Source organism: Aquimarina sp. 433 (assembly GCF_054054605.1).
Map to the genome: position 1 here is coordinate 81,360 of NZ_JBSWZK010000010.1, position 57,671 is coordinate 139,030.

Consider the following 57,671-nt stretch of genomic DNA (forward strand, 5'->3'; position numbering starts at 1 on the left):
GAAATTAAATTTTTCTTTATTTATTATCTGTTGCCATATTAAGTATACTTTATGGTTTCCTATAAAAGGTTTTTCAAACTTTTCGGTCTTATGAGTAATGTAGTGTATCTCCCAATTTTTCTTCCGTTTTTTAGGATTTCTTCTCTTCAGAACAATGTGGTTATATGCTGTATCCCGAATTACAGTATCCTTTTGTATTTCGAAAAAGTATTTTTTGGCAAATTTAGTATTGTACTATAGGTGTACCAATTCTTTTGACCAAGTCACAATCTAAATTAATTCTATTGGCATTTAGAAAAGAAGATTTTTCCAAAGAAAAAAAAGTTTCAAACTTTCTTTCGTGATCTACAAAATTAAATTCAAAATCAGGATTTCCGTCGTTTTGCAAAATTAAATGGTACCTATTATCTTTAGAATTAATAAATACCGCTTGTACTTTAATCGGACCTTCTAAAGATTCCTGATATGTATACGCCATCATATAATCAAAATTATAGGCACGTTGCGATATTATTGATTGGCTAATAAACGCTACTAATAACGCAAGGATAAATTTATTCATAGATATTCACTAACTAATATGCTTTGCGATAGGTTTTTCTTTCTTGTAATTGGGTAAGTTCTTTTCCATTCCCGATCAGAAATTTTGTAGGTAAGGTTTCTCGATCATTAAACCGTTGCAGAAAAACAATAAAATGTAGATGCGGACCTGTAGACCAACCTACGTTACCGCTAAAACCGATATGTTGTCCTTTTTCTATGAGATCTCCAGAAGCTACGATAGCGCCATTTTTTTTGATATGTGTATATTCTGCGAATGTACCATCGGAGTGATATACCAAAATATAATTATTAAATCTGGCGCAATCTTCTCCTGTACATGTCTTGTTAAAACTCTGCTCTACCAAAACAACTTTACCTTCTCTGGCAGCATAAATAGGAGTTCCTATGGGCATTCTAAAATCTAATGCATTCTCATTATGATGCGAAATGGTACCGTTATACCCTTGTGTAACCATATGCTCCGTTCCCTTCTTAAAAGGAAGATGATACGCATAATCAGTATCATAGTCTTCTTGTAAGTGATTTCCATGATTATAGCGTACACTAAATCCTAAGCGTAACGCCTTTTTTCTATCTACCACCGTAAGATCTGCAATATAAAATTGTGTAGTTTGTTCTGGAACCTCTATAATTTTAATATCGCCAATACTAGAAGTAAGATTTTCAATCTCAAAATCAATCTCTACAGAAACCGGACAAAACTCACCATTATCAGCAAGAATTTTATATCCATCATCTGTTTCCTGATAATACACTCTAAAATTTTCCTGTGAAAAAACTACTATCGAATAAAACGATAGCACCCAACAAATTACATTCTTCCTATTCATTTCTTTTCCAATTACCAGAATAAAATACTGCTTTTATTTGGGAATTGCTAATAAAGAATCTTGATTTTGTAGAACGATTATATTAATAATTAAACTTATAGGTAATTCCTCCTAATACCTGGATTCCTTGCACTGGGAAGTTTGCCCAACGTTCATAGTTCTGACCTGCCAGGTTATTACCTTTTACAAAAACTGATAGTTTCTCATTAAATCGATAGCCCAAATTTACATTGGCATCAAAATAACTATCTAAAGTTACTGTTGCTTCTGGTGTTGGTGGTACAAAGGCAACCGCAGTATTAATATCTTTTCGCTCACCAACATAAAACAGTTGTGCTCCTGCAAACCACTGATCTGTGATCTGATAATCCAATAATGCAGACGCTTTTAATTCTGGTAAATTCCAAGCTTCTTGTTCATCATCTGTATTATAGCTATAGTACTCTCCGGTAATCCCTAGTTTAAATTTCTTATTGATATTAAAATTTAATTCTCCATATCCACTTAAGGTTAGGATATCATCGTATCTGTATGAAAAAGAATTGCCAAAATCGAACCCTTCTAATTGTACTACTTCTGGTCTGTTGTTTACAAATAAAGGTTTATCATTTTCAGAAGCATAACCACCTCTAAAATTATAGCTTACTACATCAGATAGTTTTCCTTTGAAACCTACATAGGCATCGAATTGATTGTGTGTGGTAGTTAAAAATAGCGTTGGTGACACATAAGGATTTGCTTGCACCGCATCTCTATAGGTGTTTTGTTGTAGCCCTCCTTCTAAACCTCCATAAGCAATAACCGTCTCATCTAGTAATCTATACGATGCTGTAACTTTTGGATAAATAAAGAAATCATTATCATTATTCTGGCTATCGATACTAAAAAATACTGCCGCACCCAGATTTAAAGTTAAATTATCTCGTAATACGACCAAACTTGGTTGAACTCCTAAATTTAGAATACTAAAGTCATTTGGTGTTTGTAATGCTAAGTTTAAAGGTCTATCAAATCCACCTCCTAAATAGTCAATAATAAAATCTGTAGTTACTAATTCGTCTACGATTTCAAACTCGAATGTAGGTTTAAAAATGGCATGATGCTCTACAGTACTGGTAGCGTCTCCAAAATAGCGATAGTTTAGAGAGGCTCTCTTAAAATACAGGTCATCGAATTGCAATTTACCCCCCAACTTGGCCCCAAAATAATTCTGTTGAGGGTCAATTGCATCAATTTGTTCTTGGGTTAATACAGGAATATCTGGCAACCCATACCAATTATATAATTGGTGCTCCGCTCCTACTTCTATTCCGTATGTAAAATCTTTGGTACGTGATGTATAATTAAGATCTAAAAACGTATTGTAAAATTTATCATCCAATACGACATCTTCTATTCCTCCTTGCGAAGAATTATGATGTAAATACAAACCGATATTGTCTGTTCTATTTAACTGAAAATTACTATAAAACTCCGCCAATACCGATGTGAAATTTCCAAAACCTAAGGTTGCATAGTTATCATATAATGGTATTTTTTTAGGCTTATCGATATTAGCAGCTCTTCCTTTTGCAGGTGAAAAGGTAGATGCAACAGGAACCGAAAAAATACTATATCGTAATTGCTTTTTCTTTTGTGTAACAGAATCGTCTAAAATTGGCGTAGATTTTACCTTAAACGCATCACTAATCGTTGGCGTGTATGTTTTTACGATTACTACTCGTTCTGTTTCTATAGTCTCTTCTTCTTCTTCCTGTGCAAATAATGATGAAATACTGCAAGCGATTACGCAGGTAAAAGAAAATAATTTCTTAATATATCTAGACATAAATGGAAAATCGTTTATAACTGATTATTATTGTTCGGTTTTGATAGATGAATTTGTTTTTGCCTCCTCAGCTTTGATCTTTTTGAGTTCTGATCGTGCCTCGGAAATCACATCAGGATAGTCTACAAAGTTTTTGATCACACTTTCTAAAATATAGGTTGCCTGATAGGCATCTTCTAATCCGTAGAAATTCTTAGCCATTAAGACCAAACCTTTGGCTCCGTATAATTTGTATCCCGAAAAATCTTTTGCTAATTTTTGTACTGTTTCATTAGAACCTTTGTAATCTCCTTCTTTATTTTTAAAATAAGCATCATAGTATAGTGCTTCTGCTGCTAATTCTCCAGTTGCTATTTTTCTAACTTCGGCATAGGCTCTTTTGGCTCTGGCATCATCAGCAGTTTGTAGCGCAGCTCTGGCAATAAAAATCTGCGCATCACTTTTTACATCATTCTGAATTTTAGGATTTTCTAATACCTTTTCTGCATAAGCAATCGTTTCCTGATAATGCACTAACTGATAATGTGATTTCATAAGATTTGACTGTGCAAAAATGATATTCTGCGGAAAATCGGCATCTTTTTCTAATCTTTCTAAGACAGGAATAGCTTTTTCGTAGCTTCGGTTTTCTAAATGTATCTGAGATAATCGTGCCAATGCTTGCTCCGTAAATTCTGTTCGTTCTTTTTGCAATACATATTCATAATGCGGAATGGTTGCTTGCTTATCTCCTTTTTTGTAAAATAATTGTGCCAGATAAAAATGACTTTTTAACGCATGAATCCCATTTGGAAACTCATCCAAATATTTTTGAAATCCTGCAATCGCAGCATTGTCATTATTCTCTAAATACTGCTTTTCGGCAGCTTCATATGAGGTATTATCCAAATCTGCATCGGTTACATCTACAAAACTCAAGCCTTTTACCCAACTAGAATACTCATCTGTTCTCCCCAAATCCACATAAATTAATCTAGCCGTATTCACTGCCTGAATCGCTTCTTCGGTTCCTGGGTAGTCTGCTACTACTCTTTTAAATTTATACAGCGCTTTATTACCTTGGTCTCCATTATAATAGATCAACCCTTGTTTTAGCAATGCTTTAGGCACATAAGAACTTCTTGGAATCTCTCTAATCAATTTATCGTATGCATCAATACCTCTTTGAGTTTTGTTTTCCGCCACATACGTATTCCCAAGAGCAAACATAGCATCATCGCGATATGTTGATCTGGTATACTTTTTTAGAAACATTTCTAAATCGCTGATTTTCTTATCATTCTTTTTCACAAATCCATAGCTAATCGCCTTCTGATAATGTGCATAATCAGCATCTGCCCCTCCTTTTTTGATGGCTTTGTTATAAGCTTCCATTGCAGGCCAATATTTACTAGAAATAAAATGACTATCTCCTAATCGTAAGTAAGTATCAGTCAATCGAACTTCGTCTATTCCGCTATTTTTAGCATAGCTATCAAAAGAATTTGCCGCTTGTGGGTATTGTTTTAGTTTAAAATAAGTATATCCTATATTATAATCTATATCATTATTTTCATTCGTACCAACGCTACCTTCTTGTCCTTTGAACTGTTTAAACCCGATGAGTGCTTCTTCAAAATTACCTTGTAAATAATCACATTCAGACTTCCAATAGATAGCTTTGGCAGTATATTTAGGATCGGTCTGTTGTGCTAAAGACTTATCGAAATACTTTTTTGCTTCGGCATAATTGGCTTCATTATACAATTCTACTCCTCTTAAAAAGGCAACTTTTTGGTATACTACTTTATCCTCAAAATTACGACTACCTTCTAATAGATCCATCGCTTCTTTATAATTTTTAGAAGTGATGTAAGAACTGATTAATAATTCTTGAATCTCATCTTGGAACTCTGAATTTGGGTATGCTTCGGCATATGACAAAAGTACTTTAGAAGGACTCTCATAAGAGTTTCCGATTTCATAACTCAACTTGGCATAATTATACAATGCATCTTCTTTAATTTTTGCTTCGAAATCCATTTCTGAAGCATTTTTGAATGCATTTAATGCCTGCTGCTTTTGATCTGACTTTAGATACGATTCTGCCAAATGATAATATGCGTTCTGTGCGGTTGCATTACGCCCATCGACAATCTTATTAAATTCTGAAATCGCATTTTGATAATCGCCTCCTTTATAATAAGCGTACCCTAACTGGTAATAATCTGTATTATTCCATTTTCCTTTTCTTCCTTTATAGGCTTTTAGGTGTGGGATGGCTTTATCGTATTCTCCAAGATTAAAATAACTCTCTCCTATAATTTTGTGAAGTTCTGATTTTTCGGAAGGTTTCGATCTAGGTAATTGGCTTAACCCGTCATTAATCGCCTCTTGAAATTTTCCAGATTTAAAATTCATATCACTCTGGAAATACGACAAGTTTTTATTGTATTTATCTAAGTCCTTTACCTCATCAAAAAGCTTGTCTGCTTCCTGATAATTATCTCCTTCGTAAGCAATAAAACCTAAGTAATATTTTGCCTGTGCTCCATACTCATCTGTTTCTTCTACCTGAGTCAAGAATTTTTTGGCTTCATTAAAACGTTGAATTTTAAAATAAGCGTACCCATTATTAAAATTGAACTTTTCTTTTTCAGAACGGCTCATATTACCCTGATCCACTTTATCGTACCATTTACGTGCATAGGCATATTTTCCGTTATCAAAATAATAATTAGCAACATCTAAATAGGCTGCGTTACGTTTGATACTGGTTGGATATTGCACCACAAACTCCTCCATGAGATCATCTGCTCCTTTTTGATTTAACCAAACAGCACAGTTGGCAATGTAGTACGTACATTCTGCATCGATATTTTCATCATCTACAGCATCTCTTACCTTATCAAACAAATTTTGAGCAGCCAAAAATTGTTTGTTATTATACAATTCTAGTGCTTGATTATAAAGCACTAATTCATTAGTGTAAATTGCTGATTGCTGAGCAGAAATCTTTGAAGATAGGATTGCCACAAAAAGCATCAAAGTGATGTATTTGTTCATGTAATTATTTCTTTTAACGTTTAGAACCTGGCAACTACCAGCGCTCATGTTTAATAGAAATTTCAAGGTTTGCCTTGACCAAATTTTCTTAAAGTAAATATCGTTTCCCGCGAATAAATTTTGTGTTAAAGATACCCTAATCTTCATACTAATAACGAAATATTTTAAAGATAATTACATCAACGATCATTTTTTGATGTAGATATTAATTGATTTATGATTTGGGTGTATTTTTTTGCTCCTTTATGGTTTAAATGATCAGGGTCGTAAAAATCTGAATCTTCTATCCTGTAGTCTTGGCGTAGGTTAATGTATCGAACATTTTCATTGTCCTTCTCTAGTACTTTACATGAATTGGTAACCTTTTCTAATTTATCTGGATTCAAATACGATACGTATCCATGATATACCGGCATATCTACGATATATACATTACAATTTTTCTTTTTACAAGCATCAATGATTGCTTGTAGCCTACCTATATTTTCACTAAAATCGAATAAAAAATCTTCATGTCGCTTTGCAGCTCCCCAACTTTCGACATCTAATGATTGTCCGTTGGTACTATCATAATAATCACCCCAACCCTTAGCATCACATCCTATGATCGTACCTTCATCGAGATATGCATGCACTAAAGAAATGGATTTATTGAGTCGTCTGGTTAATGCTAAACTATATTGTTTCACATCCCAAGGAGAGATGATAGGTATTTCTAAATCCATTTGATTTTGGTAAAAATATTTACGCCATATCTCTCCTTTTGTATTTTTTAATTTACTTAAACTATAGTACCCAACAGTAATGATTACATTTTGAAGATTGGGCAAACTGTCTTTGTGTTTTTCAAAAAGTAATTGATCCATATACAGACTCTGACTAATATTAGCCAGATTCAATGTTTCTGTATCTATATAAGAAGGATTAACACCGAAAAAAGCATGGGAATCTCCCAAAATCAACGTCTCAATTTCGTTGTATCGTTCCTTTATGATCTTATGCTTATAGGTGTAATTAGAAGGTACCGTTCTATAGAACCATTCTAGGGCTCCCCAAACGATTATAATAGGAATAAAAAAAACGAGTATTTTTCTTAGAAAAACCTTCATCATTAAAATTGAAAATAAATAAAGGTTTGTAGATTACCTCCAAAATACAGCACTAAAAACACTACAGCATAATAAATAGAATACCGAATTGATTTCGAAAATATATGCCGAATATCTAACAGGTGTTCTCTTCTTTTCTGGAGCCATTCTATTAGCATATATCCTATTAAGAACAACAAAAACCATTTATTTCCCTGAGGTAAAGAAAATAATGAAGTAGAAAAGATTCCTTGTAGGTATTGAAAAGCTTCCGTTATTGTTTCGGCTCTAAAAAACACCCAAGCCATGGTTACAATAAAAAATGTAATTCCTATGCCTAGTATATCAAACAAGACAGATTTCTGAGTCTGCAAAAAAGCTTTAATTCTCGAATGTTTTAGCAAAAATATCGTAAGGATTAAGAATATTCCATGTATCAACCCCCACGCTAAAAACGTAAGATTAGCACCATGCCATAAACCACTTACCACAAAAACGATCAAAATATTACCAATTAATCTAACATTAGAAACTCGATTTCCTCCTAAAGGAATATATACATAGTCTCTAAACCAAGAGGATAGTGAGATGTGCCATCTTCTCCAAAACTCTATCAAATTCTTTGACAGATAGGGAAAATTGAAGTTCTTCATTAAATCAAACCCTAAAAGTCTTGCTGTTCCTATAGCGATATCAGAATAACCCGAGAAATCTCCATAAATCTGAAAACCAAAAAATATAGCTCCACAAAACAGTGTACTACCAGAATACTCTGTATAATTTTCGAACAGATTATTCACGATTAACGCACAATTATCTGCAATTACCATTTTTTTAAATAACCCGCCTAAAATGAGTTGCAATCCATCTACACTTTTTTCTATATTGAATATTCTTCGCTTTTTAAATTGTGGAAGAAGATTAGAAGCCCGTTCGATAGGACCAGCAACAAGCTGAGGAAAAAAGGAAACAAAGGCAAAAAAAGAGACCACATCATCTGTTGGCTCTATTCGTTTTCGATACACATCGATTGTATAACTTAATGTTTGGAACGTATAAAAGCTAATTCCCACAGGAAGTACTAATTGTAGAGATGTATAAGAAATTGGTTTTCCGAATAACAAAAAGGCATCCACAAACGTTTCTAAAAAGAAATCAAAATATTTAAAAACGAATAATACTCCCAGATTACAAAAAACACTAATCCCAAAAAGTATTTTTCTTCGAATTCCAATACTATTTTTAAGTTTTCTGGCAACTAAAAAATCAATAATAGAGCTTAAAAAAATTAAGGATAAAAAACGCCAATCCCAGAAAGCATAAAAAATATAGCTGGTAATAAGAAGAAATACATTTTGAATCTTAATACTGCTATTAAACACAAACCAATACAATGTAAAAACGATTGGAAAGAATAACGCAAAATCGACCGTGTTAAATTGCAAAATGTATACGCATATAAATTCTTTGGGAAAATTAGTCAAAATCAACGTGGATAAAAAAACATTTTTAATAAATACAATATTCCATAAACTTTATACTTTTACTAAATATTACTAAACTAAGAATTTCATCATATGTCTAATCCTGTTTTAAGTCTTAAAAACGCTTCTATCTATCAACGAGAAAATCTCATCTTATCTGATGTAAATGTAGAAGTGAACAAAGGTGATTTTGTATATCTCATCGGAAAAACTGGAACTGGAAAAAGTAGTTTTATGAAAACGCTTTATGGAGACATTCCTCTTGTTGAAGGTGAAGGTAGTATCGTTGATTTTGATTTAAGTACCTTAAAAGAAAGTCAAATACCTTTTTTAAGAAGAAAACTAGGGATTGTCTTTCAGGATTTTAAATTACTAAATGATAGAACTGTAAAAGAGAATCTATTATTTGTGCTCAAAGCAACTGGATGGAATGACCAAAAAGCAATGGATAGTAAAATTGATGATGTATTAGATAAAGTAGGGATGAAAACAAAAGATTTTAAGTTCCCATATCAATTATCTGGAGGAGAACAGCAACGTATTGCTATTGCTCGTGCATTATTGAATGATCCTGAATTAATTTTGGCAGATGAGCCTACTGGTAATCTGGATCCTCAAACTTCTGTAGAAGTTATGGAAGTTTTGCAGGATATCAATAAAAACGGTAATACCATATTAATGGCTACACACGATTACGCATTGCTATTAAAATATCCTTCGAAAACCCTAAAATGTGAAGGCAATAAGGTTTTTGAAGTAGTGCAACGAAAGGGATAGTATATGTATGAACGTGTTAAAGAAGTTCTCAAAAAAATCATCCCCAAAGATCTTTTATTTCGGTATGAAGAAATAATTCGATTCCCTTTCGCAATACAATATTATGGTAGAAACCATGTGTGTAATATTTGCAATGCCCATCTCAGAAAATTTATTGTTTTAGATACTGGAGAAAAAATATGCCCTTACTGCGGTAGTTTATCCAGAACCAGAAGGCTTTATAAAATATTACTAGACAAATTTGATTTAAAAGGAAATGTATTACACTTCTCTCCTTCCAGATCATTATATAGAAGACTGAAAAAGAATAAAAGTATATCTTATTTTAGTACAGATTTCGAAAATGAGTTTATCGCAGATTTTCAATATGATATCACTGCTATTTCTGTAGAAGACAATCTCTTTGATTTTATCATCTGTTATCACATTTTAGAGCATATAGAAAATGATAAAAAAGCAATGAGTGAGTTGTATCGTGTTCTAAAACCGAACGGAATATTATTAATTCAAACCCCTTTTAAAGATGGTGAGATCTATGAAGATCCGAGCATCAAAGATCCTAATGAACGATTGCATCATTTTGGACAAGAAGATCATGTACGCGTATATTCTGTAGAAGGATTAAAAAATAGATTAAAAGAAAGTAATTTTACAAACATCCAATCGTTAGAATTTACTAGTGATCATACTGATCCATCCACGAACGGTTTACTTACAGAAGAAATCATATTAGAAGTCACCAAATAATGCGTTTAATTACTCTCGATGATATTATAGAAACCTATACCAAGTTTAGACAACGTGGCCTACCATTTATAATGTCTAAACTAAATCTAAATGCCATCAAAAGAACAAAAAGTGCGTTTAACGAATTAGATATCTCTTCGGCAAATTGGTGGATTATTCCTAAAGTACAAAAACGCTGGAATCTCCTAATCACTGGAGATCCTAATTTAGAATATGAGGATTTCGTGATGCAAAATTATTTAAGTGATCACAAAGATTTAAAAATGCTTTCGCTAGGAAGCGGTATTTGTAGTCATGAACTTACGTTTGCTGGTTATGATAATTTTAAAGAAATCTTATGTTTAGATATTAATGAAGTCCTATTCGATCAAGCTCGAAAAATAGCTAATGAAAAAGGATTAAAGTCTATTCATTTTCAGATTCAGGATCTATACAGATATGAATTCCCAGAAAATTATTTCGACATAGTTCTTTTTCATGCTTCTTTACATCATTTTAAGGATATTGAAAACCTTGTAGGCAAGAAGATAAAGAAGACTTTAAAAAGTGATGGAAAATTAATTATCAATGAATTTGTTGGTGCTGATCGATTACAATTTCCAAAACATCAAATAACAGCAACAAACACTGCATTACAATCGATTCCCAGATCGTATAGAAAGAGGTTTAAGCTAAATATTTATAAAAATAAATTTTATGGTTCTGGTATGATACGGATGATTTTGGCAGATCCGTCTGAATGTGTAGATTCTTCTCAAATCATGCCTTCTATTCATAAACATTATAAGACTATTTATGAAGCCTCATATGGAGGCAACCTATTGCCTAATGTACTGAAGGATATTGCACATCATTTTGTGACATTAAATAAAGAAAAAGAGGATATATTAGATCAACTTTTTGAATATGAGGATACTTACATAAAAAACCATTCTAGTGATTTTGTCTTTGGTATTTATCAGAATACTTAGAATATTTCTTCTTATTAAGAATCTTCTTTTTTATATACATGCGGATTTTCTCGAATTCCTTTTTTAAATATTTTACGAACTCCCATTCGTATAGAAGAATCTAGCTTTAATATTTTATCTCTAAAAAACTGTCCTGGTCTACCCCGAAAGGTAGTTACATGAAAATCTCCTTTAGAACCTACAGGAGAGGTCGAAAAATAATAATTAGAAATACAACAACGAACATGATCTGCAGTAACTTTACTTACAGAATGCCAAGAAGTTTTATGCGTAGTCATAATGACCAATCTATTAAAACTAGAATTTACAGTAATAGGAGCTTCTTTGAGTCCATCGGGCCATAACTCTAAATTTCCACCATTATCCATCTCCCAATTTGGTGTTACATAATACAGCAAATTAAGTACACGCCATAATTCCACATCTTTATCATGGGAGTTATCTAGATGTGGATTGAGATAGTTTCCTTTACCCATCATGGAGATACCACCAGCATACAAGTTTTCATCTGGTACTACATTGACATATCCACAAATTTCAGCAATAAAATCAACAATTTTTTGATCCTGAAAAGCATAGATTACTTCTTCCAATAGCGGATCATATTTATTCATCTGAGCTGCTACATACTTGTACTCTCTAATACTTCGTTTGACTTGTACATCTTTCGTTAAAGGGAACTTTTCAAAAATTTCTTTTGCGATATCATCAGGAAGTAAATTATCTATATAGAAATACCCTATTTTCTGACTTGTTTGGTCAAAATGTGTTTTTAAAACTTCTTCATTATCTTTGAGCTTTAAAAGAATTAATTCGGCAATTTTATCTCTGGTAAGGTAATTCATTAATCCCAATTACAAATTTGTCCTAAAAATAATTATAAACTTCTAGTAAAGCATCCATAATGTTGTCAATTTTGATTCCCGTTTATAATTATAATGCGTTTACCCTCGTTCAAGAACTATATAAACAGGTTTCTGATTGTAATATTGCTTTTGAAATAATTGTACTAGATGATCATTCGAATGTTTCCTTTGAGGAAAACAATACCATTAATAAATTAGCTGGATGCACTTATCAAATATTACCCAAAAATATAGGACGTAGTGCTATTCGAAACTTACTAGCTTCAAAAGCTACTTTTGATCATCTTTTATTTATTGATGCAGGTACTTTTCCCTCTCATCATAACTTTATTAAAAAATATTTAAAGAATATCCATCATAAAGTAGTAACAGGAGGAATGACATATCTACCTAAACCTCCTGAAAAACCTTATAAACTTCGATGGGTCTATACAAAAAAACGAGAAGCTGTAATTAAAAAACAAAATGATAAAAGACCTATCGTATGTTCTTCAAATTTTCTAATTCAAAAAGAGGTATTTAATAAGGTTCTGTTTGATGAAACTCTTACAAAATATGGGTGTGAAGATGTTGTGTTTTTTGATACAATTATTCAAAAAGGTTTCACCATCAACTATATTGAAAACCCTGTGATTCATGATGCCAACGATGATGCTGACACCTTTATTACTAAAACAGAATACGCTATCGAAAATTTAATCCAATTAATCAATAAGAATAAACTTACTCCTGATCGATATAAAGTATCTAGATTGTACTATTTACTTCGCAAAATACATTTGGATAAATTAGTCAAATGGGTATTTCTTACTTTTAGGGGCAGTCTTACAAGGAACTTAAAATCATCTAATCCCTCTATTTTATGTTATGATTTTTATCGTTTAGGTTATTTTTGCTTTATCAAAAACAAAAAATAGTGTCGTTTTTCTCGATCATCGTTCCTCTCTATAATAAAGCAGATAGTATCTCTGCCACATTAGATTCTGTCTTTCATCAGACATACGATGATTATGAACTTATTATCATTAATGACGGATCCACTGATCATAGTGAAAAGATTGTACAGCAATATGCTGACAAACGGATAAAATATTATGCAACTCCTAATCAAGGAGTTTCCAAAGCACGAAATTTAGGAATAGAAAAAGCATCAGGTACCCTTATCGCTTTTTTAGATGCTGATGATTTTTGGTACCCAAATCATCTCGAAATACTTTCGAAACTATATCAAACCTATCCTGAGGCCGGAATATTTGCTACTTCTTATGAAAAAAGATATAGTCCCACTGCTATTTTTCCTGCTAATTTTAAAAATATAGATTCAACAGGTCAAACTTTCCAACTGGTAGAAGATTTTTTTCATTCTAATATCATCGATGCAATTATATGGACTTCGGCATGCGCTATTCCCAGAAAAGTATTGGATGATATAGGTGTTTTTGACACTACGATCACGCATGGAGCAGGAGAAGATACTGATCTTTGGATTAGGATCGCTTTAGCACATGAAGTTGCTCTTGCTACCTTTATCACAGCTACATATCACCTAGATGCTACCAATAGAATTTCTAAAACAAATACATTAAAAAGAAAATTTTTAGATTTCGAAAAATTTAAACAAGAAGAAATAAACAACATAAGTCTTAAGAAATATTTAGACCAAAACAGGTATGCTATATCCTTACTATATAAAGCTGCTGGAGATCACAAAACTGCTAGAAAATATAAGGATGGTATTGATCTTCGAAATTTAAGTGCAAAGCAGAAAATGTTATTGTACAGTCCGAAGAATCTTTATCTTTTAATAAGGTCAATTAAAAACAAAATACTTCTAAATACAGGTATTAAATTATCTGCTTTTGAATAATTTAAATTTTTCAAAATCCCTTATATAATCATCTTCCTTAAAAATTTCTGAAGCAATAACCAAACAAACAGCACCCGAAGAAAAGTTTTCTAATTCTCTCCATATCCCAGGTTTGATCAATAAACCTTTATTTGGTTTATTAAGAGTAACCTTTTTGGGGATTGTTCCATCATGTAAAATCACATCAAAACTACCACTGATGGCGATAAGAAATTGATATAACTCTTTATGAGCATGACCTCCTCTAGTTGCATCACTTGGCACATCATACAAATAATACACCCTTTTAGCATCAAAAGGAATTACTTCTTTTTCTATCACTGCAATAGTACCTCTGGGATCCTTAATATTGGGGATTTCCATAATCAAACAGTCATTAACCATATTGGTTACTTTTATATTTTCGGAGGAAGTATTGCTTGCCATTGCGGTGCGATATTTTCAATTTTAAACTTTGTTACACTCTTTTTTGTTCCTTCTACACACTGATTATAGAACTCTTCATCCTCTATCATTTTGTTCAGAGCATTCTTGTACGATTCTTGATCTTTAAGCGGCACTAATATACCATTATCCCCTGTAACCACGATTTCAGAAGGTCCCGACTTACAGTCTACAGATACAACAGGCGTTCCCATGGCTAAAGACTCTACTAAAACCATTGGAAAACCTTCATAGTTACTAGTTAAAGTCGTAAAAAGCGCTTTTTTAATATAAGGAAATGGGTTATCAGAAAAACCCAAAAAGATGATATTTTCTTCCATCTTACACGAACGTACAAGATTTTGTATCATCTCTTTATCTGGACCATCACCCATAATGTAGAGTTTTACTCCTTTTTGTGGTAATCGAGAAGTTGTATAGGATTGGATTAAGAATTTATAATTTTTTGATTCATCAGTAATTCTCCCATAAGATAATATATAGGGCTCAGATGGAACCTTTACCTCTTCATCTGCTAAGTTATTCCAGTATTCTTCATCAAAAGCATTATAGATACATCTCCCCTTTTGAAGTTGATACTTCTTTTTAAAATGGAGTACTGATTCTTTGGACACGCCCACCAATTCATATGAATTCTGGTATAGCTTTTTTCCTAAAAAAGAACTATTAGGAAAATAACTACTAAGGTTATAATTATGTACTACGAAGATCGTATCCGTTTTCTGATACACAAATGTATTTATGAACCATTGCCTAAACCAGCTTGGTCTAGGAGCAGCATCGATAATATAATCAAACTTGTTTTTACTGATCAATTTTCTACTAATCACAAATTTATCCCATCTTTTGCGCAATCCTTTCCGTATAGCTGTAAGTTTCTCTAGATTAACTAAATCACCTTTATAGTTATATACAACATGATCTAAAATACTCACGATTGTAATATCGTAACCAACATCTGATAACATTCTGGAGAGTATAGCACTGGACCGCTCTGCTCCACCAATTCCAAGAGAAGAAACCATAATACATATCCTTATTTTACGTTCTTTCTCCATTTCTATATCAAATACTTCTATCGGGTCCAAAAAATGATTTTCTAAAAACTAGTATCAATAACAGAAAATAGAAAATATAATTGCAACAGTGCGCTATCGAAGCTCCTACAAAACCATATTTATTAATTAAAAATACACTAACTACATATAAAAACGTAAGTGAAATAATTTCTGTAATGATGTAATACCAAAACATTCGCTTTGCCAGAAACTGGTACGCAATCACTAAAGAAGCTATTTTAAAAATATCACCCAATAGCTGCCAAAGGAATAATGGTTCCATCACTTCAAATTCCTGAGAAAACAAAATTTTAATAATTACATTTCTTAAAATATAAATTACTAAAAAAATAGCTACAAAAACTGGCAATATTATTTTATAAAAGCTGATCACTTCTGTCCTAAAACCTTTACTCCTTTTTATCTCCGTCAATTTTGGCAATAAATAAATCGTAAGTAAAGTGGTAATAAACAACATGTATTGTGCACTTATGTTCTGTATTGCTTCCCAATATCCCGCTTCTGCCACACCTTCATTATAGATAATATGGTTTCGAATTTTAATTAAAATCGCAGGTAATGCCGTTGTTGAGATTAAGGCCATAATAGCATAAGAACTCAACTTTATCGTATATTTTGTAGACGGTTTATCGAAGCTAACAAAATCCAAAAGCTCTTTCCGATATAAAATCATTGTAATAATTAATGCAACTGCCGGATTTATAATGATTGCCCAAAAAGCACCTTCTAACCTATATTTCCATACCATAAAAACAGTAATCAACAATCCAATAATACTAGCGATAATATTAATCACTATGTACACTTTATATTTGGAATTGCCATTAATGATGGCGAGACATAGCATATTAACCGTATAAAAAGGTAATGCGATAGCCACTCCTTTGAATACAAATTCATATGAATATTTGGTGCCAAAAACCAGATTATTCCAAAAAAACGGATCTATATATAACCAGACAGAAAGAAAAATGGTAACCAAGAAACATAATACAAAAGAAGTAGACAACACCATCTTCAATTCTTCCTTATCATCCTTAAAATCCGCAACGTATTTTACAATTCCATTATATAAGCCTACAGTTCCGGCTGATTGAATAGAAGTAAGTACATTCCTCAAATTCCCCATTAACGCTAACCCTTCTGGTCCTAAAATAACGGCAACAATTTTTAAACTTATCATACCCGTAATCATCTTTACGGCCACACCGATAGCATTAAAAGAACTAACTTTAATTAACACATTGTTTTTAAGCTTATGAAAATAGGAGTTCACGCTATTGGTATTGATTTAATACTTGTATGATATAATCAATTTCATGGGTTTCTAAGCTTACATTAAGAGGAATACTCACTACTTCATTATGAATTCTTTCCGTAATGGGTAAAGAAAGCCCAGAAAACTCCTGTAGTGCCAGTTGTTTATGAGGCGGAATTGGGTAATGGATATGATAACCTACTCCTGATTCTTCTAAATAGTTGAAGAAGTCCTTTCGGTTCTCTACTCGCACCACAAAAAGATGAAAAACATGGTTATTAGACTGATCCCAGAATGGAAGCTTAATTTTTTCATTTTTTATTTCGGAAAGGTAACGTTTAGCAATCGATCTTCTGCATGTATTATCCTCTTCAAGATATGCCAGCTTTTCCAATAAAAAGGCTGCCTGCAATTCGTCTAATCTAGAATTTACTCCAGCGTATTCATTTCGATATTTTTCTGAAGAACCATAATTACCTAGACATCTTGTAATATGAGCTAAATCCCCATCGTTTGTAGTTATTGCACCTGCATCACCCAACGCTCCAAGGTTTTTTGCAGGATAAAAACTAAAAGCAGATGCATGAAATAAACTACCAGCTACTTTTGTATCATTATGTTGAGCGCCATGAGCCTGGGCAGCGTCATCAATTACCAATAAATCATGTTGCTCTGCTATTCTTTTAATTGCTTCTATATTTGCTAACTGACCATATAAATGAGTTGGGATAATAACCTTGGTCTTATGAGTTATATGCTTTTCTAGTTGGTTTACATCTAAATTAAAGGTATACTCATCTGGTTCCACTAATACTGGAGTCAGCCCAGCATATTTAACCGACAATATCGTTGCTATAAAAGTATTAGCCGCTATAATTACCTCATCACCAATGCGCAATTTACCCAATTCGATATACGCCTTTAGTATAATAGTTAGTGCATCTAACCCATTACCAACTCCTATACAATAATCTACTCCACAGGATGTGGCAAAAGACTTTTCGAACATCTCTACATAGTTGCCTTTTATATAAATACCAGTATCTAGGAAATTCGCAAAAACACTTTTAAATTTTTCATGATAACGCTTATTGATCTTAGGTAAATCTATAAACGGAATTGATAGTTTAGCGTTTGTCATTATCTAAAAAGTATGAAACCAATTTTATTACTTCTTAGCAAAATAATTTGGTAGGCTTTCTGTTTTTTTATTAAAGTATTAAAAATACCTTTACAGCAAAGATATTTGTTTTTATGTAAGCCCATAAAAATGGAGTATATTTTTTAATACCTTCTTTTACAGAATGAACTCGATATAAATGAAAATATTGCTAGTTGGAGAATATAGTCGATTACACAATTCGCTAAAAGAAGGGTTGTTAAAAAATGGTCATAAAGTTACAATTATAGGTCATGGAGATTTCTTTAAAAAATACCCTATTGATATTAATATTGATGGAACTTTTATCAAGAATAATTTCTTCTTAAACAAGCTTAGACATTTACTCTTTTTAATTTTTAAAATTGATCTAGCATCTTTAGAAACACTTATTAAGTTTAATAGAAATAAAGGGATCCTAAAGAATTATGACTATGTTCAATTAATTAATGAAACTCCATTTAACATTGGAAACTATTTTGAAAAGAAGTTATTAAAATTTCTTTTTGAGAATAATAATCATGTATACTTATTAGCTTGTGGTGATGACTATCGCTATATTTCTTATTCTCTGGCAGGAAAGTTTCCTTATAGCACATTAAGCCCCTTACTAAAAAACCCAGGACTCAAAAAAGAATATCGATATACACTTAGAGCAATATCTAAAGAGCAAAAAAAAATACACGATTATGTATTTAAGTATATAAAAGGAGTTATTCCAGTAAGTGTAGAATACGACATGGCCTACCGAAATACTAACAAGGCATTACCCATGATTCCGAATCCAGTAAATAGTGATTTGATTAAAATGCAAGAACCAAACCTTGATAGCATCAAAATATTACATGGCATAAACAGCACTAACTACTTAAAAAAAGGAAATCGTTATTTTGAAGAAGCACTAGAAATTATTTTGAAAAAATATAATCACAAAGTAGAAATCATCACTACAAAAGATCTACCTTATAATGAATATATCAAACATTTCTTATCTGCTCATATTATCTTAGACCAGGCACAAGCACATGATCAAGGGTATAATGCACTAGAAGCTATGGCAATGGGAAAAGTTGTTTTTACTGGTGCTGGAGAAGATTTTAGAAAGCACTACGATTTAAAAAACAAAATCGTAGCTATCGACACATCTCCAGACAGTGCTAAAATTGTTAAAAACCTTGAAGAACTAATCCTTAATCCAGAAAAAATTATTGAAATAGGTAAAAACGCAAGGAAATTTATTGAAGAAGAGCATCATTATAAGGAGATAGCGAAGAGATATGCTGATGTTTGGAAAGAATATAGCAGTTAATATCAATACATCTATAGACAAACAAAAGCTACTTCTAGAGTAAGTTATATTTAAAGACTAAGTCGATAAAAATCTTGCGTATAAATTTCGCAACCTAACTCTTCTTTTTGCTTTAATAATCCGTAGTTATTATCAGTTACAGTACCCATATCAAAAAAGCGATAGCCTTCATTTTTATACTTTTCTATCAATGAAATAAAAAGAAAATCTAAAGCTCTATGTGTCTCTCCTTTATCCGTAACTGCTCCGTACTGAGATTTCACCACTTCTTTGGTTTTAAAAATGGTTATTCCTGCTAATACTTCATTATCTAAAAGAATGACAAATTGCTGTATAGCTTTTGGAAAATTATGTTTAAGCAAATGAATCTCTTCTATGGTATGAACAGGTTTCGTACCATGCTTTTCTTTCAATCTTGGTTTTAACACCTGATTCCAAAAAACAGAAAAATCGTCTTCTTCTCTTATTTCAAAACCTAATTCAGCTCTTTTCTTATAGTTCTTTAATTTACTTTTATGTATGGCGAAAGGTCTCTGATAATCTATCGCAAGATTTAAATCTCGCCTACAGCGTTTAGCTCCTAATTCTGAAAGAAAGAAAAGAAATTCATTAGATGGTTGTTGATGATAAAATACAGGAATCGATTTCACATATAGATCTGTTATATCATGTAATCGTAAAAAATCTATGATCTGATGAACCATATTCTTTACTCTTTCTCCTCCTATTCTTTTTTTCAAAATTAGACCTCCATATGTCAGCCCCAAATGAGAATATACTTCTGTATCTTTTACATTTGCAGGAAATACTCCTATCAACTTGTCCTGATCAAAAACCAGTAAAGAAAAATCCTGAAACCGATCCGAATGATACTCCATAAAATCTCTTTTAAAAAGAAATGTACCATTCTTAGCAGTATCAATAAAACTATTCCAGATTGAATAATGGTCTTTATGATATCTCTTAATTACGTAGGTAGACAAATTGTATATTTTGAAAGTTGAAACGAATATTAAGCGTTTTACAAATCACTTCCCACTATTGAGCATAGGATTCAAAAAATCTTCATAATAAAACGAAGCAATCATAAATGTTCTCAATTTTAAAACTTATTTATGATAAAATAACAACTAAAACGTTAAAATGTGAAAATAGTTAATTTGTTTGAGTATCCGGAATATTAGTTTTACTTTTAGCTTAAGTGATCGTGAGTTACGATTCTTTTCTTATAAAAAGGTAATACATATTTATACCAGCTATCGCCGTATTGGTTATGATAATAGGCAAAGACCAGTTGAGTAAGACCCCATAAATTACAAAAGCCACACACCCCACAGTATTTATAAGACGGAGTTTTCTGATATTTCGCATTAAAAATGATATCAATACCATAAATGATGCAAAATACCCAATAAGTTCAATGATAAAATTTTGATCTGAAATCATAGTTAAATGTATTTATTCACAAAACCTGTTGCACCTTTTTCTAAAGGCTTTTTACAAGTTTTTAATCCATAGCAGTATATACTTTTGTTGACCGACAAAAATGACTTAAACCAATTCATCTCCCTATAAATTGAATTGATCCCAAAACCACGATTATCCCAATTTTCGACAAAAAATCCCGAGGCAACTCGGGATTTTTTATTATTTATAACAAAGATAAATACCTATCTATACGATCTTATTTCTTTTACGTTCTACTTCTGTTAAGAAGATTTTTCTAAGACGTAAATGATTAGGAGTTACCTCTACATACTCGTCTTTTTGAATATATTCTAAAGCTTCTTCCAAAGAAAACTTAATAGCAGGAACAATCTTTGCTTTATCGTCTGCTCCAGCAGAACGAACGTTAGATAACTTTTTAGTTTTCGTAACATTTACGGTCATATCATCTCCTCTAGAGTTTTCTCCGATTACCTGTCCTTCGTAAATATCTTCTCCCGGATCGATAAAGAACTTTCCTCTTTCCTGTAACTTATCTATTGAATATGGTATTGCAGTTCCTTTTTCCATAGAAACTAAGGATCCATTAATACGTCCTGGAATGTCACCTTTTAAAGGTTGATATTCTTTAAAACGATGTGCCATAATTGCTTCTCCAGCAGTAGCAGTAAGCAATTGATTACGTAATCCTATGATTCCACGAGAAGGGATTAAGAATTCACAAATCATACGTTCTCCTTTGGCTTCCATGCTTAACATTTCACCTTTTCTTAAGGTTACCATCTCTACTGCCTTTCCTGATACCGTTTCAGGCAAGTCGATAGTTAACTCTTCTATAGGCTCACATTTTACACCATCAATTTCTTTGATGATAACTTGCGGTTGTCCGATTTGTAATTCGTAACCTTCGCGACGCATCGTTTCTATCAAAACTGATAAATGCAGTACTCCTCTACCAAAAACCATAAACTTATCTGCACTATCTGTTTCATTTACTCTAAGTGCTAAGTTTTTCTCTAGTTCCTTTTCTAATCTTTCTTTGATATGTCTAGAAGTAACAAACTTACCATCTTTACCAAAGAATGGAGAATCATTTATGGTAAACAACATACTCATTGTTGGCTCATCGATGGCAATAGTTTCTAATCCTTCAGGATTTTCTATATCCGCAACGGTATCACCAATCTCAAAACCTTCTAATCCTACTAAGGCACAAATATCACCAGCTTCTACCTTCTCCACCTTTCTTCTTCCTAATCCTTCGAACGTATGAAGCTCTTTAATTTTTGACTTTTTAATGGTTCCATCTCTTTTTACCAATGAAACCTGCATTCCTTCAGTAAGTGTTCCTCTTTGTAATCTACCGATAGCAATACGACCAGTAAAAGATGAGAAATCCAAAGATGTAATTAACATCTGTAGCGTTCCTTCTTGTACTTTTGGTGAAGGAATATGCTCCATAACCATATCTAACAATGGTTCTATATTTTCAGTTTCCTTCTGCCAATCATCACTCATCCAGTTGTTCTTAGCAGAACCGTATACCGTTGGAAAATCTAACTGCCATTCTTCTGCTCCTAATTCGAACATAAGGTCAAAAACCTTTTCATGAACCTCATCAGGAGTACAGTTTTCTTTATCTACTTTATTTACAACCACACAAGGCTTCAATCCTAGATCAATTGCTTTTTGTAAAACAAAACGTGTTTGTGGCATTGGTCCTTCAAAAGCATCCACCAATAATAGCACACCATCTGCCATGTTTAATACACGCTCCACTTCTCCACCAAAATCGGCGTGACCTGGAGTATCAATGATATTGATTTTTGTTCCTTTATAGGTTACAGATACATTCTTTGAAGTAATTGTAATTCCTCTTTCACGTTCTAGATCGTTATTATCCAAAATTAAATCCCCTGTGTTCTCGTTTTCACGAAATAATTGACAGTGATACATAATCTTGTCTACCAAGGTAGTTTTACCGTGATCAACGTGTGCAATTATTGCAATGTTTTTTATAGCAGTCATATACGCCTGATTTTAAGCGTGCAAATTTACATTATATTTTAATAGTTTGTATATTAATTTTAAAATATTAAAAACACCTAAAAATCAGATACTTAAAACCTTTACCAAAGACAGGACATATTTTACAGTATTAGGAATTATAATCAGAATTTGATATTAAAATTCTTATGTTTATAACAATCCTTTAGAGATTTAATATTTCATTATTTTTCTTAATCTGTTACTTCTATTTCTTTCTCTGAGTTTCTATAATAAAGCTATTCACATAAAAGTAACAATATGAACTAAAAGATATATCTTTGCGGTTCTAAATTACAAACATGGAACTTTCTAAAATCAAAAACCTAAAAAACCTGGATGCAAATAATTTTTTCCTTCTTGCTGGGCCTTGTGCTATTGAAGGAGAAGAAATGGCGTTGCGCATTGCTGAAAAAGTAGTTGAGATTACTTCGAAGCTAAAAATACCATATGTTTTTAAGGGTTCTTTTAAGAAAGCTAATCGCAGTAGAATTGATAGTTTTACCGGAATTGGGAATGAAAAAGCATTGAAAATTTTACGCAAAGTAGGCGAGACTTTCGAAGTTCCAACGATAACAGATATTCATGAAAATGATGATGCTGCAATGGCTGCAGAGTATGTAGATATTTTGCAAATTCCAGCATTTTTAGTTAGACAGACAGATTTAGTGGTAGCAGCCGCGAAGACTGGGAAGACGGTAAACTTGAAAAAAGGACAATTTATGAGTCCTGAAGCCATGCAACACGCTGTGAAAAAAGTAAAAGATAGCGATAGTGATTTAGTGATGGTTACGGATAGAGGAACCATGTTCGGATATCAAGACATGATTGTAGATTTTAGAGGTATTCCTACGATGAAGCAATATGCAACTACAGTTTTAGATGTTACCCATTCTTTACAACAACCAAATCAATCGAGTGGAGTTACTGGTGGTAGACCAGATATGATAGAAACAATCGCTCGTGCAGGAGTTGTTACTGGTGTAGATGGATTATTTATGGAAACACATTATGACCCGGCAAATGCTAAAAGTGATGGAGCTAATATGTTAGATTTACAATACTTAGAAAAATTACTAAGCAATCTAGTCGCAATCAGACAAACGGTTAACTCGTTATAATTTTCTTATTTCTATGTTGGTATGCTTGCTCGAGTAATTCGATCAATATATCATTTTCTATCTCATCTGGATTTCTATAGCGTAAGGACTTGACATACTTTCTCTTGTCACTTTGTAATTTATCCAAATGATCAGTAAAATATTGTGCAGCCCAAAAACCAATATCCAAGTATCCTTTCGTTACGTTTAAATAACAAATGGGTGCCTTTTCAACATAGTAAAAAGGAACTCTCCATTTAAATAATAATTCGGCTTCAGGAAGAGTAGACTCTACAATCACCTGAACTTGAAGTAGCATCGTTTTAAATGGTTCAGGTTGATTTAAGATATATTGCTCCGCTGGTTTCAATAAAAAATAGTATTTTAGAAAGACTGTTGCATATTAGTAACCCCAAGATATCTAATCACTTTGAAACCTCAAAACATTACTCTTTTATTTGTATTTATTATCCTGTTGTTAGGGTTTGGATCCTCCAGTTCTTTCGCACAACAAAAGAAACAAGAAACTATTACAATTGAAGCTACCGTATTAGATAAGGAAACGAAAGATCCTTTGCCTTTTACAAATGTACTACTAGAAAATACTTCTATAGGAACTATTACGAATGAAGATGGGAAATTCGAATTGACTTTTAGTAAAAAGTATGCTTCCTCTTCAGTCATTTTTTCATTCGTTGGTTATGAGAATAACAGTATCCCAGTAAAAAAGCTAAAATCTCCTACTCAGAAGATTTTTTTAAAATCAATCTCTACCTCATTAGATGAAATTGTGGTTACTGCGAAAAACAAATACAAGGAAATGATCAATGAAGCAATCTCTCTTATCCCCAAAAACTATGCGCAACAACCTGTCACGCTAGAAACATATTATAGAGAGCTAACCAAAATAAATGATAATTATACCAAGTTTGCTGATGCAGCAACGGAAATTTACTATTCTGCATATGACAATAATTTTGATTACTTATTATCCAACACCAATTATAAGCAATTCAATCGTTTAGAATTTAATATAAATCAAGTTCCATTTCCAGAACCCAAGGAGTTTGTGGCTGATATGAGGGATAAAACTAAAATAATTGCCTTAAGAAAGAGCGATAACCTTCAGGATTACAAGATTATGGAACGATCAGAAGATCTAAAATCCATTGATACTACCAATTTAAAATGGTTAGAAAATAATGAGATAGGCGGAGGTCCACTGAGACTTACGGGAGCTGACAAAGTAAAACGGCAAGCAGATTTTTTTAATCCTAAGATAAATCACAAATATAAATTTACTTTATACGGAAAGAGTACTTACAACGATAAACTGGTATACATAATTTCGTTTAAGCCCAAAGATTCTAATGATATTGAGGCTCCCTATATTGGTGAAATAACATTAGAAGAAGAAAGTAAAGGTATCATTTCCTATAATTATCAACTTACAAAAAAAGCAAAGAAGAAATTAAACGAACGCTTTGCAGCACAATTAAGAACACCTAAAACTGTAGAAAAAAAATCTAAAAAGACATTTATTACACGTATTACTAGTTTAAAGGATTATAAAGTGTATGTAAATTTCTCGGTATATAAAGATAAGTGGTACTTAAAAAGAATTAAAGCCACTAATTCTTATGACAACAAAGGTGACTTATTCGAAAGTTATGAAGCCACCACAGAATCAGAATTAGTGGTAAACTCTATTAAAACTGAAAAGCTATCATCACCTGAAAATGAAAATATATTTAAAAATAATTTCTCTAATTCTTTGTTTACCTATCCTCTCCCCTATGATCCAAGTTTCTGGAAAGATTACAATGCTTTAATCCCCACTGCTCTCCTTGGTAAAGCATTAGAAGATCTAGAAGCCAAGGAAAGTTTAGAATCACAGTTTCAGAATAAAAATTGATTTAATCTCGAAAAAAAATTTGTGAGTATCATTTATTTAATCTTACTTTGTATTTCAAAGTACTTTTAAAATGAGCACAGAAGATTATTTAAAAGACATCACTGAGATTAAAAATATGATGAATAAATCATCACGATTTTTCTCTTTAAGTGGTTTATCAGGAATATTAGCAGGAATATATGCGATTATAGGGGCCGCCATTGCATATTATCTAGTAAGCAATAGCGGTAGAGATTATCTTATTTTGCATAGTAAAATCTTCAACTACATTTTAATTGATCTAGCGGCGATAGCTATATTGAGTATTGTTACTGCTGCTATTTTAAGTAATAGAAAAGCAAGAAAAAATAACGAAACATTATGGAATGGTACTTCTAGAAGATTACTAGCAGCCTTTTTAATTCCGCTAGTGACTGGTGGCATTTACATTCTGATAAAAATCTATAGCAACCACTATGGGCATACAGGATCATTAATGCTCATTTTTTATGGTTTAGCCTTGGTGAATGCCTCTAAATATACAATTGGTAATGTAAAATATTTGGGATATGTCGAAATTATATTAGGTTTGGCATGTGCCATATATCCTGGTTTTGGATTCTGGTTTTGGGTACTTGGATTTGGGGTAATGCACATTATTTACGGAAGTATGATTTATTTTCAACATGATTATTCTAATTAGTAAATAATGACATTATGATACTTGACCTAAAACAAATAACGATCAACAAACCTTATAAACTAAGAGAATCTTTTGTTGAAAATTTGAAAATATCAATAGCCATTAAACCTTTGCAATACCTATTTCAATCTAAAAGTAAAATACAACTAAAAGAATTAGCTTTACTGCCTGAAGGAACAATCGGAAATGATGTTTTTAAAATGTTGAACAGCCTTAATCTTAAGATCATACCAAAATTCGAAGAGCACGATATGAAACACATCATACTGGGATACAGCATGTCTCCAATTGATGAAATAAGAATGCAAGCTTATTTATTTGGAAATGGTAATTATAGCATATTTTGTCTTTTGTTTTTAGCATCAGGCATATTATTCCCTGAGCATTGGAAAACTTTTTATATAGATTACAAGAAAGGTAAAAAAACAGTATCCATATCAGATTTATCCTTGGAAAAGTGTAAGATGCTATTATCAAAAGATTTGAAGACTATTTATAGAAGAGAAAAAGGACTATCTGAAACATTAGTCCTTACGAAACGAGTATAAAATCCTAAAGAGCACTTGGGATACGAAATGAAAAACATAATTGGTAATATAAATAAAGCATTTGATCATCGAATTCGATTGGGTATCATGTCTATCCTAATCGTTAACGAATATGCTGACTTTAAAATGCTAAAAGAGTTATTGGGGGCTACAGATGGAAATCTAGCAAGTCACACCAAGGCACTAGAAAAAGAAGCATATATACTAGTCGAAAAATCCTTTATCGGACGTAAACCAAATACCAGATATAGTGCTACCAAAAAAGGGAGAGAAGCTTTTAAAAAACATGTTGAAGCTATTGAAAAATTATTAAAACAGTAGCTATATTTTTTTATTCATTTACTTTGAAATTCAAAGTACTTTTAAAAAAACAAAAAATGAGAGCAATTTTATTGGAAACTTTATACGAATGGAGCAAGATTCCATACCAAAAATGGTTTAAAAGTGAAGAACCTTGGGATATCTCTGTCTCACAATTACTACAATACCCCAAGGAAACTCTTGGTTTTTATTTAGGCGCATTTTTATTGAAACATGATTTTTCACCTCAATCTAAACTTGAGAATCATGATGTATTCCACGTACTTACAGCTACTGGAATTACTGTGCCAGACGAAATTGCAATGCAGTACTATCTGCTGGGTAATGGAAAAAAAAGCGCCTATCTATTTATGGTAATACTTATTGGAACTATACTCTATCCAGACAAATTCAATTTATTTCGAAATGCTTTCAAAAAAGGTAAAAGTGCGTATTCTTTTTACCAGTTGGATTTCCGGAAATTACTAGACACTCCTTTAAAAACAATACAAACCACATTTTTAATCTCTAAATCATGAAAATAACACAATCTATCAATCGGAATGCACTTATGATTGCTAGCTGCAGTTTCTTATTAGGTACAATCATTTTACTTATGCATATGATCATTCCTTGGGATCAAATTATAGTAATCGGTCTTTTTTATGTCATAATCGCTATTGTATTAAACGGAATTACATTGATTGGTTTAATCGCTAATTCTATTATAAATTATCACAATTCAAAAGAGAATCTAACCACTATTGGGATCTTTTTACTAAACATTCCTATTACTATAGGATACTTCCTGATCGTAGCTAATAATCCATTTCCAAAAACCTTTCTAGCATGAAGTATTTACAAAAACAATTACCATTCATAAAAGGATATAGTATAGCTGTTATCTTCAGCCTAAGTTTATTGTTTATTAGAGTTTCAAAATTAGATTCTATTTTTTTCCTATTCCTCATCTGGAATCTATTTTTAGCCTGCATACCGTATGCAATTACAACATTACTTAGCTTTCGTGAGCTATATAAAAATAGATTCCTGCTCGCTATTGGATTCATAAGTTGGCTTGCTTTTTTACCTAATGCTCCTTATATCCTTACAGACTTACAGCATATCCGCTTGAGCACATTACATTCCGTTTGGTTCGATGTCTTGCTTATACTATCCTTTGCCATCAATGGATTGATCATAGGATTTGCTTCGTTAAGATCGATGCAAAAATTCCTTAGCTATCATTTTTCAAAAAAGACTGTCTCCTTCATTATCCATACTACGCTATTACTATGTGGATTTGGAATTTATATGGGAAGAATACTTCGTTGGAACAGCTGGGATCTATTACAAAATCCAATGCATATACTCGGTGATATATTTAGAAGAATTATTTCTCCTATTGAACATATCAATACCTGGGCTTTTACAATAGGTTTTGGAGGTTTTTTAATTATTACCTATCACCTAATCCGCCATTATCAAAAAGAAACTATTTAAAAACATCATCATTATAAACAAGAAAACTATGGAAACTCAAAAGCAAAAAAAGTCCTTTGGACAATGGATAAAAACTTCTGTAACCATCCGTATGCTTATGGTAGGAATTCTCATTTTGGTATTACTTATTCCACTTTCCTACATTAAACTTCTAATTCAGGAACGTGCTGAACGACAACAAGAAGTAATCCGTGAAATCAATCAAAAATGGGGAAATGAAGTTATTTTATATGGTCCCATTCTAAAGATTCCTTATCAAATCCATAATCCACAAAAGCTATGGAATGAAGAAACAAAAAGTTATATAGTAGAAGATAAAATAACTATCAAAAATGCTTATATTCTTCCTAATACTTTGAATATTGATTCGGATGTAGATGTGGATTCGGAAAACTTAAAAAGGGGGATCTATAAATCCGCTGTATTCACTGCTGATATGGATATCCAAGGAGCTTTTACAACCCCTGACTTCGAAACTAAGGATATTGATCAAGAAGATATATTATGGAATAAAGCGACAATAGTTTTAAACTCAACCAATCTAAAAGGAATTAAAAGTAATCTTCAAGTCCAATTAGGCTTAGAAACTTATTCATTACGCTCACGTTATTCTCAAAACAACCACACTAACACTTTAGAAACCAAATTTTTAAAAGAAACCTCACTCCCAAAAGAAAAAACTATAAATTTTACCATCAATCTAAAGATTAATGGTAGTGAAAACTTACAGTTTATACCCGTAGGTAGAGAAACCAATGTAGTTATGAAGTCGAATTGGTGTTCTCCCAGTTTTAACGGAGCACATCTACCTGATTCCAAAACCAGGACACTTGGGCCTGATGGTTTTAAAGTAAACTGGAATGTAATGGAAACAAACAGAGAATTCGAGCAAGAGTTTTATGGAGAACTACCGCAACTAAGCTCAGCTGCTTTTGGAGTAGAACTTCTTATTCCTGTAGATGATTATCAAAAAAGTGAACGAACTGCAAAATATGGATATCTCGTAATAGCTTTAACCTTCTTAGTATTTTTCTTGATACAAACGATTAGTAAAATAAATATTCATCCTTTTCAGTATCTAATGATCGGATTAGCATTGACGATGTTTTACACTTTGCTTATTTCTATATCAGAACACTCCAGTTTTTTATACGCTTATCTTATAGCAGGAACCTCGGTTATACTTCTTATTTCTGTATATTCGAAAGCCATCTTGCGAAGTCTAAAATTTATGGGTTTAATATCTACTTCATTAATCGCTCTATACGCTTTTATTTTTGTAATAATTCAGCTAGAAGATTATGCATTATTGGTAGGAAGTATAGGGTTATTCTTAATTCTAGGAACTATCATGATGGTCTCCAGAAAAATTGAATGGGGTTCATAAAATCACAACTAAAAACAGTAAAATGAATATCTCTAAAAATAGCTACTATTATATATTTGGAACAGTTCTTTTCGTGCTACTAAAATTTGGATTTAAGCAGTCGAATTTAGAAGATCTGACTTTTTTACTTAAACCCACAGATCTTCTTTTGAGTGCTATGGTAGGTTCTTCTTCGGAATATATTGATAATATAGGATACTATCATCAAAAACTTGATGTTGTTATTGACAAATCCTGTGCGGGATTTAATCTTTGGACAATTCTGTTCTTAATGCTATTGTATCTATTCCTTGAGCATTCCAAAACACACTTTATAAAAATGATTGTATTCCCTCTAATTTTATTGTTTTCTTTAGTGATTACTATCTTTGTGAATACTGCTAGAATATTTGTTTCAATTATTTCGCAAAACACTCTTAGTGAACTATTACACCTTCAAACTCATGTGATCCATGAAGGTTTAGGTATTCTCGTTAATCTATCATTTTTGATAGTCACTTATCTAATCACCGACACATTAATTAAAAAATATACGCACCATGCACAACTTACGTAATCCTAAATGGTTGCTAATCATAAATACACTTCCAATTGTTTTGGTATTCTTCCTTTTCTGGGGCCAGTTTAACATTGTTAAAAGTCTTCTAGAAGATTCTCATATTGCATACTGGAAAATATTTGGAAGTATACTGTTTATATTAGGACTCTTGAACTTTGCATACACACTATTCTTGATAGTACGAAAAAGACAAGTATCTGCCATTTATGGATGGATCGCTTTATTAGTGTATATTCCCTTTATCTATCTATACGGCGAATATGCTGATCAAATTATTCCATTTTCAATACCAAGATGGATGATATCAGGGAATATTGTTCTATATCTGGGTACTTTTTTAATGCCTACCCTTTTTTATTCTTTATTGATTGTCGTTCTTCAGTTTACTCCTAAAGAAAAAAAGCATAATGCATTGATAAATTTTGCGGCAGCCATTGCTATTCCAATCTGTTGGTATATTTTCTCACAAGTTATTATTCCTCTTTGGCAGCCATTCGATCATCAGTTTGGGTTCCATATTTTATTGATATTTATCATAATTGGAACCTTATTATTTCTATTCTTTATAGTACGAGGAATTTATATTCTAGCTATTAAAAAAGGAGCTGTCTGGAAAAAATATGATCTTATATGGAAAATACCCATAACAATTGTATTCCCACTTTTAGGACTTGCTATCAACAATGGTATATTATTTAATTCATATAGTATTAATGAATCAGGGATTTTTGGAAATTTCACTAATGTTTGGTTTTATATTTTAGCTATTATCAATGGAATTTTAGTATGCTTACCTACTATCAAAAATAAAACATATCAACTTTTAATATTTATAGGAAGAAGCATTACATTTTCTTACACTTTATATTTCTTTATGGTATTTCTCCCTTTCCTTCCATTATCTGTTATTGCAATAGTAATTGTTGGCACTGGATTTTTAATGCTCTCGCCATTGCTTCTTTTTGTTATTCATGTTCAGGAACTTGTTAAAAACTTCAATACGTTAAAAAATCAAATATCCATTAAGTTATTAAGAAGTATTTCTATTCTAAGTTTTTTAGTACTTCCAACGTGCATAACGATCACTTATAAAATGGATCGATATACTTTAGAAGAAACCTTAGACTATGTATATTCTCCAGACTATACCAAAACATATTTTATCGATACGACATCCTTAAAAAAAACAATACAAACTATCAAGAAACATAAAGATGATAGAAATGGAGCTTTTCTTGAGACTCATCAAACTCCATACTTATCTTCATTTTATAATTGGATTGTTTTGGATAATCTGCTCTTATCCAATCCAAAAATAGACGCAATCGAACATATCTTTTTTGGAGCACCACAAGATGAACCATGGCACGATCAACTACGAAACGATCAAGTTGCCATTTCTAACATACAAAGTAAAAGCATCTATGACAAGACTCAAAATGTATGGAAAAGCTGGGTTCATCTCGAAATAAAAAATGATAGTTCTGATCGATTTAAAGAATATGCCACCACTATAAACTTACCGAACGGTTGTTGGATCAGTGATTATTATTTGTATGTTGGAGACAGAAAAGAGATGGGAATATTAGCAGAAAAGAAATCTGCTATGTGGGTGTTTTCTCAGATAAGAAATGAAAACAAAGATCCTGGAATTTTATATTACTTAACCGGAAATAAAGTTGCTTTTAGAGTTTTTCCTTTCGCTAAAAATGAAACTCGAAAAACTGGGATAGAATTTATACATAAAGAACCAGTTACCTTACAAATTGATGGGCATATTACCACTTTAGGAAGTGAAGTACAGGAAAAAGTATATAGCACCATGGACCTCGGTAATTTGATTTACATTTCATCTAAGAGCAAAAAGAATTTGGCATCTGTAAAAAGGAAACCGTATTTTCATTTTCTTGTAGATGTTTCTGCACATAAAGAGAGGTACTTAAATAACTATAGTAATCGAATTCAAAAGTTAATTAACGAATATCCTCAAATTAGTACTCGGCTTAAAATTAGTTTTGTGAATACCTATACTTCTTCATCCGTAGGTATAGAAAACTGGAAAAAAGAGTTTTCCCAACAATCATTTGAAGGTGGGTACTATTTAGATAGAGCTATCAAAAAAACATTGTTTGATTCGTATCAAAATCCATCAGATTCTTATCCTGTTTTTGTGGCAATTACGGATTCAATCGAGAAAGCAGTGCTAAACAAAGATTTTTCAGATTTTAAAATTGCATTTCCAGACCATAACAGATTCTATAATCTTTCTAACAATGGGATTCTCGAACCGCATTCTCTTTTAGAAAATCCAAAGAAAAAAATAGTTGATTCTGTTCCTATAACATTTGATCAAAATGTTCTTATCTACAAACATAAAGACCTTTCTGTCACCTATTTATCTGAGGATGAAACACCAAGTATTATTCTTAAAAATGGTCCTTATAATATGAGCAAAGAACCAATTTCTGAAAAAAAATGGCTCGACGGATTAGCCATGCAAGGCATGTGGTTATCCCAAACATTATTTCCTGCACAAGAAAAAAAAGATTGGTTGCAATTGGTACGAAACAGTTTTATGTCTAAAATAATGACTCCTGTTACCTCCTATATTGTCGTAGAAAATGAAGCTCAAAAAGCCATTCTTAAAAAGAAACAAGAACAAGTACTATCAGGTAATAAAAATCTAGATATTGGAGATGATACTGCTAGAATGAGCGAACCTCATCTTCTTATCTTACTTATACTATTAGGAATGTTCATTTGGTATCGAAAACATCGTAAGTCTCATACTTATATGCACTAATTAATAGTAAACTACTTTCAGAGGATTTAAATCTTGATTTCCAAATAAAAGTCGTGCTTCGAATTTTTGAAGTGCGACTTTTTTGTCTACTTTTATCTCATAAAGTTAGACTGATGCGAAAGAATATTTTAATACTCTGCATAGCCCTAAGTGCTGTAACCATTTTTTCTTGTAAAAAAGAGAATGATAAAAAGATCATTACTGAAGAGATAACATTTAAAAAAGAAGGAGAACTCTCCATCTATAACATACAAGATTCTATTCCAAAATCTATAGTAAACTTAGATATCGAAATTGCAGATAACGATTATGAACGCGAAACAGGTTTAATGTATCGCAAAACCATGGAAGAAAAACGAGGAATGCTATTTATTATGGAAACCTTAAGGCCACAGAGTTTTTACATGAAAAATACAGAGATCTCTTTGGATATTATTTATATCGATGAGCAATTTAAAATCGTGAGTTTCCAGAAAAATGCAAAACCATTGGATCCAACCTCGTTACCCTCTGGAAAACCTGCTAGATATGTTTTAGAAATTAATGCAGGGTTATCTGATCAATGGAATCTAAAAGAAGGTGATTCTATTAGTTTTAAGAAAAGTTAGATTGCCCAAAAAAGAAAAACCTCTTGGAAAACAAGTGTTCCAAGAGGTCTTATCTAGGTAGTACAAAAAAAGGATAGCCGCTACTTAATTATTTTTACAACCTTATTGATGTTTTTATTACTGAATTTTATAAAGTATATTCCTTTTGAAACATTCAGTGGAATTGATATCGTTCCGTTTTTACTCGTCACTCTATCCGAATAATACAGAGCACCCTTAACATCTCTAACAGTAATATTTACAGCTTCTGTTTCTCCAGATACATTGAAATTAACGGTATCTTCAAATGGATTTGGATATGGTGCAGAAATATTGATTTCATCTTTTTCTGGACCTTTATTTAATGGTGCACTTACCCAACCATTATCATACCAACCTTCTCCACAAATTTCTAAGTCCTCTGTTTGCTGACTTCCGTTAGTACTAAAAATTACTTTGGCACAAGTAACACCTGTTAATGTATATTCATACCAGCCATCATTATCATCGTCTGTCATCTGAACTCCTGGCCATGAAGTACTCAAAGCAGCAGCAGATGTCTCCCAATAATACAAACTAACGGTATTCCAATTTGTATTGTTATTGTTGTAATAGATTGTTAAACTATCATCAGTGACATCACCTGGACATGCCACTGGGCAATCTGGATACCAAAGATTTGTCGATGGATCATACCAACCATCTATAGTTCTATTGAGATCATCAGATTGACTTCCGTTATTGTTGTTATTAAAAACCATACCTATATTTCCTGATTCCTGAATCGCAAAGGAATACCATTGAGAACTATCCATTCTAGACATAGGCTGTCCTGGCCAGCTCCATCCTGGTAATGGCTGGTTAGTATCTTGATTAAACAAATACACATAAACATCGGACCAATTCTGAGTATTCCTGTAATGAACTGTATAGGACTGAGGTTGATTGATAATATATTCCTCGGATAGTACACTAGAAGCACCTGTATCATTATAGGCAATCGCAGATAGCGTAGTGGTTTCTGTTAATATAAGCGAATTCGAATACAAAGAACTTGAATCTGATGGTGCGGTCCCGTCTAACGTATAATAAATGACAGCTTGATTCGTAGCAGTTAAATTAACTGTTACGCTACCCTCATAAGTTCCTCCTTGAGGAGTTACAGATAATACGGGTAACTCTAATTCTCCAGGGCAATCAGAAGGACATTGATCGTACCAAACATTTTCTGATAATACGTACCATCCTTCTACATTTCTAAACTGATCATCTGATTGTTGTCCGCTTCCATTCGTAAATACCAATCCTACTTCAACTGATTCTGCAACTTCGTAGCTAAACCAAGGAGAATTTGGTGTTGGAGCCATCAATCTTCCTGGCCAATTCCATCCAGGTAATGGTGTATTATTGTTCTTGTCAAATGCGTACACATACACATCATTCCAATTGGAAGTATTCTTAAAGTACACTTTATAAGAAGGGATGTCTCCGAATGTATAATAGCGTGTTATTACGTCAGAAACATTTCCATCTGCGTCATACGCCACAACTTTTAGCTGGATTGGATCACTATCCTCATTTCCTAAATCAAATGGATTAGAGTAAACCAGACTATTTGTTGTAGGCTCTGATCCATCTATCGTATAATAAATTGTCACATCATCATTATCAGAAGTTGTTGATGCTTCTAAAACTACTTCAATAGTATCGTCATAATTTCCAGAATTAGGTTCCACAGTGAGTGTGACCTCATCACTACTGTTAAAATCACCAACATACACATGTTGAATTGGAGTCTTAAATACATTCCCTTGAGTGTCTGTAGCTTCAACATAGTAATCTACTAATACATTAGACAAACCACGAATTTCTGCATAGCATAGATCTGCTATTGCAGTAGGCTCTATAAAAAGATCTATTTCTGGATCCTGAGTGACATTATCTTTTGGAAATTCCTTTTGTGTCATCGAAATGGTATTCCAGGAACTTACTCCTTCTCCTCCAGCATAGGTGTCGTTTACATTATCCGCAATAGGATTTATACCGTCATTATCAGTTCTATATTTTAAAACTACTGAAGCCAATCCACTTACATCATGAGCAAATGTCCATACATGAAAATCAGAAGAATTTTGAACTTCCTGATACGCATATATTGGGCCAAAACCTTTACCACCAGGATTGTAAGGAAATCTTTGAGGAATAAAAACAGAAGGCGGCGTATTATCTTGATTGATAGATCCTCCTAGCGCATCTAAAGCATGTTCAATAGCAATATTACCAGCTAAGGTTTGCTTTACCTCCATATCGATTGCTTTACCATAGTACATATAACCACTGGTCAGCGATGGTAAAAAGAAATGCCATGCTTTTTCTGCACTGGAAGCGCCAAATGATGGATCAATTATTTTTGCTATATCTACTCCATTACTATTATCTTCTGCCATTAATACATAATTTTCTGCAGCAGTAATCACCGCCCAGTTTCTAGCATCTTCTGTCCATCCATCAGGATTAAATCGATAATTAGTAGTATCATATAAAGGCCATAACCAGTTAATAAATTGTGGATGCCCCCAATCATTGGCTGCATTTACCCAAGAACCATCTTCTACTTTTACGATATCATTTTCAGGAACTGGGTAAGAATTTAAAAATTGCTGAATGGTAGTTGGGTCATACCCTTTAGACGCTGCCTCATTAGCGAAACCTGGAACAGATTCCTGATAATAACTATCTCCACCACCCCAAGCATTATCACCATCATGTGCTAATAAAACAATGGAGGGTTGACTCGCATTACTAAATGGTGCAATATTAGCATCAATCTCTCCTGTACCCATAGAACTAAATCCATTCTGATAACTAAGTAAATCAGCCATAGGAACTACGTCCATCTTATAAGTTTGTCCTGTTTCTGGATCTATGTATTGCGCTTTATGTGCCTGATAACAATATGGAGCAGCAAAGGTACCACCTCTACCATCTATTTGTCCTTTCCACCAGTTATTACCATTCGTAGCTACCTTATCCGCAGCATTTGGCGGATCAATATTAACTCCAGAAGTACCATAATCTAATGGATAATCATTTAGCGTTCTTGATAGATGGCTATTTGCGATAACCGACCATTGGAAACCTTCTTCTACCAATACTTTGATTATTCTTTCAGAAAAAGAACACTCAGCTGGCCAAAATCCTTTAGAATATTCACCTCCAAAAGTTTGATCGGTGATATATCGATGTGTTTTCAATTCCATTCTCAGGGCTCTTTCGCTAATTAAAGGAGCCAAAGCATGATGAAATGTAAAACCAGTTAGATCCATTCTGGGTTGTCCCCCAGAAGTTTTCCAGCTTTTTGCTTCGATAAAATCATTTTGCCAGCCTTGATTATATCCCCAAACTCCTGCATTTGCCAAACTATTTACATTTTCTATCAAACAACCAGAATAATTTACTTGTGCACCTCCATTCGGTAACCCTAATAAGGTTTGAACAGAATTCTTAGGTCCGTATTGGTAGGCTTTTACTCGATCATACTTCCCAAAAATTTCTTCTAAATCGTTTAGTGGATGACTAATCCCATCCGCATATATATTCCAAGAATCACCTGATATTTTTAAATTATGTGATTCTAAAACCGTTTGATACCGATTAGGGTTTTCTTTACTTTTCTCTGCCCAATAAATGGGTTGTTGCATGTGCCATAAATAAGAAGTGTGGACTTGCTGTGCTATCATTCCAGAATAAAAGAATAATAACAACAAAAATAGATTAGTGTTTTTCATGAATCTTGTGTGTGTGTGTGTGTGTTATACAATTAAAAAATGCTGTAAAAACAGCTTACGTATATTCCAAAACTATCTTCCCAAACAATAGTTTTCCAAGATTCTATACTCATAATAAACATTCATAAAAAGGATATTTATTATGATCCCATCAAACGAAAATTGTAGTAAACAAACAGTCCCATTTGATCCATGTCTATAACAGCAACAACACTTCTCAACAAGACTGTTAAATACTCAATTTTTTAATAGTTATTTGATGATATTTTCAAAAGTAGGTAATAAAAAAAGCAAACTCTATAATTAGAATTCACTCAAACGATATAGTGTTAATAAAAAACTAAAAAATCCCCGAAATCTTCATTAATCAGATTTACTTCATTCCATAAAAAAAGCTGCATTAAAAAAAATGCAGCTTTTTTGATATTCTAGAAATAGACTTTTCTATGATTCTTCTTCAGTCTTTTTCTTTTCTTTTAAACCTACTTTACTTACAGTATCGAACATTACTGGAGTAGCAATGAACAAAGAAGAGTAGGTTCCTACTAGTACACCTATGATTAATGAGAACATAAATCCTCGTAAAGGCTCTGCAAAAATAAAGATCGCTATTAATACTAATAAGGTTGTTAACGAAGTATTTAATGTACGACTTAACGTACTGTTTAACGCTCCATTAATATTCTTATTTAACGGCCATGTAGTGTGCTCCGCGAAATATTCACGGATTCTATCAAATACAACCACGGTATCATTCAGCGAGTATCCAATTACAGTTAGAATAGCTGCAATAAACGCTTGGTCGATTTCCATATTAAATGGCATAAACTTCCAAGTAAGTGAGAATACACCTAACACTACCAATACATCGTGGAAAACTGCCGCTACCGCACCTAAACTAAACTGCCATCTTCTAAATCTAAATAAGATATATAAGAAAACTACAATTAAAGATCCTATAACAGAAACAAAGGCTGCTTGTTGAATATCATCCGCTATCGTAGGTCCAACCTTCATCGAACGCATAATACCTACTTGCTTATCTTCATCTCCATTAGAAAATTCTTCGTAGCTCATATTATCAGGCAAGTGAGATTTTAAAGACTTAAATAACAAATCAGAAATTTCTGAATCTACAGCTTCTCCCGATTCGTTAATCTTATATTTTGTAGTAATTTTTAACTGATTTTTTGCACCAAGTGTTTTTGCTTGTGCACTTCCGAATACGGCTACTAAATCCTTTTCTACATCTGTAGGGACTACATCCTTAGCAAAACGAACAGTATATGTTCTACCTCCTACGAAATCAACACCTTTATCTAAACCTTGTCCTGGTGTTAATAAAGAAACAAGTCCTGCAACTACGATAATACCAGAAATAATATAAGCTACTTTTCTCTTCTTTAAGAAATCAATATTTACATTTTTAAATAAATTCTTAGTAGCTGCTGTAGAGAATGCCAATTCTTTACCATTTCTACCATATCCATCGATGAACAATCTAGTGATGAAAATCGCAGTAAATAAAGATGTAAGAATACCAATTAATAAAGTAGTTGCGAATCCTTTAATAGGTCCTGTACCAAAGAATAAAAGAATTAAACCAGTTAAACCTGTAGTAATGTTTGCATCTAAAATCGAAGATAACGCATTGCTAAAACCATCTTTAATCGCATCTACTTGTGATTTACCTTTGGCTAGCTCTTCTTTAATTCTTTCGAAGATCAGTACGTTCGCATCCACAGACATACCTATGGTTAATACGATACCTGCAATACCTGGTAATGTTAACACAGCTTTTAATCCAGCTAATACTCCAAATATGAATAGAATATTTACTACCAAAGCAACATCCGCGAAAGCACCTGCTTTTCCATAATAAAAAATCATCCAGATTAAAATCAATACCAATGCAATTCCGAAAGACATGATACCACTATCGATTGCTTCTTGCCCTAATGACGGCCCTATAACTTCACTCTGAATAATATCCGCTGATGCTGGTAATTTACCTGCTCTTAATACATTTGCCAAATCTTGTCCTTCTTCTACCGTAAAATCTCCAGAGATCTCACTTCTTCCTCCTGTAATAGCTCCTTTAGAAACACCAGGCGCAGAGTATACAATATCATCTAATACAATCGCAATCTGACCTCTTGTTTGAGAAGCTCTTCCGGTCATTTCTGCCCATTTCTTAGCTCCTTTACCATCCATCTGCATCGTCACCACTACATTATTAAGTTGGTCATAGGTCTGTGCAGCGTCGGTAATAACACCTCCACTTAATTCTGGAGTATTATCACGATTTCCTTTAAGAGCATATAAATCTACCCTATCTTCCTCTTTTGCTTGTTTACTCCAAGCAAACTTTACAAATCTTAATGATTGTGGTAATAAAGCTCTAATATCTTTTCTATCTAGATACGAGTTAAACTGCTTCACATCATTTACCGCTACAGAAACTAGCGCGCCAGGAACAGAAGGAGGACCAATTAAATCATTAATAGGATTTACCTGCGCTTCAACATCTGTAGAATCTTCAGAATCCGCTAATAATTTTTCGATTTCTGCATCTGCATCTGTCTGTGTACTATCTGACTGAGCAATATTTACTTCGGTACTATCAGTTTTTACTGTATCTGCAACTTTTTCAGATACTACTTCTTCTTTCTCAGTAGTTTTATTTTCTTTTGCTTCTAATTCTTTCTTAAGCTTATCATTCATTCTTCCTAAGAAGATTCCTAATTCTTGAGAGTTTTCAACATCCCAGAATTCTAATTGAGCTGTACTCTGTAAAAGTTTCTTTACACGATCAACATCTTTAGCTCCTGGAAGTTCTACCAAAATACGACCAGACTCTCCTAAACGCTGAATATTTGGTTGTGTAACCCCAAACTTATCAATACGCTTACGTAATACTTCGAATGCTGATGTTACCGATTCGTCGATTTTTGTTCTTAATATAGGCTTTACTAGATCATTAGACATATCAAAAGTGATATCATCACTTAAGTTTTTATTCGCAAAAATATCTGGAGATGCTAACTGAGCATCAGGAATATTTTCAAACTCTGTAAAAAAGTCATCTACATAGGTATTCTGACTATCTTTCTGAGTTTCATCAGTAGCATCTAATGCCTGAATGAATGCTGGGTTTTTAGATTTATTTGCTAATCCTTCTAAAATATCTCTTACTGATATTTGAAGAATTACATTGATTCCTCCTTTAAGATCAAGACCTTTATTTAATTCTTTTGTTTTTGCTTCGTTATAACTAAAATTCGCAAAAATCGGATCCTTTCCGATTGAATCTAAATACTCTTTTTGAGCTGTTTCTCTAAGTTTAGAGTAATTCTCTACTGTTTCTGGATACTTATTTATCGCAAAAACTTCAGCTTCTTTTTCTTTTGTGTATGTTAAATATGTAAACGATAACTGGTAAAGACATACCAATCCAAATATAATCGCAAACACTCTAACAAGTCCTTTATTTTGCATTGTGGTTTATTTTGGTCAACCCACCAAATGTTTCGAACATTCTTCTGAGATTGACAATTGTTAGTATATTAAAAAGGTAATTCAACTAGGTCTGAATATGACGTAGTTATTAGGTTTTAGCTACTAATGTAGTATCAAAATCTACTATTTAGCTATTTTTTATATTTTTAGAAATTTGGTAAACAGTGCATTTCTAAACTAAGAAATAGGTCCTGCTCTTACCTCTGGAATTTTATAAGAAGTATTATCTATTGCGATAGCAATCGCACTATGTACTTTCTGTGCTAATTGTATAAATCGGTTGATCGCCTCATCAGCGTTTTCATTCACAAAACTATAAGAAACACCTGAAGCTCTATCTTGCTTTTGTTCTAATTCTAAAACGTGAATCCCACTAAAACCTGAATCGTTATCGGTACTTTTCTGAATTTTATAAACAGCTACATGATAGTCTGAAGATTCTTTATCAAAAGGAATTTTAGAATCATTAGAACCGTTTTTATCAAATAGAATATGATTCCAAGAAATATGATTCTCGACGAGTATTTGCTGTATGCTTTCTACATCGGCATCGCTGTAATAAGAAATTCTTAGTTTACCGTTATGAAGTTCATTGGATATTCTGGTGTTTTTTACACCAATAGATGCTAACTGTTTTTTTACAGTTTTTACTGCATTTTCAGCTTCTTGTGACGATACAGTAACATTTCTAAAGTCAAGAACAATCTCTTGATTAGGCACGACAGTTTGCCCTTGCATTACTACTAGTAACGCAAAAGCTGAAATCAACAATCCGAAGTACCATTCTTTCTTCATGGTCGCAAATATAGAAAAATTAAAACTTCATTTCTAAAGTCCTAAAAAAATATCTTAAAACAAACAAAATAATATAAAGTTCCAATGTTTATTTTATCTCTTCAACATTAAAACTCAAAACTTTCAACTTTGGAATTTCTCCTGACATTAAGATATTAGCAAAATCTTGAGTTTGCTCAACAGTAAAATCACCCGATATTTCAGATCGACCGCCTTGTATTGGACCTGAAATAACTCCAGGAGCACTATACACTTGATCATTTAAAACAATTGCAATATTAGATCTCTGCTGAAAAGCTCTTTCCGTTAAATCTGCCCATTTCTCACTACCTTCTTCGTTCATTTGCATCGAAATTACAGGTATATTTAATTCATTATATCTGGTAAAAGCATTTACCACAACATCTCCATGTAAAGCCGCCTGATTTTGATTATTCTGTCTAAGAGCATACAAAGGAAAATAACCAGTACCCTTTTCTTGGATACCCCACAAGAACTTTACATATCGTCTTTTCACTGGTAGTTTAGATTCTGCAGCTTTAATAGAAAGAAATTTGTTTATTCTAGTAGTATCTTTTGCTACCACTGATAGCAAATTAGGCATTGCTGGATTTGTTCCTCCTTTAATTAGTTCAAACAAGGGCTCTATCGCTGAATCATCATTTTTAGCTAATTCATTCACTTCCATAAGAAAAGGCACTATATCCTTTTTCTTATATACTTCATAAAACTCTAACTTCCCGGGATTTAAAATATACTTTTTAAACCTATCAGATTCGTAATGAGTAGCCGCAGTAATTTGAATCTTTGTAGTATTTAAACTTACTACTTCATACTGACTTGTAATTTTCTGCAATCTTCTCTTAAAAGTTTCTACGGTTTCATGTATCTGTTGCTCTTTTAAACTCTTATCCTGAAGTTCAATTATTAACTCTACAGTTTTATCTGGTTTTGGACCAAAATTACAAGCAGACAAGATTAAAAAAAACAGGATTATTTTAATAAATTTCATGGAAGTTTGAATTATGATATAGAAAACATAAAGACTTTTAAAAAGAAAGAGCTACTATTTAAGACAGTAGCTCTTTCCTAATATATTCGATTAAAACAGATTATAACTCTAACAATCCATTTGTCTTTTTAACTCCTTCTGCACTTTCTGCAAGTTTTGCTTTTTCAGCATCATTAAGCTCGATCTCTACGATTTTTTCGATTCCATTTCTACCCAATACTACAGGTGCACCGATACAAAGATCATTTAATCCATATTCTCCTTCTAACAATGCTGAACAAGGGAAAATCTTTTTCTGATCACAAGCAATTGCCTGTACCAAACCAGATACCGCAGCTCCTGGAGCATACCAAGCAGAAGTTCCTAACAATCCAGTAAGCGTAGCTCCACCAACCTTAGTATCTGCTGCTACTTTTTCTAAACGTTCTTCAGAAATAAATTCTGAAACAGGCACACTATTTCTTGTAGCTAATCTAGTAAGAGGAACCATTCCTTTATCACTATGACCTCCGATTACCATTCCGTCTACATCAGAAATAGGCGCTTCTAATGCTTCTGCTAATCGATACTTAAAACGTGCGCTATCTAAAGCACCACCCATACCTATAATTTTGTTTTTAGGAAGATCAGTAGTTTTATGTACAAGATACGTCATCGTATCCATAGGATTACTTACTACAATGATAATAGCATTTGGAGAATGCTCAATTAAACTAGAAGAAACTGATTTTACAATTCCTGCATTAATACCTATTAACTCTTCTCTAGTCATTCCTGGTTTACGAGGAATTCCAGAAGTTATTACAGCAATATCACTTCCTGCAGTTTTAGAATAATCATTTGTAGTTCCTGTTATTTTAGTATCAAATCCATTTAAAGAAGCGGTTTGCATCAAGTCCATTGCTTTACCTTCTGCATATCCTTCTTTGATATCTAACAACACTACTTCTGAAGCAAAATTCTTTATGGCAATATACTCTGCACAACTTGCACCTACTGCACCAGCTCCTACTACTGTAACTTTCATTATTTTAATATAATTTTGATTAATATTATCCTAGTGTATTGAATTTCTTCAATATCAGCGCGAAAATACGAATTCTTTAACGATTTTGTTTGTGAATTCTTAGTTAAATTACCAACCAAAATTCATACCTATAGAAAGGTTTTGATAGTTCTGTAATGTGTAATCCAAATTAGCTCTAAAGAAACCTAATTTCACATTTACTCCTAGCGTTGCTTTTAGTCCTGAAGTTTTATTGTCTACAGAAATCGGATCAACAACAGTTTGTGATGCTAATGGACCACTTTGCACCTCATAAGACCCTAAGACATCGGCAGTACTATTACCTGTATAAAAACCAAAACCTCCATAGAGATTAACTTTGGAAAATTTGGTAGAAATAATTCCACTAACCAACCACGAATTTGATTTTAATCTAATTTCTTGATCATTACCTTCTGTTTCACTATCTGCAGCAAAATCATAAAACCCTCTGACATTGGTATACCCTACGAGTCCAGAGAATCTAAAAGGAAGCCTTTTCCAAGAAAAAATCCAATCTGTAAATTCATGTTGTACCGCTAATCCATATAGAAATACTTCTGTATTTTCTCTAACAGCTATTTTTGGTAAGAATCTTGCTTTTACTTCTGTACTTCTAGAAACTCCAATAGAACCTTGCAAAAAACCTGTAGGCGCAATATTTACTTCTTGCCCCCCAATTCCGTCTGGAAGCGTTACCTCTACTTGCGCTAATTGCCCTTGATTTAATACCACAACAATATCTCCACGATTCCCTCCAAAAGCATTAGCTACCTCCTGACTCGCCGGCCCTTCTCGAAATGCTACTCCATCATATTCTGCCGTATTTAGAATAAACGATTGTTTTTCTTCTCTCACAAAAGACAAATTACCCACAAAACCTACTTCGAAACGCCATAGTTTTTTAACCTGTGCACTCTTATACCAACCATTAGACATACTATTAACTAATACCTCTCCTCCTGGAGCAAAATAGTCGGTACTAAAGCGCTGTGCATTTTGTATACCAAGTTCTAGTAATTGATCGACATTAGTTTGTGCATAAGATACTTTGAGCACAAGCATTAAACAAAAGAGTAAAGTTTTTTTCATCTGTTTGTATCTATGGTTTTCTATAATCCGATAAAATTAACAGAACCAAACATTTAAAAATATGGAAGTCTGGCACGTTCATTTCTTTAGATTTGGGTTTTAATAGGCGCAACAATATATAAAAAAATCCGCTATACATGGTATAACGGATTTCGTTCTAAATTATTTAGCAAATACTATCTGATTATTTTCATATACCTGTTGATATAATAAAATATATAAATATTAACTTCCTTTCGGATTATACCCAATCTTAAAACAAACTCCTGACTCAAAATATAAAACCCTTATTGATTTATACTTTTATCTCCTTTAATCCAATCTTCTAGTTCTTTACGCCTATAATTGGATACTGGTAATGTTTTATTATTATCCATTATCAAAAATCCACCATCCTGTCGATTGATCTCTCTTAGATATCTCAAATTTATTAGCACTGAAGGATGTACTCTAAAAAAGCCATATTTTTTTAATTTTACTTCATAATGCTTCAGGTTTCTGCTCACCAATAAAGTATTTAAATTAGTACAATGAATATTAGTATAGCTACCATCTGCAATCAAATGGGTAATTTCGTGTGGTTCTACTAACCTAAAGCCGTTTTGAATAGGAAATGCTATTTTTGGAGCACCTTTATTTACGTTTTGATCAACCTGATCATTTGTTAAATCAGAAATCGATCGATTATATATTATTTTTTCTTGTATTCTCCTAATTGCATCTTGTAAACCCGATATTGATACTGGTTTTAATAAATAGTCAGTTGCTTTAAGACTAAATGCTTTTAGAGCGAACCCCTCATCACCAGTTACAAAAATGATTTCAAAATCAATTTCTTTTAAACTATCTAGCAAAGTAAAAATAGTGTCATCTCTTATATGAATGTCTAAAAAAACTAGGTCTGGTTTTTTTATATCTATTAACTTTTTTGCTTTTTTTAGATTTTCTGCTTTCCCAATAATAGCAACTTCTGGACAGAATTTAAGTAACAATATATTCAATGCCTCTAAACTGTTATTCTCATCATCTACAATAATAGTCCTGATTTTTAACATAATAACATCTCTTTTTTTTTGCATAAAGATAAAGTAAAGCTAAAACAACTCTTGTCTCTTTTTATTGCCTAATATTTTAGAACTAAACTATATATCATCAAATCACCTAAAGTTTTTTTTTCAAAGACAAGAAAAAATAATTCTTTTTTCATTGTATGAACTTCTTACGAATAACAACTTGTTAGACATGTATTTACTGGCTAAAAGACAGATCTTCGGTAAAATTATAGATCAATTATTCTAACAAATGAATTAGATTAATTAATAAATGAACTGAAATAGGACATTCGTCAATTACCCCCTAAAAGAGGAGCATGATTAAAATACCTTTATATCGTCTTAATTAAATAAACTTTTAAAACTTAAAATCATGAAAACTAAATTTTTCACCTTAATTGCCGCTTTCTTACTTACTTTGTCTGCACAAGCTACATGTACAGTAACAACAGATTGTGGAACTTACACTTTTGAAGATGCTACCAGTATCAGCACTAGTGTTACTTCTGTAAATGGAGAATCCACTTTAATTGTCAAAAATCAAAATGGAGTTGTACTACTTAGATTAGAGGATTGTGGGACTAGTGTATCTTCAAACTGTAGCTCTTCTGGGAATGATGGAGACGGAGACCTTGATATTTGTGACGTTATTCCTGATTTCTTAAAGCCATTCTTCGATTGCGAATAAGCTATTTAAGACGAAGTTAGCTTAAAACCGCGACTATGGAGAAAATTAAAGTATCCCTAGTCGCGTTTTTTATAAAATAAATATTCAGTAAAATATTTAGAATTAGCTCCATTTCAATTTATCACATAATCACGCTTTAGTTTTAACATCCCTTTCTACGAAAGTTACTTTATTTTATACATTTCAAAACACTTAAATCAATATTGATGCACTTGGTTATTACAACCACAATGCAAATCCATGACAACTATAATTCCTACGCTTTTCTATTCTCAATTAAATTTTCACAAACCGCAACAGAATTATCATTACCAATTCCCTTAAGGAAATTAAAAAATCCGCTATACGTGGTATAACGGATTTCGTTCTAAATTATTTAGCAATATTTATATTAGGCATCAATGTTTGCGTATACTGCATTTTTCTCGATAAATTCTCTTCTTGGTGGAACTTCATCCCCCATTAGCATAGAAAATATTCTATCTGCCTCTGTTAAATTATCTATAGTTACTTGACGCATTGTTCTATACTCAGGATTCATAGTAGTATCCCAAAGCTGTTCTGCATTCATCTCTCCAAGACCCTTATATCGCTGAATCTTAGTATTATCACCAAACTCTTTAACAATTCGATCACGTTGATCATCATTCCAAGCATATTGCTTTTTAGCACCTTTCTTCACCAAATATAGAGGTGGTGCTGCTATATAAATATGTCCTGCTTCTATCAATTCTTTCATGTAGCGGAAAAAGAATGTTAGAATCAGTGTAGAAATGTGACTACCATCGACATCCGCATCACACATAATTACAATTTTGTGATAACGAAGCTTCGACAGGTTAAGTGCTTTACTGTCCTCTTCTGTTCCGATAGTAACACCTAATGCTGTAAAAATATTCTTAATCTCTTCATTTTCGAATACTTTGTGATGCATTGCCTTTTCTACATTCAGGATTTTACCTCTTAAAGGTAATATCGCCTGAAACATTCTATCACGACCTTGTTTAGCAGTTCCACCTGCAGAATCACCCTCCACAAGGAACACTTCACATAACGCAGGATCTTGCTCCGAACAATCAGAAAGCTTACCAGGAAGCCCTCCGATACTCATTACGGTTTTACGCTGCACCATTTCACGCGCCTTTTTAGCAGCGTGTCTGGCTTGAGCAGCTAAAATTACTTTCTGAACGATCGTCTTAGCATCATTTGGATGTTCTTCCAAATAATTTTCTAACATTTCAGATACCGCCTGAGAAACGGCCGAAGTAACCTCTCTGTTTCCAAGTTTCGTTTTTGTTTGTCCTTCAAATTGAGGCTCTGCTACTTTTACAGAAACAATTGCAGTTAAACCTTCTCTAAAATCATCACCAGCTACCTCAAACTTTAGCTTATCCAGCATTCCAGAAGCATCTGCATATTTCTTTAATGTAGAAGTTAATCCTCTTCTAAAACCAGAAAGATGCGTACCTCCTTCATGTGTATTAATATTATTTACATAGGAGTGAAGGTTTTCAGCATAGGAATCGTTATAGATCATAGCAACTTCTACAGGAATATCATTCTTTTCACCTTCCATAGAAATGACATCACCAATAATAGCATTACGACTTCCGTCTAAGAATTTTACAAATTCTTTTAATCCCTCTTCTGAATGAAAAGTTTCAGACACAAAATTACCATCATCATCTGTATGGCGTTTATCTGTAAGATTGATCGTAATTCCTTTATTAAGATATGCCAATTCTCGCATACGACTCGCTAAAGTATCATAATTGTATTCTAAGGTCTGCTGAAAAATAGTAGCATCCGGCTTAAAGGTTACTATAGTACCGTTAAAATCAGTATCACCTGTAGACTTTACGGGATATAATGGCTTTCCTCTCTCATATTCTTGTTCCCATATTTTACCATCCTTATGTACAATCGCATGTAAATGATCAGAAAGTGCATTCACACAGGAAACCCCTACTCCATGCAAACCTCCCGATACTTTATAGGAGTCTTTATCAAATTTACCTCCTGCACCAATTTTGGTCATTACCACTTCTAATGCAGAAACTCCTTCTTTTTTATGAATTCCGACTGGAATACCACGACCATTATCTTTGGTCGTTATAGAATTATCTTCGTTTATAGTAACATCGATAGCATCACAATGACCTGCTAGTGCTTCATCGATGGAATTATCTACTACTTCATATACCAAATGGTGCAAACCTCTTACGCCAACATCACCTATATACATCGATGGACGCATCCTCACGTGCTCCATTCCTTCTAATGCCTGAATACTATCGGCTGAATAATTATTTTTCTTTGCTTCTTCGCTCATAAATCAGCTATATTAATTACAATTTTTTGGTCAACAAACAAAGATAAAAAAACAGTCAAATGTTCAAAGCGTTTTAGAAAGTATGATTTAAAGAGTTATCAACAATTAGTTAAGAACAAGACCAGAAAAAACAAAAAACCTCTTAAAAGCGTTAAAAATAGCCTTAAAATGGATTTAAGATTAAATTAATAATTGATCAATTAACACACCATTCAACACAAAACTCTGTAAATAAACATTTTAATTCCTTTTTATTGTAAAAAAACAACATCTCCAAACTTAGAAAAATTAAATCCTAAATTACTGATTTTATAAAAAACAAAGAGAAGATTCAGCAAACTTACACGATTTCTCATTCACTACCTACGAATACTAAAACATACTTCAAATCGACCTTGTTTACTACAATATAAACTCTCTGCAACGTTAAGTGCTATAGCAAAATGCTACAAATAATTTTAAAATAACTACACACTCAACTTTTATTAAAATGAAAACAAAACATTTAATCAACTTAGGAAGAGCTGCTTTTATAGGTCTTGGAATCTTAGCAAGTTCTTGTACAAATGAAAGTTTTGACGAAATCACGAGTAGTCAAGAAACTGAAGTTGTAAAAAAATTCTTTAATGATGATGTTGTTATCGTAGAAGATCTAAAAAATGGTACTTTTTTAAGCGGAGATATCATTTATGAATCAAGACAATTAACAGATCAAAAAGTCGGCTACAACGCTAATCCAGAACCCAATGAAGATTTAGATGAAAAGTTAGGCTTTTACCGAGGTGTACAAAAATGGCCAAACAACACCATTATTTACGTTTTAGACAATAGCCTTACCAACAATCAGATACAAGTAACCCTAAACTCGATGAGAGAATGGTCTACAAAAACCAATATCCGATTTAAAGAACGTACTAATGAAAGCTATTACGTTACTATCATAAATAATGGACAGTCTTGTAACTGTGGAAGCGCTAATTTAGGAGTAAACGGAAATAGAGGAAGAATAAATATTGGTACAGGAACTAGCGAAGTTGTAATGATCCATGAAATCGGTCATACTCTGGGATACATTCATGAACAAACCAGATCAGACAGAGACAATTATGTAAGAATACTGTTTGAAAACATACAAGATGGAGCAGAAAGTCAATTTAGAAAGAATGAAAACTCCTTGAACCTTGGAGAGTTCGACATCAAATCTACTATGATGTACGGAGCTTACACTTTTAGTAAAAATGGTCAGCCAACCATAGTACAATTAGATGGCACTACACACCCAAGAAGACGAGCAGAATTATCCGCTGGAGATATTTCAGGAACAAATGAAGCATACCCTTCTGGTGACGGAGATGGCGGTGACGGCGGCGATGGAGATGGTGATGGAAACGAAAATGACATCTGCGATGGTATAGACGAATGGTCTCCAAATATTAGATATAGCGTTGGAGATAAGGTTACTTACCAAGGTTTCTTATATGAAAGAGATTTTTACTCATGGAATCGATTAGGAGAATGTGGAACTTCGCAACCTGCAGATATCTGTGAAGGTATTGATCCTTATAGCAGCAATAGAAGCTATTCCCCTGGTGATCAAGTTACGTATAATGGTTACTTATATCTTTTACAAGACAATAGAAGATGGTCTAACCAAGGAAGATGCGGTAATTAATTAAAACCACGCACTATACATAACAAAAACCCCAAGAATGCAATATTCTTGGGGTTTTACATCTCAATTAACTCAACTTTCAGCGACTCAAGCTGAAACTCTTAAATTTCTTGATTATTATTTATTGAACGACCTCATCCATTAGGTAAGCATCGTCATGTACATTTGCTACTGCTCTTCCACTTGGGTCGTTCATATTCTTGAAAGCTTCATCCCACTCCAAAGCGATTTTCGTACTGCATGCTACAGAAGGTTCTTGTGGAACACTTAATGCAGCTGCATCACTTGGAAAATGACCTTCAAAAATAGATCTATAATAAAACTCTTCTTTGTTTTGTGGTGTTTGAATTGGAAATCTAAAATGAGCATTTGCCATTTGTTCATCAGTCACTTCTCTTTCTACCACTTCTTTTAATGTATCTATCCAACTATATCCTACTCCATCGGAAAATTGTTCTTTCTGTCTCCAAGCTACACTTTCTGGCAAGTAAGATTCGAAAGCCTTACGAATTACCCACTTTTCCATTCGCTCTCCATTAATCATCTTATCTTGTGGATTGATTCTCATCGCTACATCCATGAACTCTTTATCTAAGAAAGGTACCCTTCCTTCGATACCCCAAGCTGCAAGCGATTTGTTAGCTCTTAGACAATCATACATATGCAGCTTACTGAGTTTACGTACCGTCTCTTCATGAAATTCCTGAGCATTAGGAGCTTTGTGGAAATATAAATATCCCCCAAAAATCTCATCTGCACCTTCACCAGAAAGTACCATCTTCACTCCCATCGACTTAATAACTCTTGCCATTAAATACATTGGTGTAGATGCTCTAACAGTAGTAATATCATAGGTCTCTAGATTATAGATCACATCTTTGATTGCATCTAAACCTTCCTGAATAGTAAACTTGATCTCGTGATGTATAGTACCAATATGATCGGCTACCTTTTGTGCTGCTGCAAGATCTGGAGAACCTTCTAAACCAACCGAAAAAGAATGCAATTGTGGCCACCAAGCTTCTTTGGTATCACCAGATTCAACCCTCTTTTCTGAATATTTTTTGGCTATCGCCGAAGTAACTGAAGAATCTAACCCTCCTGATAACAATACTCCATACGGAACGTCAGACATTAATTGTCTGTGCACAGATGCTTCTAAAGCATCTCTCACCTCATCAATACTAGTTTGATTATCTTTTACTGCATCATATTCTGACCAATCACGAATGTACCATTTTGTAAGTTCTCCTGTCGCACCATCTAAGTAATGACCAGGTGGAAACAACTCGATTTTTGTACAAACGCCTTCTAAGGCTTTTAATTCGGAAGCTACATAAAAAGTCCCATTTTGATCCCATCCCATATATAAAGGAATGATACCCATATGATCTCGCGCAATTAAATACGAATCTTTTTCCGCATCATATAACGCAAAAGCAAAGATTCCATTTAAATCATCTAAGAACTCAGCACCCTTTTCTTTGTATAAAGCTAATATTACCTCGCAATCGGATTCTGTTTGGAAATTATATGTACCATCAAACTGTTTACGAATTTCACGATGATTATAAATTTCTCCATTTGCTGCAAGAACCAATTTTTTATCTTCACTAAAAAGAGGTTGCTTTCCAGAAACTGGATCCACTATAGCTAATCTTTCATGAGCCAAAATTGCCTTTTGATCAGAGTAGATACCACTCCAATCCGGTCCTCTATGACGTATTTTTTTTGACATCTCTAATAGCTGTGGTCTTAAAACCTCAGCCTTTTCTTTTAATTCAAAAGCGCAAACTATTCCACACATATCTTTCTTTTTCTATTAATTGAGAAGTCAAAGATGAAGTAATAGTTACAATATTTAAACAGAAAAGATTATTTTAGTTTCAAATAAAAACATAAAAACATTTTTATTTACGAAAATGAAATATTTTTTCCACTAAAAGCTAATAAAAGTATCAAGTTGTTATTTTTTCTTTTAACAGAACTTTAATGAGGTGATTAACATTTCATATGTATGTTCGCTTCTATCTTTACGACGATTATAAAAATAAAATCACAAATTATGAAAAAATCACTCTTATTTGCTATCCTACTTTTCATAGGAACTGTTACTAGCATGAATGCTCAGAAATTTGCTGGGTTACAAAAAAGTCCAACCGATATTTCTTATGCTAAAACGGATAGAAATGCTAAACCCGACGTTAAAGTAATCTACAGTAGACCTCAGAAGAAAGGAAGAACGATGCTTGGAGAAAAAGTTGCATATGGAAAAGTGTGGAGAACAGGAGCTGATGAAGCTACCGAAATTAAACTTTTCAAGGACATGAAACTAGGAGAAAAAACTGTAAAAGCAGGAACATATTCTTTATTCACTATCCCAGGTGAAAAAGAGTGGACTATTATATTAAACTCTGACTTGGATGTATGGGGAGCTTATTCTTATGATGAAGGCAAAGATGTAGCTAGAATTAAAGTTCCAGCAGGAACAGGAGATGAACTAGAAGCTTTTTCAATAGCGTTTAAAAAAGTAGACAAAGGATACCATATGGTATTAGGATGGGAAACTACAAGAGTAGAAGTTCCTTTTTATAATTAATTCCTCGGATTGGAAATAAAACAAAAACGAGATTAATTATAGTAATTAATCTCGTTTTTATCTTTCCCTAATAATCTCTTATCTTCAATGAATATATACCATAATAAGGATTATAAGTTTAAAAATCTTTTACCGATGTATAGCGTGACTAGACGCTCCTGGTAATTCTTTAAGGAAGTCCATGACAACCCTAAATGTTAATCTGAATTTAGTGTAAAATAGCCCCATAATATTTCCAATTTATTACGATACAAGATACTATCTAAAAGGTTCTAAATCAACAATTTTAACAAAAAATGTAAGTACTTTTAGATATTTGGTAAAAAATTACCGATTAACAACGCATTTTTCCAATTATACAAGTATTTTCTTTCCTACTTAATTTGAAGTTCTAAAAGCATTTATCTTACTTTTTAACAAAGCCTCTTCCCATACACTTACGAATCAATTAAAGAATAATTTCTTTTTACTCAAAATAAACTAATGAATTAGAAATTACACCTAGAATACCTCTACCTGTGTATTGCACTACTGCTTGCTGCTGGCAATTCTTTTAAAAATGTTCTTATTGCACTAAAATCTATTGAAAATATATTGTAAAATTTTGTCATAATAATCTGATTTTTAATTTCTTGTACAAAGATAGCTTGCAAAACTCCTTGGCATGAAAATTTTAACATATCAAAATCTAAGTTTTAGCTATAAACACAATTATCATCGCCAAAAAAACAAAAAAGCACAAAAACTCTAAATGTACTTGACGTTTTTACTTACAAAAAACAAACAGTCTTCAGGGGGTTATCCCCCTAAAAATCACACCCTAATTAATACTAACCTACTGAAAAGAAAACATTTAATAGCCAAAAAGCGAATCATCCTTATTGCAAAGTATATATGATATTCACAAAAGCTTAATTTTGCATCTTGTAGACATAAAAAAAAGATTACAAAACAATGTAATCTTTTACTTATGGTTAAAAACGAAGTATAACTTGTTATTATCTTCTCATTGCATATCGAGAAGCACTAGGTAAATCTCTCATAAAATCTATTACAATTTTAAAATCGAGCCCAAAAATAGAGTATAAGTTTTTCATAAAATATTGTTTTTAAAATACTTATATAAAATTAAGAACTACTTTCAGGAAAATCAAAAAATAAATATGGTATCGCTAAACTTTTAGTTAAAATAATATGTATATAGGTTAAAAAACTGTTACCAAAAGGACAACAAAAAAATAAAAGAAAGTTTTTTCTTACTTTTTCTTACTTTTTTCAATGGGTAAATTCTTACATTTTTACGGAAAAACCTTACTTACTTAAAAATCAAGAAGTTTAAACCCGATAAAAACGTCAAAAACCGTAAAATTAATAAGTCAATTAAGGAATATTTAGGTATTTATGGGTTTGTAGCGAAACCTTCCATTTAGGATTCTCCATCACATAATCGACTATCATTGGAATTACTTTGTCTCGTACACTCCATTCTGGTTGCAAGTACAACACACATTCTGATGATACCTGCTTGGCTTGTTCTTCTGCAAAGGCAAAATCACTTTTATTGTAAACGATGCATTTTAATTCGTCTGCTTTTGGATAAATATCCTGTGTTGGAAGTTTTACCTTTTTTGGAGAAAGACATATCCAGTCCCAATCGCCAGTAAGTGGATAAGCACCAGAAGTTTCTATATGTGTTTTCGCTCCTTTATCTTTTAAACCTTTTGTAAGTAAAGTCATATCCCAAGTAAGTGGTTCTCCACCAGTAACCACTACAACATCGCTATATTTAACTGCGTTCTCTACAATTACGTCTGTTTCTGTAGGAGGATGTAACTCTGCATTCCAGCTTTCTTTCACATCACACCAATGACATCCTACGTCACAACCACCTATTCGTACAAAATAAGCTGCAGTACCTTTATGATACCCTTCTCCTTGTATGGTATAAAACTCTTCCATTAATGGAAGCATTTTACCCTCATTCACCAATTTTTCCACACTTTTTTGCATAAGGCTGCAAAGGTAGCTAATAAATTATGAATGACACACCCTATCCAATATTCGAATTTAGTGTGTTTTTCTTCATAAAACCTGTTCCTTAATTATGGAATCTGAATTAATACCATTTCGCATATGAAATGATGTAAGTATTTATTCAGATTTTGTAGCAATACATTCAATTTCAATTTTAGCACCTACAGCCAATCCCTTTGCAGCAAATGTAGTTCTTGCTGGCTTTTGCGGAAAATATGTCTTATACACTTCATTAAAAGCACTAAAATCAGCGATATCAGAAAGGATCACTGTACATTTTACCACATCATTCATCTCCATATCATGATGCGCCAGTACTGCTTTAATATTCTCTAAAGTTTGTTTTGTTTCTGCCTTAATTCCACCACTTACTAATTTTCGAGTAGTATGATCCATTCCAACTTGACCAGAAAGAAAAAATAAATTACCAACTTGTACCGCATCTGAAAATGGCGCATTTGACTTCTTTGGCTCATGAGTTTTATGGAAAATAACAGATGTATTAGAACTTTGGTTTTTACCACAACTAAACATCATCGAAATAAGCATTACAAAAAAATATATCCTTTTCATTGTTTTAAACATTTGAAATTTACTAGATAAAGAAAACTATAATTTTCTTCACTTCTTCTTATTCATTTAAAAATTATAAATTTACCTAAACAAAACTACATTCATTTAGATAGAAGAAGTAAGATTCCTATTTTTATCAAAATTTACATCAACTATGAGTACTAATCAAGAATTCCTTGATCATATAAAAAAGGGCTATACTACCAAAGGAGATTTTATCGCCTTAGGAGCGGCTATGCATAATGGAGAAACAGTAACGAATGCACATGTTAAAATTCCTCTTAAGACGCTAAACCGTCATGGATTAATTGCAGGTGCAACAGGTACTGGTAAAACAAAAACGCTTCAGGTATTAGCAGAAAACCTTAGTGAACAAGGTATTCCAGTTCTTCTAATGGATATAAAAGGAGACCTAAGTGGTTTGGCTGCTGCTAGTCCTGGACATCCTAAAATTGATGAACGCCATGAAAAAATAGGAATCCCATTTGAAGCTAAGAATTTTCCTGTGGAGATTCTTAGTTTATCAGAACAAGATGGAGTTAGACTACGTGCAACGGTTAGTGAATTTGGTCCGGTTTTATTTTCTAGAATTCTTGATGTAACAGAAACCCAAGCAGGTATTATCTCGATAATATTTAAATATTGTGATGATAATAAATTACCACTGTTAGATCTGAAAGATTTAAAAAAAGTATTACAATATGCTACTGGAGAAGGAAAAAAGGAATTAGAAAAAGACTACGGAAGAATTTCTACCGCTTCTACAGGTTCTATTCTTCGTAAAATTGTTGCATTAGAACAACAAGGAGCAGATATCTTTTTTGGTGAAAGATCTTTTGAGGTTCAAGATTTATGCAGAGTAGATGACGACGGAAGAGGATTTATAAACATCCTTAGATTAACTGATATACAAGACAGACCAAAACTATTTTCTACGTTTATGTTAAGTCTTTTGGCAGAGGTATATAGCACCTTTCCAGAACAAGGTGATAGCGGAAGACCAGAATTAATTATTTTTCTAGACGAAGCTCATCTTATCTTTAAGCAAGCCTCTAATGCCTTAATGGATCAGATAGAAAGTATTGTTAAATTAATACGATCAAAAGGAGTTGGCCTTTATTTTGTTACGCAAAATCCTACTGATGTTCCAGATGGAGTATTAGGACAGTTAGGTTTAAAAGTACAACATGCGCTAAGAGCTTTTACCGCCAAAGATCGCAAAGCCATAAAACTTACTGCCGAAAATTATCCAATATCTGAATATTATGATACTAAAGA

47 protein-coding genes (1 of these 47 only partly in view) are annotated in these 57,671 nt (G+C 32.7%); 22 read left to right on the forward strand and 25 right to left on the reverse strand.

Annotated elements, in window-relative coordinates; all coding sequences use genetic code 11:
* Window positions 1-223 precede the first annotated feature (223 nt).
* From ACWNT5_RS19075 to ACWNT5_RS19100, 6 genes are all read right to left on the reverse strand, one after another.
* Entirely contained in the window at window positions 224-562 is a 339-nt protein-coding gene (locus ACWNT5_RS19075; protein WP_456518281.1) for a hypothetical protein, read from the reverse strand.
* A gap of 13 nt (window positions 563-575) precedes the next feature.
* Window positions 576-1,394, reverse strand: a complete 819-nt coding sequence (locus tag ACWNT5_RS19080) for a M23 family metallopeptidase (RefSeq protein ID WP_456518282.1) — start codon at window positions 1,392-1,394, stop codon at window positions 576-578.
* Between the two features lie 82 nt (window positions 1,395-1,476).
* The gene (locus ACWNT5_RS19085; protein WP_456518283.1) at window positions 1,477-3,222 is read right to left on the reverse strand and encodes a TonB-dependent receptor; all 1,746 of its coding nucleotides are present in this window, start codon (window positions 3,220-3,222) and stop codon (window positions 1,477-1,479) included.
* A 27-nt stretch (window positions 3,223-3,249) separates the two neighbouring features.
* A complete protein-coding gene (locus ACWNT5_RS19090) occupies window positions 3,250-6,267 on the reverse strand; it encodes a tetratricopeptide repeat protein (RefSeq protein ID WP_456518284.1) in 3,018 nt (1,005 codons plus the stop codon).
* 179 nt (window positions 6,268-6,446) lie between these two features.
* Window positions 6,447-7,376 (reverse strand): hypothetical protein, encoded by a 930-nt coding sequence (locus tag ACWNT5_RS19095; protein WP_456518285.1) that lies wholly within the window; start codon window positions 7,374-7,376, stop codon window positions 6,447-6,449.
* A gap of 2 nt (window positions 7,377-7,378) precedes the next feature.
* Window positions 7,379-8,800 carry an MBOAT family O-acyltransferase gene (locus ACWNT5_RS19100; protein WP_456518286.1) on the reverse strand — a complete coding sequence of 474 codons (1,422 nt, stop codon included), beginning with the start codon at window positions 8,798-8,800 and terminating at the stop codon, window positions 7,379-7,381.
* Between the two features lie 132 nt (window positions 8,801-8,932).
* Here ACWNT5_RS19100 and ACWNT5_RS19105 point away from each other — a divergent pair, with 132 nt between their 5' ends.
* The 3 genes from ACWNT5_RS19105 to ACWNT5_RS19115 are packed head-to-tail and all read left to right on the forward strand — an operon-like array spanning window position 8,933 to window position 11,334.
* The gene (locus tag ACWNT5_RS19105) at window positions 8,933-9,616 is read left to right on the forward strand and encodes a cell division ATP-binding protein FtsE (protein ID WP_299610167.1); all 684 of its coding nucleotides are present in this window, start codon (window positions 8,933-8,935) and stop codon (window positions 9,614-9,616) included.
* A 3-nt stretch (window positions 9,617-9,619) separates the two neighbouring features.
* Window positions 9,620-10,363: a class I SAM-dependent methyltransferase gene (locus tag ACWNT5_RS19110; protein WP_456518287.1), complete on the forward strand. Its 744-nt coding sequence runs from the start codon at window positions 9,620-9,622 to the stop codon at window positions 10,361-10,363.
* Window positions 10,363-11,334 (forward strand): class I SAM-dependent methyltransferase, encoded by a 972-nt coding sequence (locus ACWNT5_RS19115; protein WP_456518288.1) that lies wholly within the window; start codon window positions 10,363-10,365, stop codon window positions 11,332-11,334. The genes ACWNT5_RS19110 and ACWNT5_RS19115 overlap by 1 nt, the downstream gene beginning before the upstream one ends.
* Before the next feature lie 14 nt (window positions 11,335-11,348).
* Here the strand turns inward: ACWNT5_RS19115 and ACWNT5_RS19120 are convergent, their stop codons facing one another.
* The gene (locus tag ACWNT5_RS19120; RefSeq protein WP_456518289.1) at window positions 11,349-12,179 is read right to left on the reverse strand and encodes a 2OG-Fe(II) oxygenase; all 831 of its coding nucleotides are present in this window, start codon (window positions 12,177-12,179) and stop codon (window positions 11,349-11,351) included.
* A gap of 59 nt (window positions 12,180-12,238) precedes the next feature.
* On the opposite strand from ACWNT5_RS19120, the gene ACWNT5_RS19125 reads away from it, so the two are divergent.
* Both ACWNT5_RS19125 and ACWNT5_RS19130 read left to right on the forward strand, forming a co-directional pair.
* Window positions 12,239-13,117 (forward strand): glycosyltransferase family 2 protein, encoded by an 879-nt coding sequence (locus ACWNT5_RS19125; protein WP_456518290.1) that lies wholly within the window; start codon window positions 12,239-12,241, stop codon window positions 13,115-13,117.
* Window positions 13,117-14,067: a glycosyltransferase family 2 protein gene (locus ACWNT5_RS19130; RefSeq protein WP_456518291.1), complete on the forward strand. Its 951-nt coding sequence runs from the start codon at window positions 13,117-13,119 to the stop codon at window positions 14,065-14,067. Before ACWNT5_RS19125 ends, ACWNT5_RS19130 begins: the two co-directional genes overlap by 1 nt.
* Here the strand turns inward: ACWNT5_RS19130 and ACWNT5_RS19135 are convergent.
* The 4 genes from ACWNT5_RS19135 to ACWNT5_RS19150 are packed head-to-tail and all read right to left on the reverse strand — an operon-like array spanning window position 14,050 to window position 17,989.
* The gene (locus tag ACWNT5_RS19135) at window positions 14,050-14,493 is read right to left on the reverse strand and encodes a sugar 3,4-ketoisomerase (RefSeq protein ID WP_456518292.1); all 444 of its coding nucleotides are present in this window, start codon (window positions 14,491-14,493) and stop codon (window positions 14,050-14,052) included. The two genes, ACWNT5_RS19130 and ACWNT5_RS19135, sit on opposite strands and share 18 nt — an antisense overlap.
* Window positions 14,463-15,599: a glycosyltransferase gene (locus ACWNT5_RS19140; RefSeq protein ID WP_456518293.1), complete on the reverse strand. Its 1,137-nt coding sequence runs from the start codon at window positions 15,597-15,599 to the stop codon at window positions 14,463-14,465. The genes ACWNT5_RS19135 and ACWNT5_RS19140 overlap by 31 nt, the downstream gene beginning before the upstream one ends.
* On the reverse strand, window positions 15,577-16,866 hold the full coding sequence (locus ACWNT5_RS19145) for an O-antigen translocase (RefSeq protein WP_456518294.1): 1,290 nt from the start codon (window positions 16,864-16,866) through the stop codon (window positions 15,577-15,579). Before ACWNT5_RS19145 ends, ACWNT5_RS19140 begins: the two co-directional genes overlap by 23 nt.
* A 1-nt stretch (window position 16,867) precedes the next feature.
* Window positions 16,868-17,989 (reverse strand): DegT/DnrJ/EryC1/StrS family aminotransferase, encoded by a 1,122-nt coding sequence (locus ACWNT5_RS19150; protein ID WP_456518295.1) that lies wholly within the window; start codon window positions 17,987-17,989, stop codon window positions 16,868-16,870.
* Between the two features lie 178 nt (window positions 17,990-18,167).
* Between ACWNT5_RS19150 and ACWNT5_RS19155 the strand changes: the two genes are divergently transcribed.
* Complete coding sequence (locus ACWNT5_RS19155; protein ID WP_456518296.1) at window positions 18,168-19,316, forward strand: glycosyltransferase family protein; 1,149 nt, start codon at window positions 18,168-18,170, stop codon at window positions 19,314-19,316.
* A gap of 50 nt (window positions 19,317-19,366) precedes the next feature.
* Here the strand turns inward: ACWNT5_RS19155 and ACWNT5_RS19160 are convergent, their stop codons facing one another.
* Both ACWNT5_RS19160 and typA read right to left on the reverse strand, forming a co-directional pair.
* Window positions 19,367-20,299, reverse strand: coding sequence for a GNAT family N-acetyltransferase (locus ACWNT5_RS19160; RefSeq protein ID WP_456518297.1), 933 nt, complete (start codon window positions 20,297-20,299; stop codon window positions 19,367-19,369).
* A 691-nt stretch (window positions 20,300-20,990) separates the two neighbouring features.
* The gene (typA, locus tag ACWNT5_RS19165) at window positions 20,991-22,790 is read right to left on the reverse strand and encodes a translational GTPase TypA (protein ID WP_299610188.1); all 1,800 of its coding nucleotides are present in this window, start codon (window positions 22,788-22,790) and stop codon (window positions 20,991-20,993) included.
* A gap of 320 nt (window positions 22,791-23,110) precedes the next feature.
* Between typA and kdsA the strand changes: the two genes are divergently transcribed.
* Window positions 23,111-23,929, forward strand: coding sequence for a 3-deoxy-8-phosphooctulonate synthase (gene kdsA / locus ACWNT5_RS19170; RefSeq protein WP_299610189.1), 819 nt, complete (start codon window positions 23,111-23,113; stop codon window positions 23,927-23,929).
* Here the strand turns inward: kdsA and ACWNT5_RS19175 are convergent.
* Window positions 23,916-24,278, reverse strand: a complete 363-nt coding sequence (locus ACWNT5_RS19175; protein ID WP_456518298.1) for a DUF1801 domain-containing protein — start codon at window positions 24,276-24,278, stop codon at window positions 23,916-23,918. The two genes, kdsA and ACWNT5_RS19175, sit on opposite strands and share 14 nt — an antisense overlap.
* 60 nt (window positions 24,279-24,338) lie before the next feature.
* Between ACWNT5_RS19175 and ACWNT5_RS19180 the strand changes: the two genes are divergently transcribed.
* From ACWNT5_RS19180 to ACWNT5_RS19230, 11 genes are all read left to right on the forward strand, one after another.
* Window positions 24,339-25,823, forward strand: coding sequence for a carboxypeptidase-like regulatory domain-containing protein (locus tag ACWNT5_RS19180; protein ID WP_456518299.1), 1,485 nt, complete (start codon window positions 24,339-24,341; stop codon window positions 25,821-25,823).
* Between the two features lie 70 nt (window positions 25,824-25,893).
* Complete coding sequence (locus ACWNT5_RS19185; protein WP_456518300.1) at window positions 25,894-26,505, forward strand: hypothetical protein; 612 nt, start codon at window positions 25,894-25,896, stop codon at window positions 26,503-26,505.
* 14 nt (window positions 26,506-26,519) lie between these two features.
* Entirely contained in the window at window positions 26,520-27,053 is a 534-nt protein-coding gene (locus ACWNT5_RS19190; RefSeq protein WP_456518301.1) for a hypothetical protein, read from the forward strand.
* 27 nt (window positions 27,054-27,080) lie between these two features.
* Entirely contained in the window at window positions 27,081-27,374 is a 294-nt protein-coding gene (locus ACWNT5_RS19195) for a winged helix-turn-helix domain-containing protein (RefSeq protein WP_299901426.1), read from the forward strand.
* 56 nt (window positions 27,375-27,430) lie between these two features.
* Window positions 27,431-27,892 carry a hypothetical protein gene (locus ACWNT5_RS19200; RefSeq protein WP_456518302.1) on the forward strand — a complete coding sequence of 154 codons (462 nt, stop codon included), beginning with the start codon at window positions 27,431-27,433 and terminating at the stop codon, window positions 27,890-27,892.
* Window positions 27,889-28,206 (forward strand): hypothetical protein, encoded by a 318-nt coding sequence (locus ACWNT5_RS19205; protein ID WP_343914454.1) that lies wholly within the window; start codon window positions 27,889-27,891, stop codon window positions 28,204-28,206. The genes ACWNT5_RS19200 and ACWNT5_RS19205 overlap by 4 nt, the downstream gene beginning before the upstream one ends.
* Window positions 28,203-28,856, forward strand: coding sequence for a DUF1361 domain-containing protein (locus tag ACWNT5_RS19210; RefSeq protein WP_456518303.1), 654 nt, complete (start codon window positions 28,203-28,205; stop codon window positions 28,854-28,856). The genes ACWNT5_RS19205 and ACWNT5_RS19210 overlap by 4 nt, the downstream gene beginning before the upstream one ends.
* A 28-nt stretch (window positions 28,857-28,884) precedes the next feature.
* A complete protein-coding gene (gene creD / locus ACWNT5_RS19215; protein WP_456518304.1) occupies window positions 28,885-30,243 on the forward strand; it encodes a cell envelope integrity protein CreD in 1,359 nt (452 codons plus the stop codon).
* A gap of 22 nt (window positions 30,244-30,265) precedes the next feature.
* Window positions 30,266-30,799, forward strand: a complete 534-nt coding sequence (gene xrtK / locus ACWNT5_RS19220) for an exosortase K (RefSeq protein WP_456518305.1) — start codon at window positions 30,266-30,268, stop codon at window positions 30,797-30,799.
* Window positions 30,783-33,605, forward strand: coding sequence for an MSEP-CTERM sorting domain-containing protein (locus ACWNT5_RS19225; RefSeq protein WP_456518306.1), 2,823 nt, complete (start codon window positions 30,783-30,785; stop codon window positions 33,603-33,605). Before xrtK ends, ACWNT5_RS19225 begins: the two co-directional genes overlap by 17 nt.
* A gap of 113 nt (window positions 33,606-33,718) precedes the next feature.
* Complete coding sequence (locus ACWNT5_RS19230) at window positions 33,719-34,213, forward strand: DUF192 domain-containing protein (RefSeq protein ID WP_299610206.1); 495 nt, start codon at window positions 33,719-33,721, stop codon at window positions 34,211-34,213.
* A gap of 80 nt (window positions 34,214-34,293) precedes the next feature.
* Here the strand turns inward: ACWNT5_RS19230 and ACWNT5_RS19235 are convergent, their stop codons facing one another.
* The 7 genes from ACWNT5_RS19235 to ACWNT5_RS19265 all read right to left on the reverse strand — a co-directional run bounded on the left by ACWNT5_RS19235 (window position 34,294) and on the right by ACWNT5_RS19265 (window position 46,522).
* The gene (locus tag ACWNT5_RS19235; protein WP_456518307.1) at window positions 34,294-37,980 is read right to left on the reverse strand and encodes a starch-binding protein; all 3,687 of its coding nucleotides are present in this window, start codon (window positions 37,978-37,980) and stop codon (window positions 34,294-34,296) included.
* A 444-nt stretch (window positions 37,981-38,424) separates the two neighbouring features.
* The gene (gene secDF / locus ACWNT5_RS19240; RefSeq protein ID WP_456518308.1) at window positions 38,425-41,478 is read right to left on the reverse strand and encodes a protein translocase subunit SecDF; all 3,054 of its coding nucleotides are present in this window, start codon (window positions 41,476-41,478) and stop codon (window positions 38,425-38,427) included.
* A 198-nt stretch (window positions 41,479-41,676) separates the two neighbouring features.
* Window positions 41,677-42,294 carry a hypothetical protein gene (locus ACWNT5_RS19245; protein ID WP_456518309.1) on the reverse strand — a complete coding sequence of 206 codons (618 nt, stop codon included), beginning with the start codon at window positions 42,292-42,294 and terminating at the stop codon, window positions 41,677-41,679.
* 88 nt (window positions 42,295-42,382) lie between these two features.
* Window positions 42,383-43,306, reverse strand: a complete 924-nt coding sequence (locus ACWNT5_RS19250) for a SecDF P1 head subdomain-containing protein (RefSeq protein ID WP_456518310.1) — start codon at window positions 43,304-43,306, stop codon at window positions 42,383-42,385.
* Window positions 43,307-43,406: 100 nt separating this feature from the next.
* Window positions 43,407-44,333, reverse strand: a complete 927-nt coding sequence (gene mdh / locus ACWNT5_RS19255; RefSeq protein ID WP_299610214.1) for a malate dehydrogenase — start codon at window positions 44,331-44,333, stop codon at window positions 43,407-43,409.
* 108 nt (window positions 44,334-44,441) lie between these two features.
* Window positions 44,442-45,443, reverse strand: coding sequence for a DUF6588 family protein (locus tag ACWNT5_RS19260; RefSeq protein WP_456518311.1), 1,002 nt, complete (start codon window positions 45,441-45,443; stop codon window positions 44,442-44,444).
* A gap of 287 nt (window positions 45,444-45,730) precedes the next feature.
* Complete coding sequence (locus tag ACWNT5_RS19265) at window positions 45,731-46,522, reverse strand: LytR/AlgR family response regulator transcription factor (RefSeq protein WP_456518312.1); 792 nt, start codon at window positions 46,520-46,522, stop codon at window positions 45,731-45,733.
* A 346-nt stretch (window positions 46,523-46,868) separates the two neighbouring features.
* Between ACWNT5_RS19265 and ACWNT5_RS19270 the strand changes: the two genes are divergently transcribed.
* Window positions 46,869-47,183: a hypothetical protein gene (locus ACWNT5_RS19270; RefSeq protein ID WP_456518313.1), complete on the forward strand. Its 315-nt coding sequence runs from the start codon at window positions 46,869-46,871 to the stop codon at window positions 47,181-47,183.
* Between the two features lie 391 nt (window positions 47,184-47,574).
* Here ACWNT5_RS19270 and gyrB read toward each other — a convergent pair whose 3' ends face one another.
* Window positions 47,575-49,515 carry a DNA topoisomerase (ATP-hydrolyzing) subunit B gene (gene gyrB, locus ACWNT5_RS19275; protein ID WP_299610219.1) on the reverse strand — a complete coding sequence of 647 codons (1,941 nt, stop codon included), beginning with the start codon at window positions 49,513-49,515 and terminating at the stop codon, window positions 47,575-47,577.
* Window positions 49,516-50,005: 490 nt separating this feature from the next.
* Between gyrB and ACWNT5_RS19280 the strand changes: the two genes are divergently transcribed.
* Window positions 50,006-51,187 carry a M12 family metallopeptidase gene (locus ACWNT5_RS19280; protein ID WP_456518314.1) on the forward strand — a complete coding sequence of 394 codons (1,182 nt, stop codon included), beginning with the start codon at window positions 50,006-50,008 and terminating at the stop codon, window positions 51,185-51,187.
* A 121-nt stretch (window positions 51,188-51,308) separates the two neighbouring features.
* On the opposite strand, the gene asnB is transcribed toward ACWNT5_RS19280, so the two are convergent.
* A complete protein-coding gene (gene asnB / locus ACWNT5_RS19285) occupies window positions 51,309-52,994 on the reverse strand; it encodes an asparagine synthase B (RefSeq protein ID WP_456518315.1) in 1,686 nt (561 codons plus the stop codon).
* 258 nt (window positions 52,995-53,252) lie between these two features.
* Between asnB and ACWNT5_RS19290 the strand changes: the two genes are divergently transcribed.
* Window positions 53,253-53,786, forward strand: coding sequence for a DUF2911 domain-containing protein (locus ACWNT5_RS19290; RefSeq protein ID WP_299610225.1), 534 nt, complete (start codon window positions 53,253-53,255; stop codon window positions 53,784-53,786).
* Window positions 53,787-55,166: 1,380 nt separating this feature from the next.
* On the opposite strand, the gene ACWNT5_RS19295 is transcribed toward ACWNT5_RS19290, so the two are convergent.
* On the reverse strand, window positions 55,167-55,796 hold the full coding sequence (locus ACWNT5_RS19295; RefSeq protein WP_299901468.1) for a 7-carboxy-7-deazaguanine synthase QueE: 630 nt from the start codon (window positions 55,794-55,796) through the stop codon (window positions 55,167-55,169).
* 141 nt (window positions 55,797-55,937) lie between these two features.
* Window positions 55,938-56,393, reverse strand: coding sequence for a RidA family protein (locus ACWNT5_RS19300; protein ID WP_299610229.1), 456 nt, complete (start codon window positions 56,391-56,393; stop codon window positions 55,938-55,940).
* Window positions 56,394-56,547: 154 nt separating this feature from the next.
* Between ACWNT5_RS19300 and ACWNT5_RS19305 the strand changes: the two genes are divergently transcribed.
* Window positions 56,548-57,671: the 5' portion of a helicase HerA-like domain-containing protein gene (locus ACWNT5_RS19305; protein WP_456518316.1), read on the forward strand. It continues 412 nt past the right edge of the window; 1,124 of the gene's 1,536 nt are visible here — the first part of the coding sequence; the start codon lies at window positions 56,548-56,550; the stop codon falls past the right edge of the window.

What these genes read in the sequence shown, in the direction of transcription:
- ACWNT5_RS19300 (WP_299610229.1), bottom strand. Translation starts at nt 56,393, where the DNA reads ATGAAAAGGATATATTTTTTTGTAATGCTTATTTCGATGATGTTTAGT.
- ACWNT5_RS19270 (WP_456518313.1), top strand. Translation starts at nt 46,869, where the DNA reads ATGAAAACTAAATTTTTCACCTTAATTGCCGCTTTCTTACTTACTTTG.
- mdh (WP_299610214.1), bottom strand. Translation starts at nt 44,333, where the DNA reads ATGAAAGTTACAGTAGTAGGAGCTGGTGCAGTAGGTGCAAGTTGTGCA.
- ACWNT5_RS19295 (WP_299901468.1), bottom strand. Translation starts at nt 55,796, where the DNA reads ATGCAAAAAAGTGTGGAAAAATTGGTGAATGAGGGTAAAATGCTTCCA.
- ACWNT5_RS19075 (WP_456518281.1), bottom strand. Translation starts at nt 562, where the DNA reads ATGAATAAATTTATCCTTGCGTTATTAGTAGCGTTTATTAGCCAATCA.
- ACWNT5_RS19205 (WP_343914454.1), top strand. Translation starts at nt 27,889, where the DNA reads ATGAAAATAACACAATCTATCAATCGGAATGCACTTATGATTGCTAGC.
- ACWNT5_RS19090 (WP_456518284.1), bottom strand. Translation starts at nt 6,267, where the DNA reads ATGAACAAATACATCACTTTGATGCTTTTTGTGGCAATCCTATCTTCA.
- ACWNT5_RS19200 (WP_456518302.1), top strand. Translation starts at nt 27,431, where the DNA reads ATGAGAGCAATTTTATTGGAAACTTTATACGAATGGAGCAAGATTCCA.
- ACWNT5_RS19110 (WP_456518287.1), top strand. Translation starts at nt 9,620, where the DNA reads ATGTATGAACGTGTTAAAGAAGTTCTCAAAAAAATCATCCCCAAAGAT.
- ACWNT5_RS19250 (WP_456518310.1), bottom strand. Translation starts at nt 43,306, where the DNA reads ATGAAATTTATTAAAATAATCCTGTTTTTTTTAATCTTGTCTGCTTGT.
- ACWNT5_RS19280 (WP_456518314.1), top strand. Translation starts at nt 50,006, where the DNA reads ATGAAAACAAAACATTTAATCAACTTAGGAAGAGCTGCTTTTATAGGT.
- ACWNT5_RS19155 (WP_456518296.1), top strand. Translation starts at nt 18,168, where the DNA reads ATGAAAATATTGCTAGTTGGAGAATATAGTCGATTACACAATTCGCTA.
- ACWNT5_RS19150 (WP_456518295.1), bottom strand. Translation starts at nt 17,989, where the DNA reads ATGACAAACGCTAAACTATCAATTCCGTTTATAGATTTACCTAAGATC.
- ACWNT5_RS19105 (WP_299610167.1), top strand. Translation starts at nt 8,933, where the DNA reads ATGTCTAATCCTGTTTTAAGTCTTAAAAACGCTTCTATCTATCAACGA.
- kdsA (WP_299610189.1), top strand. Translation starts at nt 23,111, where the DNA reads ATGGAACTTTCTAAAATCAAAAACCTAAAAAACCTGGATGCAAATAAT.
- ACWNT5_RS19265 (WP_456518312.1), bottom strand. Translation starts at nt 46,522, where the DNA reads ATGCAAAAAAAAAGAGATGTTATTATGTTAAAAATCAGGACTATTATT.
- ACWNT5_RS19225 (WP_456518306.1), top strand. Translation starts at nt 30,783, where the DNA reads ATGCACAACTTACGTAATCCTAAATGGTTGCTAATCATAAATACACTT.
- creD (WP_456518304.1), top strand. Translation starts at nt 28,885, where the DNA reads ATGGAAACTCAAAAGCAAAAAAAGTCCTTTGGACAATGGATAAAAACT.
- ACWNT5_RS19230 (WP_299610206.1), top strand. Translation starts at nt 33,719, where the DNA reads ATGCGAAAGAATATTTTAATACTCTGCATAGCCCTAAGTGCTGTAACC.
- xrtK (WP_456518305.1), top strand. Translation starts at nt 30,266, where the DNA reads ATGAATATCTCTAAAAATAGCTACTATTATATATTTGGAACAGTTCTT.
- ACWNT5_RS19245 (WP_456518309.1), bottom strand. Translation starts at nt 42,294, where the DNA reads ATGAAGAAAGAATGGTACTTCGGATTGTTGATTTCAGCTTTTGCGTTA.
- ACWNT5_RS19195 (WP_299901426.1), top strand. Translation starts at nt 27,081, where the DNA reads ATGAAAAACATAATTGGTAATATAAATAAAGCATTTGATCATCGAATT.
- ACWNT5_RS19115 (WP_456518288.1), top strand. Translation starts at nt 10,363, where the DNA reads ATGCGTTTAATTACTCTCGATGATATTATAGAAACCTATACCAAGTTT.
- asnB (WP_456518315.1), bottom strand. Translation starts at nt 52,994, where the DNA reads ATGTGTGGAATAGTTTGCGCTTTTGAATTAAAAGAAAAGGCTGAGGTT.
- ACWNT5_RS19085 (WP_456518283.1), bottom strand. Translation starts at nt 3,222, where the DNA reads ATGTCTAGATATATTAAGAAATTATTTTCTTTTACCTGCGTAATCGCT.
- ACWNT5_RS19210 (WP_456518303.1), top strand. Translation starts at nt 28,203, where the DNA reads ATGAAGTATTTACAAAAACAATTACCATTCATAAAAGGATATAGTATA.
- secDF (WP_456518308.1), bottom strand. Translation starts at nt 41,478, where the DNA reads ATGCAAAATAAAGGACTTGTTAGAGTGTTTGCGATTATATTTGGATTG.
- ACWNT5_RS19290 (WP_299610225.1), top strand. Translation starts at nt 53,253, where the DNA reads ATGAAAAAATCACTCTTATTTGCTATCCTACTTTTCATAGGAACTGTT.
- gyrB (WP_299610219.1), bottom strand. Translation starts at nt 49,515, where the DNA reads ATGAGCGAAGAAGCAAAGAAAAATAATTATTCAGCCGATAGTATTCAG.
- ACWNT5_RS19260 (WP_456518311.1), bottom strand. Translation starts at nt 45,443, where the DNA reads ATGAAAAAAACTTTACTCTTTTGTTTAATGCTTGTGCTCAAAGTATCT.
- ACWNT5_RS19095 (WP_456518285.1), bottom strand. Translation starts at nt 7,376, where the DNA reads ATGAAGGTTTTTCTAAGAAAAATACTCGTTTTTTTTATTCCTATTATA.
- ACWNT5_RS19125 (WP_456518290.1), top strand. Translation starts at nt 12,239, where the DNA reads ATGTTGTCAATTTTGATTCCCGTTTATAATTATAATGCGTTTACCCTC.
- ACWNT5_RS19190 (WP_456518301.1), top strand. Translation starts at nt 26,520, where the DNA reads ATGATACTTGACCTAAAACAAATAACGATCAACAAACCTTATAAACTA.
- ACWNT5_RS19120 (WP_456518289.1), bottom strand. Translation starts at nt 12,179, where the DNA reads ATGAATTACCTTACCAGAGATAAAATTGCCGAATTAATTCTTTTAAAG.
- ACWNT5_RS19185 (WP_456518300.1), top strand. Translation starts at nt 25,894, where the DNA reads ATGAGCACAGAAGATTATTTAAAAGACATCACTGAGATTAAAAATATG.
- typA (WP_299610188.1), bottom strand. Translation starts at nt 22,790, where the DNA reads ATGACTGCTATAAAAAACATTGCAATAATTGCACACGTTGATCACGGT.
- ACWNT5_RS19135 (WP_456518292.1), bottom strand. Translation starts at nt 14,493, where the DNA reads ATGGCAAGCAATACTTCCTCCGAAAATATAAAAGTAACCAATATGGTT.
- ACWNT5_RS19080 (WP_456518282.1), bottom strand. Translation starts at nt 1,394, where the DNA reads ATGAATAGGAAGAATGTAATTTGTTGGGTGCTATCGTTTTATTCGATA.
- ACWNT5_RS19235 (WP_456518307.1), bottom strand. Translation starts at nt 37,980, where the DNA reads ATGAAAAACACTAATCTATTTTTGTTGTTATTATTCTTTTATTCTGGA.